The 57671-nt window shown below is 42.4% G+C and carries 53 protein-coding genes (2 of these 53 only partly in view); 30 read left to right on the top strand and 23 right to left on the bottom strand.

Annotated elements, in window-relative coordinates; all coding sequences use genetic code 11:
- Window positions 1–75, bottom strand: partial view of a hypothetical protein gene (locus tag AC1DUD_RS08425; protein WP_477373532.1) — the beginning only. 315 nt of this gene lie to the left of the window's left edge; the window shows 75 of its 390 coding nt (coding positions 1–75); it begins with the start codon at window positions 73–75; the stop codon falls past the left edge of the window.
- Window positions 76–271: 196 nt separating this feature from the next.
- Between AC1DUD_RS08425 and AC1DUD_RS08420 the strand changes: the two genes are divergently transcribed.
- A complete protein-coding gene (locus AC1DUD_RS08420; RefSeq protein ID WP_477373530.1) occupies window positions 272–1153 on the top strand; it encodes a glycosyltransferase family protein in 882 nt (293 codons plus the stop codon).
- Window positions 1154–1209: 56 nt separating this feature from the next.
- The gene (locus tag AC1DUD_RS08415; RefSeq protein WP_477373528.1) at window positions 1210–1515 is read left to right on the top strand and encodes a hypothetical protein; all 306 of its coding nucleotides are present in this window, start codon (window positions 1210–1212) and stop codon (window positions 1513–1515) included.
- Window positions 1516–1742: 227 nt separating this feature from the next.
- On the opposite strand, the gene AC1DUD_RS08410 is transcribed toward AC1DUD_RS08415, so the two are convergent.
- Window positions 1743–2957 carry a BaiN/RdsA family NAD(P)/FAD-dependent oxidoreductase gene (locus tag AC1DUD_RS08410; protein ID WP_477373526.1) on the bottom strand — a complete coding sequence of 405 codons (1215 nt, stop codon included), beginning with the start codon at window positions 2955–2957 and terminating at the stop codon, window positions 1743–1745.
- Between AC1DUD_RS08410 and AC1DUD_RS08405 the strand changes: the two genes are divergently transcribed.
- The 7 genes from AC1DUD_RS08405 to AC1DUD_RS08375 all read left to right on the top strand — a co-directional run bounded on the left by AC1DUD_RS08405 (window position 2956) and on the right by AC1DUD_RS08375 (window position 6943).
- Window positions 2956–3564, top strand: coding sequence for an NADH-quinone oxidoreductase subunit A (locus AC1DUD_RS08405; RefSeq protein ID WP_477373524.1), 609 nt, complete (start codon window positions 2956–2958; stop codon window positions 3562–3564). The genes AC1DUD_RS08410 and AC1DUD_RS08405 overlap by 2 nt on opposite strands.
- Complete coding sequence (locus tag AC1DUD_RS08400) at window positions 3557–4039, top strand: NADH-quinone oxidoreductase subunit B (protein WP_377022245.1); 483 nt, start codon at window positions 3557–3559, stop codon at window positions 4037–4039. Before AC1DUD_RS08405 ends, AC1DUD_RS08400 begins: the two co-directional genes overlap by 8 nt.
- Before the next feature lie 15 nt (window positions 4040–4054).
- Window positions 4055–4342 (top strand): MafI family immunity protein, encoded by a 288-nt coding sequence (locus AC1DUD_RS08395; protein ID WP_477373522.1) that lies wholly within the window; start codon window positions 4055–4057, stop codon window positions 4340–4342.
- Between the two features lie 28 nt (window positions 4343–4370).
- Window positions 4371–4823 (top strand): DoxX family protein, encoded by a 453-nt coding sequence (locus tag AC1DUD_RS08390; RefSeq protein WP_477373520.1) that lies wholly within the window; start codon window positions 4371–4373, stop codon window positions 4821–4823.
- Between the two features lie 47 nt (window positions 4824–4870).
- On the top strand, window positions 4871–5779 hold the full coding sequence (locus AC1DUD_RS08385; RefSeq protein WP_477373519.1) for an alpha/beta hydrolase fold domain-containing protein: 909 nt from the start codon (window positions 4871–4873) through the stop codon (window positions 5777–5779).
- Between the two features lie 127 nt (window positions 5780–5906).
- Window positions 5907–6392: a hypothetical protein gene (locus AC1DUD_RS08380; protein WP_477373517.1), complete on the top strand. Its 486-nt coding sequence runs from the start codon at window positions 5907–5909 to the stop codon at window positions 6390–6392.
- A gap of 2 nt (window positions 6393–6394) precedes the next feature.
- Window positions 6395–6943: a GNAT family N-acetyltransferase gene (locus AC1DUD_RS08375; RefSeq protein WP_477373515.1), complete on the top strand. Its 549-nt coding sequence runs from the start codon at window positions 6395–6397 to the stop codon at window positions 6941–6943.
- Window positions 6944–7008: 65 nt separating this feature from the next.
- Here the strand turns inward: AC1DUD_RS08375 and AC1DUD_RS08370 are convergent, their stop codons facing one another.
- Entirely contained in the window at window positions 7009–7596 is a 588-nt protein-coding gene (locus AC1DUD_RS08370) for a fasciclin domain-containing protein (RefSeq protein WP_477373513.1), read from the bottom strand.
- Between the two features lie 334 nt (window positions 7597–7930).
- Entirely contained in the window at window positions 7931–8584 is a 654-nt protein-coding gene (locus tag AC1DUD_RS08365) for a hypothetical protein (protein ID WP_477373511.1), read from the bottom strand.
- A 79-nt stretch (window positions 8585–8663) separates the two neighbouring features.
- Here AC1DUD_RS08365 and AC1DUD_RS08360 point away from each other — a divergent pair, with 79 nt between their 5' ends.
- From AC1DUD_RS08360 to AC1DUD_RS08330, 7 genes are all read left to right on the top strand, one after another.
- On the top strand, window positions 8664–9677 hold the full coding sequence (locus AC1DUD_RS08360; RefSeq protein WP_477373509.1) for a threonine aldolase family protein: 1014 nt from the start codon (window positions 8664–8666) through the stop codon (window positions 9675–9677).
- Between the two features lie 148 nt (window positions 9678–9825).
- Window positions 9826–10377: a pyridoxamine 5'-phosphate oxidase family protein gene (locus tag AC1DUD_RS08355; RefSeq protein WP_477373507.1), complete on the top strand. Its 552-nt coding sequence runs from the start codon at window positions 9826–9828 to the stop codon at window positions 10375–10377.
- Window positions 10378–10554: 177 nt separating this feature from the next.
- Complete coding sequence (locus AC1DUD_RS08350) at window positions 10555–11151, top strand: RNA polymerase sigma factor (RefSeq protein ID WP_477373505.1); 597 nt, start codon at window positions 10555–10557, stop codon at window positions 11149–11151.
- A gap of 99 nt (window positions 11152–11250) precedes the next feature.
- A complete protein-coding gene (locus tag AC1DUD_RS08345) occupies window positions 11251–12450 on the top strand; it encodes a FecR family protein (protein ID WP_477373503.1) in 1200 nt (399 codons plus the stop codon).
- Between the two features lie 275 nt (window positions 12451–12725).
- Window positions 12726–16166, top strand: coding sequence for a TonB-dependent receptor (locus AC1DUD_RS08340; protein WP_477373501.1), 3441 nt, complete (start codon window positions 12726–12728; stop codon window positions 16164–16166).
- A gap of 23 nt (window positions 16167–16189) precedes the next feature.
- Complete coding sequence (locus tag AC1DUD_RS08335) at window positions 16190–17695, top strand: RagB/SusD family nutrient uptake outer membrane protein (protein WP_477373499.1); 1506 nt, start codon at window positions 16190–16192, stop codon at window positions 17693–17695.
- A 103-nt stretch (window positions 17696–17798) separates the two neighbouring features.
- Window positions 17799–20081, top strand: coding sequence for a GH92 family glycosyl hydrolase (locus tag AC1DUD_RS08330; protein ID WP_477373497.1), 2283 nt, complete (start codon window positions 17799–17801; stop codon window positions 20079–20081).
- Between the two features lie 321 nt (window positions 20082–20402).
- On the opposite strand, the gene AC1DUD_RS08325 is transcribed toward AC1DUD_RS08330, so the two are convergent.
- Together AC1DUD_RS08325 and AC1DUD_RS08320 are read right to left on the bottom strand one after the other, a co-directional pair.
- Window positions 20403–21017 carry a trimeric intracellular cation channel family protein gene (locus AC1DUD_RS08325; RefSeq protein ID WP_477373495.1) on the bottom strand — a complete coding sequence of 205 codons (615 nt, stop codon included), beginning with the start codon at window positions 21015–21017 and terminating at the stop codon, window positions 20403–20405.
- A 53-nt stretch (window positions 21018–21070) separates the two neighbouring features.
- On the bottom strand, window positions 21071–22318 hold the full coding sequence (locus AC1DUD_RS08320) for a dicarboxylate/amino acid:cation symporter (RefSeq protein ID WP_477373493.1): 1248 nt from the start codon (window positions 22316–22318) through the stop codon (window positions 21071–21073).
- A 119-nt stretch (window positions 22319–22437) separates the two neighbouring features.
- Between AC1DUD_RS08320 and AC1DUD_RS08315 the strand changes: the two genes are divergently transcribed.
- Both AC1DUD_RS08315 and AC1DUD_RS08310 read left to right on the top strand, forming a co-directional pair.
- Window positions 22438–23013 (top strand): HD domain-containing protein, encoded by a 576-nt coding sequence (locus AC1DUD_RS08315; protein WP_477373491.1) that lies wholly within the window; start codon window positions 22438–22440, stop codon window positions 23011–23013.
- Between the two features lie 12 nt (window positions 23014–23025).
- Window positions 23026–23904, top strand: a complete 879-nt coding sequence (locus AC1DUD_RS08310; protein WP_330860332.1) for a YitT family protein — start codon at window positions 23026–23028, stop codon at window positions 23902–23904.
- Between the two features lie 262 nt (window positions 23905–24166).
- Here the strand turns inward: AC1DUD_RS08310 and AC1DUD_RS08305 are convergent, their stop codons facing one another.
- From AC1DUD_RS08305 to AC1DUD_RS08295, 3 genes are all read right to left on the bottom strand, one after another.
- Entirely contained in the window at window positions 24167–25210 is a 1044-nt protein-coding gene (locus AC1DUD_RS08305) for an adenylate/guanylate cyclase domain-containing protein (protein WP_477373489.1), read from the bottom strand.
- A complete protein-coding gene (locus AC1DUD_RS08300; RefSeq protein ID WP_121227148.1) occupies window positions 25210–25587 on the bottom strand; it encodes a response regulator in 378 nt (125 codons plus the stop codon). Before AC1DUD_RS08300 ends, AC1DUD_RS08305 begins: the two co-directional genes overlap by 1 nt.
- Window positions 25588–25656: 69 nt before the next feature.
- On the bottom strand, window positions 25657–27042 hold the full coding sequence (locus AC1DUD_RS08295; RefSeq protein ID WP_477373487.1) for a sensor histidine kinase: 1386 nt from the start codon (window positions 27040–27042) through the stop codon (window positions 25657–25659).
- A 326-nt stretch (window positions 27043–27368) separates the two neighbouring features.
- Here AC1DUD_RS08295 and AC1DUD_RS08290 point away from each other — a divergent pair, with 326 nt between their 5' ends.
- Both AC1DUD_RS08290 and AC1DUD_RS08285 read left to right on the top strand, forming a co-directional pair.
- Window positions 27369–29033 carry an ATP-binding cassette domain-containing protein gene (locus AC1DUD_RS08290; RefSeq protein ID WP_477373485.1) on the top strand — a complete coding sequence of 555 codons (1665 nt, stop codon included), beginning with the start codon at window positions 27369–27371 and terminating at the stop codon, window positions 29031–29033.
- On the top strand, window positions 29026–30084 hold the full coding sequence (locus AC1DUD_RS08285; RefSeq protein ID WP_477373483.1) for a glycosyltransferase: 1059 nt from the start codon (window positions 29026–29028) through the stop codon (window positions 30082–30084). Before AC1DUD_RS08290 ends, AC1DUD_RS08285 begins: the two co-directional genes overlap by 8 nt.
- 233 nt (window positions 30085–30317) lie before the next feature.
- Here AC1DUD_RS08285 and AC1DUD_RS08280 read toward each other — a convergent pair whose 3' ends face one another.
- Genes AC1DUD_RS08280 through AC1DUD_RS08255 form a run of 6 tightly spaced genes read right to left on the bottom strand, consistent with a single transcriptional unit; the run spans window position 30318 to window position 36172 of the window.
- Window positions 30318–31418 carry a glycosyltransferase family 4 protein gene (locus AC1DUD_RS08280; protein WP_477373481.1) on the bottom strand — a complete coding sequence of 367 codons (1101 nt, stop codon included), beginning with the start codon at window positions 31416–31418 and terminating at the stop codon, window positions 30318–30320.
- On the bottom strand, window positions 31418–32338 hold the full coding sequence (locus tag AC1DUD_RS08275; RefSeq protein ID WP_477373479.1) for a hypothetical protein: 921 nt from the start codon (window positions 32336–32338) through the stop codon (window positions 31418–31420). Before AC1DUD_RS08275 ends, AC1DUD_RS08280 begins: the two co-directional genes overlap by 1 nt.
- 8 nt (window positions 32339–32346) lie before the next feature.
- Window positions 32347–33282: a GNAT family N-acetyltransferase gene (locus AC1DUD_RS08270; protein ID WP_477373477.1), complete on the bottom strand. Its 936-nt coding sequence runs from the start codon at window positions 33280–33282 to the stop codon at window positions 32347–32349.
- The gene (locus tag AC1DUD_RS08265; RefSeq protein WP_477373475.1) at window positions 33275–34279 is read right to left on the bottom strand and encodes a polysaccharide deacetylase family protein; all 1005 of its coding nucleotides are present in this window, start codon (window positions 34277–34279) and stop codon (window positions 33275–33277) included. Before AC1DUD_RS08265 ends, AC1DUD_RS08270 begins: the two co-directional genes overlap by 8 nt.
- A complete protein-coding gene (locus tag AC1DUD_RS08260; protein ID WP_477373473.1) occupies window positions 34276–35433 on the bottom strand; it encodes an amidohydrolase family protein in 1158 nt (385 codons plus the stop codon). The genes AC1DUD_RS08265 and AC1DUD_RS08260 overlap by 4 nt, the downstream gene beginning before the upstream one ends.
- Window positions 35420–36172 carry a class I SAM-dependent methyltransferase gene (locus AC1DUD_RS08255; protein ID WP_477373471.1) on the bottom strand — a complete coding sequence of 251 codons (753 nt, stop codon included), beginning with the start codon at window positions 36170–36172 and terminating at the stop codon, window positions 35420–35422. The genes AC1DUD_RS08260 and AC1DUD_RS08255 overlap by 14 nt, the downstream gene beginning before the upstream one ends.
- 323 nt (window positions 36173–36495) lie before the next feature.
- On the opposite strand from AC1DUD_RS08255, the gene AC1DUD_RS08250 reads away from it, so the two are divergent.
- The 4 genes from AC1DUD_RS08250 (at window position 36496) to AC1DUD_RS08235 (ending at window position 41506) form a co-directional block, all read left to right on the top strand.
- On the top strand, window positions 36496–37998 hold the full coding sequence (locus AC1DUD_RS08250) for a B12-binding domain-containing radical SAM protein (protein WP_477373469.1): 1503 nt from the start codon (window positions 36496–36498) through the stop codon (window positions 37996–37998).
- Between the two features lie 9 nt (window positions 37999–38007).
- Window positions 38008–39054 carry a radical SAM protein gene (locus AC1DUD_RS08245; RefSeq protein ID WP_477373467.1) on the top strand — a complete coding sequence of 349 codons (1047 nt, stop codon included), beginning with the start codon at window positions 38008–38010 and terminating at the stop codon, window positions 39052–39054.
- Between the two features lie 170 nt (window positions 39055–39224).
- A complete protein-coding gene (locus tag AC1DUD_RS08240; RefSeq protein ID WP_477373465.1) occupies window positions 39225–40688 on the top strand; it encodes a B12-binding domain-containing radical SAM protein in 1464 nt (487 codons plus the stop codon).
- Window positions 40685–41506, top strand: coding sequence for a class I SAM-dependent methyltransferase (locus tag AC1DUD_RS08235; RefSeq protein WP_477373463.1), 822 nt, complete (start codon window positions 40685–40687; stop codon window positions 41504–41506). The genes AC1DUD_RS08240 and AC1DUD_RS08235 overlap by 4 nt, the downstream gene beginning before the upstream one ends.
- A 150-nt stretch (window positions 41507–41656) precedes the next feature.
- Here AC1DUD_RS08235 and AC1DUD_RS08230 read toward each other — a convergent pair whose 3' ends face one another.
- The 6 genes from AC1DUD_RS08230 to AC1DUD_RS08205 all read right to left on the bottom strand — a co-directional run bounded on the left by AC1DUD_RS08230 (window position 41657) and on the right by AC1DUD_RS08205 (window position 48879).
- Window positions 41657–42619, bottom strand: coding sequence for a hypothetical protein (locus AC1DUD_RS08230; protein ID WP_477373461.1), 963 nt, complete (start codon window positions 42617–42619; stop codon window positions 41657–41659).
- A gap of 61 nt (window positions 42620–42680) precedes the next feature.
- Window positions 42681–43946: an O-antigen ligase family protein gene (locus tag AC1DUD_RS08225; RefSeq protein WP_477373459.1), complete on the bottom strand. Its 1266-nt coding sequence runs from the start codon at window positions 43944–43946 to the stop codon at window positions 42681–42683.
- On the bottom strand, window positions 43924–45048 hold the full coding sequence (locus AC1DUD_RS08220; protein ID WP_477373457.1) for a DUF1972 domain-containing protein: 1125 nt from the start codon (window positions 45046–45048) through the stop codon (window positions 43924–43926). Before AC1DUD_RS08220 ends, AC1DUD_RS08225 begins: the two co-directional genes overlap by 23 nt.
- Window positions 44987–46189 carry a glycosyltransferase family 4 protein gene (locus AC1DUD_RS08215; protein WP_477373455.1) on the bottom strand — a complete coding sequence of 401 codons (1203 nt, stop codon included), beginning with the start codon at window positions 46187–46189 and terminating at the stop codon, window positions 44987–44989. Before AC1DUD_RS08215 ends, AC1DUD_RS08220 begins: the two co-directional genes overlap by 62 nt.
- A complete protein-coding gene (locus tag AC1DUD_RS08210; protein WP_477373453.1) occupies window positions 46179–47198 on the bottom strand; it encodes a glycosyltransferase in 1020 nt (339 codons plus the stop codon). The genes AC1DUD_RS08215 and AC1DUD_RS08210 overlap by 11 nt, the downstream gene beginning before the upstream one ends.
- A complete protein-coding gene (locus AC1DUD_RS08205) occupies window positions 47191–48879 on the bottom strand; it encodes a hypothetical protein (RefSeq protein WP_477373451.1) in 1689 nt (562 codons plus the stop codon). The genes AC1DUD_RS08210 and AC1DUD_RS08205 overlap by 8 nt, the downstream gene beginning before the upstream one ends.
- A gap of 203 nt (window positions 48880–49082) precedes the next feature.
- Between AC1DUD_RS08205 and AC1DUD_RS08200 the strand changes: the two genes are divergently transcribed.
- Together AC1DUD_RS08200 and AC1DUD_RS08195 are read left to right on the top strand one after the other, a co-directional pair.
- A complete protein-coding gene (locus tag AC1DUD_RS08200) occupies window positions 49083–50495 on the top strand; it encodes a lipid II flippase MurJ (RefSeq protein WP_477373449.1) in 1413 nt (470 codons plus the stop codon).
- Window positions 50492–51700 carry a glycosyltransferase family 4 protein gene (locus tag AC1DUD_RS08195; RefSeq protein WP_477373447.1) on the top strand — a complete coding sequence of 403 codons (1209 nt, stop codon included), beginning with the start codon at window positions 50492–50494 and terminating at the stop codon, window positions 51698–51700. The genes AC1DUD_RS08200 and AC1DUD_RS08195 overlap by 4 nt, the downstream gene beginning before the upstream one ends.
- Here AC1DUD_RS08195 and AC1DUD_RS08190 read toward each other — a convergent pair.
- Both AC1DUD_RS08190 and AC1DUD_RS08185 read right to left on the bottom strand, forming a co-directional pair.
- Window positions 51697–52497: a glycosyltransferase family 2 protein gene (locus AC1DUD_RS08190; protein ID WP_477373445.1), complete on the bottom strand. Its 801-nt coding sequence runs from the start codon at window positions 52495–52497 to the stop codon at window positions 51697–51699. The two genes, AC1DUD_RS08195 and AC1DUD_RS08190, sit on opposite strands and share 4 nt — an antisense overlap.
- A gap of 114 nt (window positions 52498–52611) precedes the next feature.
- A complete protein-coding gene (locus AC1DUD_RS08185; protein ID WP_477373443.1) occupies window positions 52612–52788 on the bottom strand; it encodes a hypothetical protein in 177 nt (58 codons plus the stop codon).
- A gap of 303 nt (window positions 52789–53091) precedes the next feature.
- Between AC1DUD_RS08185 and AC1DUD_RS08180 the strand changes: the two genes are divergently transcribed.
- The 4 genes from AC1DUD_RS08180 to AC1DUD_RS08165 form a co-directional block, all read left to right on the top strand.
- On the top strand, window positions 53092–53739 hold the full coding sequence (locus tag AC1DUD_RS08180; protein WP_477373441.1) for an RNA polymerase sigma factor: 648 nt from the start codon (window positions 53092–53094) through the stop codon (window positions 53737–53739).
- A complete protein-coding gene (locus AC1DUD_RS08175; protein ID WP_477373439.1) occupies window positions 53736–55043 on the top strand; it encodes a hypothetical protein in 1308 nt (435 codons plus the stop codon). The genes AC1DUD_RS08180 and AC1DUD_RS08175 overlap by 4 nt, the downstream gene beginning before the upstream one ends.
- Window positions 55044–55091: 48 nt before the next feature.
- Window positions 55092–56450: a hypothetical protein gene (locus AC1DUD_RS08170; protein ID WP_477373437.1), complete on the top strand. Its 1359-nt coding sequence runs from the start codon at window positions 55092–55094 to the stop codon at window positions 56448–56450.
- Between the two features lie 463 nt (window positions 56451–56913).
- Window positions 56914–57671, top strand: the beginning of a protein-coding gene (locus AC1DUD_RS08165; protein WP_477373435.1) for an outer membrane protein assembly factor BamB family protein. Its footprint extends 1453 nt past the window's final position; only the first 758 of its 2211 coding nucleotides appear in the window; the start codon lies at window positions 56914–56916; its stop codon lies beyond the right edge, outside the window.

Raw genomic sequence — 57671 nt, 5'->3', positions numbered from 1 at the left:
GATACAGCTTGCTATTATAGATATGATTACAGAAAATAGAAAAGTTTTAAAAAGTTGCCTGGCGAGTGCCTTCATAGTGATACTTTATTGATATGGGTTACCGCTGATGATGCGGTATATTAATAATGCAAATTAAAGCAACTGCGGGCAAAATGCCTTAATCCCAATGTCACAAATTGACAGTAACCACTGAGTAATGTCCTGAATCTTGCATCTACAAGTCTTGATTCTATCCTCAAATCTTGTTTCTCTTATTATCTTTACGCCGCTTATGAAAGTATCCGGTTTTACCTTTATCAGAAACGCTGTACGTAACGATTATCCAATTGTTGAGGCTATAACATCAATATTACCGCTTTGCGATGAATTTATTGTAGTAGTTGGTAATTCGGATGATGGCACCCGCGGATTGATCGAGGCTATCAACTCGCCAATCATCAAAATTATTGACTCGGTTTGGGATGAGTCATTGCGGGAGGGGGGAAAGGTTTTCGCAGCCGAAACGGATAAGGCGTTTGCAGCTATATCGTCTGATGCCGACTGGTGTTTTTATATCCAGGGCGATGAAGCGGTTCACGAAAAATATCATCCGCTCATCAAAAAGGAAATGCAGGACGCTTTAAATAAACCCAATATTGAAGGTCTGCTGTTTAAATACCTGCATTTTTATGGCTCCTATGATTATTACGGGCACTCAAGGCGTTGGTACCGCCGCGAGATCCGTTTGCTGAAGAATATCAAAGGGATCCATTCATATCGTGATGCACAAGGCTTCAGGCTTGATGATCGCAAGATAAATGTAAAGCTTATTGATGCCTATATATATCATTACGGCTGGGCAAAGCCATCGCAAGGGTTAACCCACAAAGTGCGTAACTTCAACAAGTTTTATCATGACGAAACCTGGTTTGCCGAACACCTACCCGAAACTTACGAGTTTGATTATGGCAATGCAGATCGCCTGATCCGCTTTACCGATACGCATCCGGCACCCATACAAAAACGAATAGCAGCCACTAACTGGAATATTGATTTTGACTCTAAAAAGCTGAGAGCAGGCATGGATTTTCGCCGCAAGGCACTACAGAAAATTGAAGACCTTACCGGCTGGCGTGTTGGTGAGTATCGGAATTATAAGATAGTAGAGCGGTAGGCAATTAAACGCTATTCAAAATATAATTAGCGATGCGGCCACCCGGCTAAAGCCGGGTGGCCGCATGGAAGATCGGTATTTACGCTCGTAGTTTTGGTGGCATTGTTTTGTCACTTCCATTTATAACCGATGCAACCAATTTGAAAAAAGTCAAAAAAAGTTTAAAAATAGAGCGAAATAAAGAAGGTGTTTTAGCTGCCTTTGAAACAGAGTTTTTTTACTATTTAAGGTTTTATTTATTGATAATCAGGTATTTAATAGCGCTTCGTGTGAAAGATTATGTGTTTGATAATCAGCGTGTTTCATTTTTAAGGTGTTCCGCGTTTACACTCTCAAAAAATGGAACAGTCCTCGTTTTATAAAAAATAACACCAGGACTTTTTTTAACTTTTTTTCGGAATCAAAAAATTGGGACCCCCAATTTGTTACAATTGAGAAGAGTTCTTTATAGCCCAGCGTCACTGTTATATCCTTCCTTATCCTTTCCGGAAACCTCCCCACGCTGAGTGATAGTAAATGAATGATAGGGGGAGGTTTAGCCGGTTGACAATAACATCAACGGAATCAACGTAATCAAAAAAATCAACGGTCATATGTTCTGTGCAATTACAAAACCACTTGCCCAGGCCCATTGAAAATTATAGCCGCCAAGCCATCCGGTAACATCTACGCATTCACCACCAAAAAACAGCCCGGGGATTTTTTTAGCTTCCAAAGTTTTGGATGATAGCTCGTCAGTTGCTACGCCGCCTCGCATCACTTCGGCCTTGTCATAACCTTTATCGCCAGCAGGTTTTACTTTGAAATCATGAATGAGCGTGCTGATACTTTCTATTTCAGATTTAGTAAGCGACGCCATATTCTTTTCCGCCGGGAGTTTATCGCTTAAAGCTTCGGCAAACTTGCGGGTGTATAAGGATGCAATATAGGCCAGCAGCATTTTTTTGCCGTTGGTTTCTTTTTCCTGCTGAATGAGGTCGGCAATGTTTTGATTGGGGAGCAGATCGATATTAATGGTTTCGCCTGGTTTCCAGTATGACGAGATCTGTAATATGGCCGGTCCGCTGAGGCCCCAGTGGGTAAACAGGATGTTTTCTTCAAAACTGGCCTTGTCGTTCCAAACACGGCAAAAAATACTGTTGCCAGATAGTTGCTCGTACCAGGGCTGATCCTTACCGGTAATAGTTAGCGGCACAAGAGCGGGGGCGGTATCGGTAACTTTTAAACCGAAATTACGGGCCGTTCGCAGGCCAAAATCGGTAGCGCCCATTTTAGGGATAGGTAAACCACCTGCTGCCATGACCACACTGGCGGCGCTTACATACTCCTGTTTGCCATTTATTTCGGCGCGTACTGTAAAGCCATCGTCAGTTTTTTCAACTGTTTTAACCTCAGCATTAACCCAAATCTCCTGCCCAAGATCATCGCACAGGTTAGTGAAAACCTCCACTACATCCTTTGCTTTATCGCTTACCGGGAAAAGCTGCCCTAACGTTTTTTCCTTGCCGATGATGCCATAGGTTTCAAAAAAGCTGATGGTATCATCAACTGTCCATTGCGAAAAGGCTGATTTACTGAAGTGTGGATTTTGCGAAATAAACTGCTGGTCGGTAGCGTAAAGGTTGGTGTAATTACAACGCCCGCCGCCGCTGATGAGGATCTTTGCGCCAACACGGTCGTTTTTTTCAAGTACTAATACACGCTTGCCTAAAAAGCCGGCCTGTACGGCGCACATAAGGCCGCATGCGCCTCCGCCAATTATTATAGCGTCAAAATCTGTTTGTTTTACTAAATTTGTACTCATGACGGATGTTTCGCAAATATCAGAATTTGGAAAGATACTCATCTTTATTATTACGGGGATAATAATGGTGTGCGTGATATTTTTTATCAACAAACTTTTGGCCCCGAATAACCCTAATGCCGAAAAATTAAGCTCGTACGAATGTGGTGAAGAACCTACCGGTAATGCCTGGTTGCCTTTTAATCCCCGTTTTTATGTTATAGCACTGGTTTTCCTGCTGTTTGATGTGGAGATGGTATTTATTTTTCCATGGGCAACCGTGTTTGGCAGCCACGAAATTGCAGCGCAGGATACGCGCTGGGGCTGGCTTTCACTTACCGAAATGTTTGTGTTTTTAGGGATCCTGATTATAGGTTTAATATACGTTTGGCGCAAAGGCGATCTGGACTGGATAAAACCAAGCCCGGTTGTACCACATACCGATGTGCATATCCCGCCATCGCTATATGAACAATTGAACCAGGAACAAGGCCGTTTTACGGTAAAAGCTTTCAACGCTGATACGGTAACAACCGCTGCTGCAACTGTTACTGCCACTGCTTCCGCCGCCGAGCCCGCCCGCAAACCTATGTTTAAACCAACGTTTAAAAAGCCTGCAAATGAGTAACGATATAACAAGCGAGAATGGTGGTGTAGTGATAACCAAAATGAACGACCTGCTCAATTGGGCCCGGTTATCATCGTTATGGCCGCTCAGTTTTGGCATAGCCTGTTGTGCAATTGAAATGATGGGCTCCATGGCTTCCACCTATGATCTGGATCGTTTTGGTGTTTTCCCCCGCCCGTCGGCCCGTCAGGCGGACGTGATTATTATTGCCGGCACAGTTACCTTTAAAATGGCCGAACGTATTAAACGCCTTTATGAGCAAATGCCCGAGCCTAAATACGTGATCTCGATGGGCTCATGCTCCAACTGCGGCGGCCCTTACTGGCAGCACGGCTATCATGTTGTAAAAGGCGTTGACAGGGTGATCCCTGTTGATGTTTATGTACAAGGTTGCCCCCCGCGACCTGAAGCACTTATCGGTGCTATTTTAGAATTGCAGAAAAAAATTGAAGGCGAACAATTGATCAAGGCGTAGTTTAAACTCACTGATATGTTTGGCTGGCTTAAAAATAAAGGTATTAAAGGCCGCATAGTAGCGCTGATAGATTTAGTCAGACAATTGGGCTTAGGCGAAAAAGATATGGCCATAGCTAAAGAGTACCTTGAATATAACGAATTGGGCTTAAGTTTTAATCATGTGATAACCCAAATAGCTGAATATAATATTGAGATAAACAAATCACTTTACTTAATGGTAGCTGATATTGCAAGCGAGTTGAAATTACCAGCTAATGAATACGATTTTTTGATTCCTTTAATAAAACAAGAAGTCTCTTAACCTTAACATTTTACTTTAATTGATTCTTATGAAAGTCCTGCTCGTTCTCATCATAAGTTTTATCCTTACCACCGTTATTTTCAGGCTGTTTATTGATGACTGGAATATCATCCTGAGCGGTAACATAGCCATGATGCTGATGCTTTGGTTTGCATCATTAGGGCATTTTATGTTTACCAAAGGCATGGTCATGATGATGCCGGCTTTTATCCCTTTTAAAGGGGCGTTAGTTTATTTAACCGGAGTAATGGAAATAATCCTTGGGGCATTGTTGATTATTAACACTACAAGGCACATTGCCGGAGTCATTTTACTCATCATGTTTACAGTAATGCTGCCTGCAAATATCAATGCTGCGATAAAGCGTGTTGATTTTGAAAAGGCAACGTATACCGGTAGCAGTACCGGCTACCTTTGGTTCCGCATTCCCTTGCAGTTGCTATTTATAGCCTGGGTATTGTATTTTTCTATTGGAATTTAATTGTTGACTTTCAAGGATATGCGTTATCTTTAAGCAATTAACCAATTATGAAAAAGATAGTTTACCCAATACTTATCGCCTTGATTTGTATTTTTACCTTATCTGCAAAAGCCCAAATATCAAGCCCCAAACAACCATTTTTCCCAAAAGGCACTGTATTGTATGGAGATATAAATTATGCCGGTGATACTTTAAAAAAGCACCTGCTGGATATTTATCTGCCTCCAGCAGCGAAAGATAGCTACCCGGTTATTATCTGGATCCATGGCGGTGCCTGGATGTTGAACGATAAGTATGCCGATATGGGTTATATGCAAAAAACGATTCAGGGTTTTATTGACAATGGTTATGCCGTGGCTTCTATTGATTATCGCTGGAGCACTACGGCTCCATTTCCGGCACAAATTCAGGATTGTAACCAGGCTATTGAGTTTCTTTATCAAAACGCTTCAAAATATAAGCTTAACAAGGATAAGTTTGGGCTGATCGGCTTTTCGGCCGGAGGGCATCTGGCATCGTTACTAGCTTTATCTAATAATAACAATATCAAACAGTTTTATCCGGAAGGAAGCAAACCTCATTTCAAAATAAAACTGGCGCTTGATTTTTATGGTCCGTCAAATTTCCTGTCGCTAAAAGGCAGTGATGTTAACGATCCAAAAAGTCCGGTTAACCTGCTGCTTGGCGCTTACCCTATCGACAGGCCCGATCTGGCCAATATAGCCAGCCCGGTTACTTACGTTGATAAAAATGATCCGCCATTCCTCATTGTTCAGGGTGAAAAGGACGAATCTGTAAATTATACCCAATCGGTTTTACTAAGTTCATACCTTAAACTTGCCGGGGTGAAAAATGAGCTTATCATTGTACCAAACGCACCGCATTATGGGGTGATGTTCGATGCTGAAGATATCAGGAAAAGAGTGTTTTATTTTATGGATACCTACTTGAAATAATAATCAAGTCGCAGAAACCGGGTGCAATTGAAGTTTTACTAATCAGGAAGCTCAGGTAAAAAATATGTTTCATACGCGATTTATCGAATCCTAAAACCATAAATTTACGCTTTTGTAATTTCTACCCATGCTAACAAAAGTAAACCCGAAGAAGAAAAGTAAACTTGTAAATATCCTGTTCGCCGGATTTATAACGGGCACGCTTGATGGGCTCGCAGCCATGATCCTGAACTATAAAGTAAATCCCGGCCTTATTTTTAAGTTTATTGCCAGTGGCGCTTTTGGTGCACCGGCTTTTGCAGGCGGGGCGGAGATCATAATTGCCGGCGTAATATTTCACTACGTTATCGCTTTTTTATTCAGCGCGGTATTTTTCCTGCTTTACCCATTCTTTTACAACGGGTTGCGCAATAAATACTTTGTAGCGATTATTTATGGTGTAACGGCCTGGCTCATCATGAATTTGGGCGTGGTGCCCCTGAGTAAAATAACCACGAAGCCTGGCTATCATATCCCTGTAAGCACCGCCCTTATCGGAATGCTGACGCTGGTAATTTGCGTTGGCTTGCCTGTGGTATTCATTGCCGATAGAGAAAATAAGAAACCCGCATAGTTATGGACGTGCCTGAAATGCCACTGCTTAGTACCAAACGCCTGCGCTTGCGCGGGTTGCTTGACTCGGATGCACCGCAAATATTGGCTATCCGTTCTAATCCCGAAGTGAACAAATATCTTGGGCGTTCAAATGACATTACTATTGATGACGCGCGCTCATTTATTAACAAGATTGAAGGTATAGTGAGCAAGGGCGAGGGCTTTTACTGGGCTATAACGCTAAAAGAGGACAACGATCTCATCGGAACCATATGTTACTGGAACCTTGAGCCAGCCGATCAAAAGGCGGAAATAGGGTATGAGCTTTATCCGGATCGACAAGGAAAGGGCTTAATGCAGGAGGCTTTATCGGCGGTGCTTAATTATGGTTTTGAAAAGGCGGGTTTTGAGGTAATAACTGCTTGTCCGGTCGAGGAGAATGAAAGCTCAGTTAAACTACTTGTGAAAAATGATTTTTATCTCGCTGGCCAGTTCCCTTCCGATAACGGTGAACATACTCTTCTTGACTACCGGCTAACCAAAGATTCCTGGCTTACACATAAGCCATAAATGAAAGAACCCGGCTTTTGGCCGGGCTCTTTGTGGAATTAAAACTTAAACAAAATATTTTGTGATTAAGGTGTCATGATACCATTAATTCCGTGTACAACACCATTACTTGCCTCAGTGTCAAACGATGTTACCAATACTGCGGCGCCTTTGGCATCGACAATCTGCAGGTTGCTTTTATCATTTACAGATAAGTGCAATGTTTGCCCGTCGATAGTTTTCAGGTCTGCTTTACCTTTTCCTGCACCTAAAGCCTTAATGATATCGGCTTTGGTATATTTACCCGCAACTACGTGATACTTCAGTATCGCCGCAAATTTGGCTGGGTCTTTCATCAGGGCATCAAACTGTGCTTTTGGCAATTTACTGAAAGCTACATCATTTGGTGCAAATATGGTGAACGGGCCCGGTGCCTGCAAAGTTGGCTCAAGCTGTGCCGATTTTATTGCAAGCGCCATTGGCGCATAGTTAGTTGAGGTTGCCATCACGCCAACCACATCATTTGATGCAGCAGCTGTTGATGGGGTTGTTGCAGGAGCGGCAGTTGTTTTAGCAGTATCCTTTTTGGTTGTATCCTGTGTTTGAGCTATTGCCTGGTTTGATAAAAAACCAATGGCTAATGAAGCAACGGCTATTAAAACTGACTTTTTCATGTTCATCTTTCTTTCTGTTTTTGTTAGTAAATAAAATGTAATGAGTAGTCGTTTGTGTCGATATAATTAATTAAAAGTTATTTATTTGGTCAATTACTATAGTTTAATAACTTGTAATTACGCTAAATGGTTTTTAATTAATTAATATTTGTGGGTAAACACGTGATGTTCAGGGGAGAAAAAAGAGAAATTGGTGCGATCCTTAACGATCAGATATGAGATCTGAGACGTGAGATGTAGAACAAAGAGGCTTCGCTGATGACGCCTTAAATACTTATGAGGTGTAACCCAAACTTACGAAGTTTTCAAAACTTCGTAAGTTTTATATGCTTATCTACAGCCTTGCTTTTTGCAACTCGTTGAACTTTGCAATGAGCTTATCAATGCTCTTGATATTGAATTTATGCTCGTGAATCTGATCTACAAGGTCAGGTTCATCGCCCATAATATCGCTCATAATATCTTCAAAGTTTTCATTGGTAAGGCGTTTCATACCGGCGGTGTTTTCTCCATAATAGTATGTGGTTTTTGAGCTGCCCCCGCGACCGCCGCCACCGCCAAGATTAATCCCTATACCGCCGCCAATTCCGCCGCCGTAACCACCACTGCCGTAGCCTGCCGATACACCGGGGCTAATGCCAAAGCCGCTACCGCCTCCTCCTTTACCTCCCTTTGCCATGAATAGCTTCACCGGCTCGTCAAGTAACACCTGTACAAAGTCAGTTTCCTCTTTGGTCCATGATTCATTTGCCGGTGCGTGGGCTACAACAAAGCTGTCCTGGCCTGCAACAAACGACCTTAAATCGCTGGCACTTAGCTTATATGGATTGTTTTTTTCGTTTTCCTTAAATTCAATAAAGCCTTCACCTTTTATCGGCCCTTTTCCCGAAGGATTGGTGCGGATCAGCCCGGTTTCTCGGTTGCCTTTTACGTCGGTAAAGCTACCTACTTGCCATTTTTGCGATTTTGCTGATACAAAACACAGCATGAAAAATAAAATGATTAAAATTGAGCGCATAACATGTTCGGAATACTGATACAAAGAACGCAAATTTTATAAATTTAATATGACCACTGTCGATTTACGAAGCGATACTGTAACTAAACCAACTCCCGGCATGCTTGAGGCCATGTGGAGCGCCAAAGTAGGCGATGACGTTTTTGGTGAGGACGAAACCATAAATGCTCTTGAAGTAAAATCAGCCTCCATTTTTGGTATGGAAGCCGCTATCTTTTGTCCGTCGGGTACTATGACCAACCAAATTGCTATTAAATGCTTTACCCAGCCGCTTGATGAACTCATTGCCGATCAAACCGCACACGTTTACCGGTATGAGGGTGGGGGGATAGCCTTTAACTCGGGGGTGTCAACCCGGTTATTGGATGGTTACCGGGGAATCCTAACGCCCGAAATGATAGAGCCCGAGATCAATGCCGAAAATATCCATTACCCGCATACCAGTTTGGTGGTGTTGGAAAACACAGTTAATAAAGGTGGTGGTAGTTGCTATACGCTTGAACATATCAAACCCATCGCCGACCTTTGCCAACAAAAGGGCTTAATGCTTCACCTTGACGGCGCCAGGATCTTTAACGCACTTACCCATACCGGCGATGCTGCGGTTGATTACGGGAAATATTTCAACGGCATTTCGGTGTGCCTATCGAAAGGATTGGGGGCACCTGTAGGTTCGGTCTTACTGGCCGATAAGGAAACCATCAAATACGCCCGCCGTATTCGTAAAGTATTGGGTGGCGGCATGCGCCAGGCAGGGTTTTTAGCTGCTGCAGCAATTTACGCGCTTGACCATCACGTTGAACGCCTGAAGATTGATCATGCACATGCCCGCATTTTAGGTGATGAGTTGAGCCGCCTGCCATGGGTAAGTAATGTAATCCCTGTTGAAACTAATATCGTTTTGTTTGATACCGTTGAACCAGCTGCTGCAGTGCTGGCTAAGCTTGCTGAAAAAGGGATTAAAGCCAGCGATACAGGCAAAAACCGGATCCGCTTTGTAACGCACCTGGATGTGTATGCTGAGCAGGTGGAGTATACTGTGGAGGTATTGAAAGGATTGTAAATTTCTCCCGCTGTATATAATACAAGTTTGAAAATCTATATATAACAAGGGGCTTCAGTCGAATTTTGGCTGAAGCTTTTTATTTAATTAACACAAGGCTAAAACGATTATGCTTATATTTGAGTATCGTTAATTAAAACCTTGTAATATGGGTAAGTTTTTTAATGAGATACTTGATCACCATAAGGATTTCATTGCCCATCAAAAAATCTTTTTTGTAGCTACTGCGCCATTAATGGCCAATGGACATGTAAACCTTTCACCAAAAGATAGCGCGAGTTTCCGAATCCTTTCCAATAACCGGGTAGCTTACATGGATATTATAGGCAGCGGTAATGAAACTGCTGCGCACCTGCTCGAAAACCGCCGTATAACGTTTATGTTTTGCGCTTTTGACGGGCCTCCGAATATCCTGAGGTTATATGGCAAAGGCTACAGTGTTTTACCTCATGATGGTAATGAAGAGTGGGAGGAGCTTGCTGCATATTTCAACATTCACCTGGCCACACGGCAAATTATAGTAGGTGAAATTGATATGGTACAAACCTCATGTGGTTTTAGTGTACCTCTTTACGAGTATTTAGGCGAACGCGATTATGCTGTAAAATGGGCCGAAAAGAAAGGCGAACAAGGACTGGCCGATTATAAGCAGGAGAAAAACCGGATTAGTTTAGATGGTTTGCCGACCCCATTGTACTGATACTATTTTATTTAAATACATACTTAATAGTTAAACAACTTTAAGGAATAGGCCATCGCCATATTTTTTTGAAACATTCCAATTGCTTTATAGTTATATCTTGGTTTCATCGATATAATTATTAATGCTGCAAATACTGCGATTTTTATAATATTTGCAGCAACCATACATCAACCTATGTTTGAATTTACTCAATTAGATGAGAAAGAACTGCTTATGCAAGTGGCTCAGGGCAATGAGTTTGCTTTCCGGCAGTTGTTTTCAGCTTACCATCAGCGTTTAGGAGTTCATATTTTGCGTATAACCCATTCTGTTGAACTGGCCGAAGAGGTTGTGCAGGATGTTTTTATGAAAATATGGATGTCCCGTGAATCACTTACGGGGGTTGATAATTTCAAAGCTTACTTGTTTGTAATTTCAAAAAACCATGCTTTAAACTGTTTTCGAAAAGTTGCCCGTGAGCAAATGCAGCTTAAAAAGTTGGAAGAAACCCGCATTGTACCTTTTAACGCCGAAGTGCAGGAAACAGACCAATATTATAATTTGATTGACGAGGCAATAAATCAGTTGCCGGCTCAGCAGCAAAAGGTTTATCTTATGAGCAGACATAACCGTTTAAAATATCATGAAATTGCCGATGAGCTGGAGCTATCCCGCGAAACAGTTAAGAAATACCTCCAAATTGCCACAACCTCAATAAAAGAATATGTGCATGAGCGTATGGAAGTTATAGCAATGATTATAGCGTTAATCCACTTTTTTTATTTTTTTTAAAAAGCTCTACCCCCTTTTTTAATATTACAGGTGTCATGTATATGAGATCTGCCCGAACTCACTGTAGCCAATTATACAGTTATACCGAAAAATATTACTATGAGCGAACTTTACGCCCGGCTTGACTATTTATTTAACAGTTATTATAATGGCACCGCCACGCAGGCCGAGCGTGATGAACTTTTTGAGATCATCAACTCATCGGCAACGGATGCAGAGCTTGCTGCACTTATACATCATGCGTGGGATAGTCTTGACGATCAGGGGCCGCTTTTTGACCGCTCGAAAAGTGAGGATATGCTCACACGGATCTTAAGGACTAATACCGAACAAACTGCCCAGCTCCCGATAAAGAATAATAATTTACCATGGAGAAAGTTGGGTGTTGCTGCTTCATTATTATTTCTTGTAGGCTTTGGCGCTTACATTTATAGCAATCAAAAAAAACAAGCTGTTACAAAAAAAACCATTGCTCAAACTCGTCCTAAAAATGATGTTTTACCGGGTGGTAATAAAGCTGTATTAACCCTGGCAAACGGTAAAACCATTACGCTTGATAGCGCGCAAAACGGTTTGCTGGCACAACAGGGTACTACTAAGATCAATAAAACCCGCAACGGCCAGCTGGTTTATAAAGCCGGCAGCAACATTGATGCTGATGCTTTGGCTATAAATACTGTTTCAACTCCGCGTGGCGGCCAGTATCAGCTGGTCTTGTCGGATGGGAGCAAGGTTTGTCTGAATTCGGCATCATCATTAAGTTTTCCAACCAGGTTTACCGGCAAAACGCGTGAGGTCACCATTACCGGCGAAGCTTACTTTGAGGTTGCTAAAAACCCGCAGATGCCTTTCAGGGTTAAATCCGATAACACAACAGTTGAAGTTTTAGGAACGCATTTTAATATCATGGCTTATAATGACGAAGCCGAAATGAAAACTACTTTATTAGAAGGCTCGGTAAAAATAACAAACGGCACTGCAAGCGGCATGTTAAAGCCCGGACAGCAGGCTGTACTCAATAAAGCAGGCAGGCTGAAAGTACTTAACGATGTTGATGTAGATGATGAAATAGCCTGGAAAGACGGCATTTTTCAATTCAGAGATGCAGGGATAGATGCCATTATGAGGCAGGCTGCCCGCTGGTATGATGTGGAGGTGGCCTATGAAGGTAAGATACCACAGCGCGAATTTACAGGCCGGATCTCCCGTAACGTAAAAGCATCCGAGTTAATGAACATGTTGGGTTACGCGGGGGTGAAATTTAAGATTCAAGATAAGCGCATTACTATACAGCAATAGCATAATTATTATACCTACTATATTAAACAACCAATTGTTAACAATTTAAACAACCCTATGATGGAAGAAATACCTAAGAAAAGTTAGCCCGACCCCATGGGACTAAAATGGTAAAACGGTTTATCATGTGTTTGAACACGTGTATCCAATTCCAAAACCAGCATATAAAAAAACCGGGAAGTATTCGCAGTACGTTCCCGGCATAAATATCTGGGTCCCAAAAATCTACAATCGACGAATTGAAAGTTAATGTTTAACCCAAACTCTACAAACTTATGAATTTTAATTCTAAGGCCACGCCTTTGGCATGGCCCCAATTACGCAAATTTATATTGGCCATGAAGCTAACTGCCTTTATTATAATTGCGGCCCTTACCAATGTGAGCGCCAAAAGTTATAGCCAAATAGTTACTTTGCACCAAAAAAACACTACCGTTGAAAAAGTACTCCGCTCAATAGAAAAGCAAACCGGCTATCATTTTATGTATGACAAGCAGGATGTTTCAAAAGCAGGAGAAATCAACATTGAAGTTGCAAACGTATCTATCGAAAACGCGCTTGATCAGTGCTTTAAAGATCAGCCGCTTACCTACAAAATTTTTGATCAAACCATTGTCGTAAAAAAGAAGGACGCACCGGTTGTTACGCAAATAGCTGTTGCTCCTATAAAGATAACAGGTACTGTTAGCGATGCCAAAGGCCCGCTTCCGGGTGTTACTGTTAAGGTAAAAGGCACTAATGTTGGTGCGCAAACCGATGTTAACGGTAAATACACCTTAAACGCACCTGATGGTAACGGCACACTGGTGTTTACTTTCATAGGATACACCGCCAAGGAAGTACCTATTGCAGGTAAAACGCAGATTGATGTTGTTTTGGCCGAAGAACCGAAAGCATTGAGCGAGGTTGTAGTAATTGGTTACGGTACATCTAAACGTATAGATTTAACCGGTTCTGTTGGTAGCGTTAGCGGTAAACAATTGCAAGACAGGCCTCAAACTAACCTTGAGCAGGAATTGTCCGGTAAAATTGCCGGTGTAAACGTATCAACAAATTCTGGTGCGCCAGGTGGCGCTACCAAAATCCGGATCCGTGGTTACAGCTCCATCAATACCAATACCGATCCGTTGTATGTAGTTGATGGTGTTGTTTGGACAGAAGGTGGTAACTCCATCAACCCTAACGATATTGAAACGATCGACGTTTTAAAGGACGCCTCATCAACAGCTATTTATGGTACACGCGGTGCAAACGGTGTAATATTGGTAACTACCAAAAGAGGTAAAAAAGGTGGTACAGTTAGTTACGATTCATATGTGGCTATAAACCATATGGCCAAGGAATTACCAGTATTAAACTCTGCCCAGTTTATGCAGGTAGAAGATATTTCATACGCCAACATCAAAAAATACGATCCTACAGGATGGGCAGCAGGTAAATATGTTGACCAGGATCCGGTTAAATTGCGTACAGCCCTTATCGGCAAGTTATTTGACTCTAACCTGAAGCCATTATATGATGTAGATTGGCAAAAGGCTACAACCCGTACATCTGTTAGTCAAAATCATAACCTGGCTTTTACAGGTGGCTCTGATAACATTAACTACGGTTTGTTTATGAATTATGCCGATGATGAGGGTATTATATTAAACAGCTACCTTAAACGTTACAACGTACGCTTAACTTTTGATAATCAGATTAAACCATGGTTAAAAGTTGGCGCTACCTTAAACTATAATAACCAGGATAAACGTACTGCAGATGACGGTACAGGTGGTAACAATATCCCGCGTATGTTAATTGAAATGGTTCCGTTTATTCCTATCAAATACCCGGACGGAACTTATGGAAAACGTACAGATTACCCTAATTTAGAAGGTGGCGATAACCCGGTAGCACAGGCAAACGAAGTTGAATCATTATACAAAACCCGTGTTTTTAGTGGTAATGGTTATGCCAATATTAATATCATACCTGGTTTAGATTTCCGTAGTGTACTGGGTGTAACAACATCAGCCAACTACAACCCACACTTCGCAAGTGGTTTGGTTGGTGGCCCTTCAGCAAGCCAAACGTATAGTTCGGCATCAATAGATGAGGCTAACAACACTTACTGGCAATGGGATAACTATGCAACATATAATAAGGTATTTAACAAAGTACACTCATTAAATGTTGTTGCAGGTTATGAAAAAACAAACTTCCAGCAAACCGGCGTATATGCAGCAACCAATAACCTGGCCGATAATTACTATCAGTATTATAACTTGAGTGCCGGTTCAATTCCTGCTATACCAAAATCAAACTACCTTGCATATCAGTTTGAATCGATTTTTGGCCGTATTAACTATAGTTACAATGATAGATATTTATTAACTGTAACCGGCAGGAGGGATGGTTCATCTCGTTTTGGTACTAACGTAAAAAACGGCTTTTTTCCTTCAGCTGCCTTTGCCTGGAAAGCTTCACAAGAAGATTTCTTAAAAGACAACAAGACGCTGTCTGATTTAAAATTCAGGGTAAGCTATGGTTTAACGGGTAACTCCGAAATTGGCTCGTATCAGTCTTTGGCTCAAATAAATACGGTCAATTATGTATTTAACGGCGCGCAAGCTATCGGAACCCAGCAAACAACTATCGGTAATGAAGACCTGTCATGGGAAAAAACTTCTGAATATGACCTTGGTGTATCGTTTGGTTTATTTAATAACCGCATTACAGTTGATGCTGATGCTTATCTTAAAAAGACTAAAGCGTTGCTACTTGACGCGCCATTGCCAGAAACCAGCGGTTTTAAGAGTGTTTATAAAAACATTGGCAAGCTGGAGAACAAAGGTTTGGAGTTAACTATCAATTCTACCAACATAAAAACAGCAAACTTTACCTGGAACTCTTCATTCAATATCTCGTTCCTGAAAAACAAAGTGTTGCAATTAGGCGCAGCTAACGATGATATCTTCCTTGCCCCAACGTTTCTTTCGCAATTTAACCTGATGCGTGTAGGTTTACCTGCAGGTAGTTTTTATGGCTACAAGGTGTTGGGTACATGGGGTACAGCAGAAGCTTCGCAAGCAGCTGTTTTTAACAAATTGCCCGGCGATTTAAAAATACAGGATACCAATGGTGATGGTAAAATCACATCTGATGATAAGGTTATACTGGGTAAATCATTGCCAAGCGGTTACGGTACATTTAGCAATACTTTCCGTTACAAAGCAATTGATTTGGGTATAGACCTGCAATTTAACTATGGTAACCAGATCATGAACTTAACCCGTCACTCGGGCCAGGATCGTACCGGGCAGGCTAATAGCTATGCTACTGTATTAAACGCATGGACACCAACCAACCAAAATACCAGTATAGCAGAAGACAGACCGGCTTATGTATACTATCAAACAGAAATATATTCAACAAAAGTTGAAAGCGGCAACTTTATACGCGGCCGTGCGGTAACACTTGGGTATAACTTTCCTGAATCAATTACATCTAAATTAAAATTGAGCAGATTAAGAATATACCTGCAAGCTCAAAACCTGTTTGTAATTACAAAATATACCGGTTACGATCCTGAAGTTTCTACCTACAACAACAATACCGCTTATACACAAGGTACACAAAACCAGAACAACACCAGTAACTTCACACAGGGCATTCAATTTTATGATTATCCAAAACCCAGAACTTTCTTATTTGGATTAAATGCCAGTTTCTAATTTAAACGTTAAAACATACTCATATGAAGTTTAATTTAAAAAAATACAGGATCGGTTATTCGTTACTGATTCTCACCATATTAATAAGCAGTTGCAAAAAAGACCTCATTGAAAAAAATAAAGGTGGTTTTGTGAAAAGTAATTATTTTACTACTGCCAGCCAGGCGCAAACCTTTGTCAATGGTATTTATCAAAGCCTATATATGTTTCAAAACGGCGATGCCTATGGCGAAAGCCCGTTTATAACAATTGAGCTTTTTGCCGGTCACTCTACGTCACTTGGACAAAGCGTAAATAACAATAACGTTATAAATAACCGGACTGATGCGGTTAATCCGGGTTTTGAGACTGTTTGGAAAAACAGTTATAGTGCTATTTCAAATGCTAACATTGCGCTTGCCAGTATACCCGGAATTACGCCGTTTCCCGATGCCGACAAAAAAGCTTTATTAGGTCAGGCTTACTTTTTAAGGGCGTTCTTTTACTATCACCTGGTAAGGTTATATGGCGATGTGCCGTTGATTACTGCCCCGGTAACCATTAGCAGTCCGGATTTATACCCGACTCGTGCAGCCGCATCTGCTGTTTATGATCAAATAATAAGTGATTTAAAAGCTGCCGAGGCTTCGGGCTTATCGGCGTCTGATAAAACCGGAAGAGTATCATTAGGAGCTGTCCGCACTTTGTTGGCCAGCGTTTATTTAACTACTGCAGGTTTCCCGCTTAAAAAGACTGAAAACTATGCTTTAGCCGCTACAGAAATATTGCCGGTTATTAATGGTACCGATTATACTTTGTTTGATAAGTATGATTATTTGCATGATAATCAACATAAAAATCAGGGCGAACTTATATTTCAGTCAAATTACCTGGTTGGTGTTGCTACCAATTCAATTCCACAGTTAACATTACCTTTTAACTTGCTTGTTGGTGCCTATAACGACCACCTTGGTGCGATGATCCCTACCGACGCATTCTTTAGTAGCTACGAGGCAGGCGATTTACGTACCCAGGAAAGACAGTTTTATTTTTCAAGCTACCCTTCATTTAAAGATGGTACTACAATAACATTTGGCGAGCATGCGCTTTACAAATATTTCCACGTAGAAAGTGCTTTAGGTAATGGTTCAAGCGATGAAAACTGGACCTTTTTACGTTTGCCTGAAGCGATGTTGATATATGCTGAAGCAAGCAACGAAGCAGAGAATGGGCCTAACGCGTTAGCCTTAGCGCAACTTAACAAAATCAGGGCCCGCGCTCAGCTGGCCCCGCTTGCCGGATTAAGCCAGGCAGCTTTCCGTACTGCGGTTTGGAAAGAACGTTATCATGAGTTAGCTTATGAAAATAAAGCTTATTTCGATATTCAGCGTACGCACATGATTTATGATGTGATCAACAATACATTTGGCGATGCTACCTCAACTAAAAATGAGCAGAATGTAACCATGAAAGCACAATATTACCTGTGGCCAATACCGCAGCGTGAGATCAGCACTAATAATAAATTGACCCAAAATCCGGGTTGGTAATTGTATATTGCAAATAATACAAATAAAAGACTGGCCATATCAAGCCAGTCTTTTATATTTACGGCTGGTAAAACGTTTCACCAAAAATTTAATACTGAAAACAATGAAAAAAGCCCTGGTACTTATCACATCCGTGTTGTTGGCCTCCGGTACTTTTGCTCAGCAGGTAAATAAAGTTACCGACCCTGTTGAGTACATCAACCCGTTGATGGGTACCGACTCGCACTACGATCTTTCAAATGGTAACACTTATCCTGCTATTGCCCTGCCCTGGGGTATGAACTTTTGGACACCGCAAACCGGTGTTATGGGTGATGGGTGGGCGTACACTTATGACGCGCACAAGATTCGCGGATTTAAACAAACCCACCAGCCATCACCATGGATGAACGACTATGGGCAATTTGCTATTATGCCGGTTACCAAACACGCGGTAGTAGGGCAAAATAAAAGGGCAAGCTGGTTCTCGCACAAGGCAGAAACCGCTAAACCATACTATTACAGCGTTTACCTGGCCGACCATGACGTAACTACCGAAATTACCCCAACCGAGCGTTCGGCACAGTTCAGGTTTACCTATCCTAAAACTGATAGCTCATTTGTTGTGATCGACGCGCTGAACAAAGGTTCGTACGTAAAAATCATGCCTGATCAAAAGAAGATTGTAGGCTACTCAACAAAATATGCACGCGGTCCGCTTAAAAATTTTAAAAACTACTTTGTTATTTATGTAGATAAGCCGATCACTTATGCGCATACTTTCAGCGATACTACCCAGGCAGATGGCTTGGAGTTAAAAGCTGAGCATGCCAGCGCTTTGATAGGTTTTAAAACCACACAAGGCGAAAAAGTTCATTTACGTGTTGCTTCATCGTTCATCAGTATTGAGCAGGCCGAAGTTAGCCTGGAGCGCGAGCAAGGAAAAGACAGCTTTGATGTAACCGAACAAAAAGCCAAGGCTGTTTGGAACAAAACCCTGAATCACTTACAGGTTGAAGGCGGCTCTGTTGACCAGATGCGTACTTTTTACTCATGCTTTTACCGCATGGTTTTCTTCCCGAACAAATTGTATGAAATAGACAAGGATAACAAGATTGTGCATTATAGCGCATCTACAGGTAAAGTATTCCCTGGTTATAAGTTTGCAGGTACAGGTTTCTGGGATACCTTCAGGGCTTTATATCCTTTCCTGAACCTGGTTTATCCATCTATCAATAAAGAAATGCAGGAAGGCCTGATAAACGACTATAAAGAAGGCGGCTGGTTACCAGAGTGGTCAAGCCCTGGTTATTCGGCAGTAATGATCGGTAACAACTCTGCGTCGGTAGTTTCTGAAGCTTACCTGAAAGGTTTACGCGGATATGATATCGGTACTTTGTGGGAGGCTTTGGTACATGGCGCCAATAATGCCGGTCCGCAGGCTACAGGCAGGCAGGGAGTAGAGTACTACAACAAATTAGGTTATGTGCCTTATGATGTAAAAATAGATGAAAACGCTGCCCGCACATTGGAGTATGCTTACGATGATTTTGCCATATATAAATTAGGTAAAGCGCTTGGTAAACCGGAGTCAGAGATCGGTATTTACAAAGCAAGGGCAATGAACTATAAGAATTTGTTTGACCCTGAAACCAAATTGATGCGTGGTAAGAACCAGGATGGTACGTTTGAAAAACCATTCAGTCCGTTTAAATGGGGAGATGCATTTACCGAAGGTAATAGCTGGCATTATAGCTGGAGTGTTTTTCAGGATATGCAGGGCTTGATTGACCTGATGGGCGGCAGGCAAAAGTTTATCACCAAGCTTGATTCGGTATTTACCATGCCGCCGGTATTTGACGATAGCTACTACGGTGGCACTATTCATGAGATCCGCGAAATGCAGATCATGAACATGGGGCAGTATGCACATGGCAATCAGCCCATCCAGCATATGATTTACCTATATAACTACGCAGGTGAGCCATGGAAAACCCAGTTCCATGTGCGTGATGCCATGGAAAAGCTTTACAAAGCTACACCTGATGGTTACTGCGGCGATGAAGACAACGGTCAAACGTCAGCATGGTATGTGTTCTCAGCAATGGGTTTTTACCCGGTAACCCCGGCCAGCGATCAATACGTATTAGGTACGCCGCTATTCAAGAAAATTACTTTAAACCTTGAGAACGGTAAAACTGTTGTAATTAATGCGGCTAACAATAGTCCGGCTAATAAATACATCAATACATTAAGCGTTAACGGTAAGCCGTATGATTTAACCTGGTTAAGTCATTCAGAGCTTAAAAAAGGTGCGGTGCTTAACTTTAACATGGCACCTAAGCCTAATAAAACAAGGGCTGTAAAAGTGAGTGATGTGCCGTATTCGTTAAGTACGGAAAAATAATAAATATTTTCGTCATTGCGAGGTACGAAGCAATCCCAAACTGTACAGAAGGATTTGCATAGCCGCTCTGCTAATCGGGGATTATTAATAATTATAATTTGTTTTTTATAGGTATTAATGAGATCCCTTCGGTCGGTTGTCTTCGTACCTTACAGCAATGACGTTTTTAGACATAAACAACAAAAGCGAGGTAAAGCCTCGCTTTTGTTGTTTAAAAAATATCACTGCCGCGGGCTTTCAGCCCGTGGTGAGCCATGATGTCAGCTTTCAGCTGGTGAAGCACTAAATCCGAAATCGAACATCCCAAATCCGAAATCGTCATCAATGCCATTCTTCCCTATACACAAACTTGGGCATTTGCCAGTTGTATTTGATAGAAAGCAAACGCAGCGCCAGGCCAATAGCACAAGCTATTACAATAGATATCCCGGCGGGAGCACCTAAATGTTCAATTCCCAGGTAAAACGCCCCGGTAACAATGGATGCACTGGCGTAGACCTCTTTGCGGAACAGCAAGGGGACTTCGTTACACAATACATCGCGCAGTACACCACCAGCACAGCCGGTTATCATCCCACTTAATAAAATAATAAGGATAGGGAGATTGATCTGTTCAGCTATCTGGCAGCCGATAATGGTAAACACCACCAACCCCAAAGCATCCAGGTAAAGGAACAGCGTTTTCATCTTGGTCATGAGGCGGGCAATAATAGCCGCTAATATGGCAGCCACGGCGGTGATCACTAAATATTCAGGGTGTTCAACCCAGCTCATGGGGTAATGATTAAATAAGATATTGCGAACAGTACCGCCACCCAGCGCTGTAACCCAGGCTATAATACAAACACCAACCCAGTCCATATCTCTTCGGCCGGCCGAAAGGGCGGCCGTCATGGCTTCGGCAATGATCGCGATAATGTATAGAATGTGCAGCATAGAGGTAAATGTTAAGGTTTATAGGGCAATTTAATAAACAATAATTAAAACCGTTATAGTTCCTCCTTCAGGGAGTTAGGGGGGCTCTCCGGCTTCATCCAGCTTCTTCCTTCTGTAAATCGGGCCACCAGCATGGCGGCTACCGTATCGCCGGTGGCATTTAACAAGGTAGCCATTGGGTCAACCAGGGTACCGATGATAATGGCAGGAGGAAGCGCTTCGGGCGGGAAGCCATAGGCCGAAATAAAAAGCAATTCGCCAATGTAACCACCATTGGGAATACCGCCTTCAACAAGGCTCACCAAAACCGTCATGGCAAGGGCTATCACTATGGTTTCGGCATTGTTAAAACTTTTACCGAACAGCGCGAATACCACAGCCATTTTTACTATAGATGAGATACTTGAACCATCTTTATGCAAGGTGCCCCCAAGCGGGATGGTAATATTGGCAATGGCGTCAGAGATGCCCATTTTTTTAGCGGCATCCAAATTTGCCGGTATTGTTGCAATACTGCTGCAGGTGCCCACCGCTGTGGCCGATGGTACGATATTGTTTTTCCAGTACCGCTTAACTGCGCTTACACCGCCGGCGATAAAGGCATATAAACTAAATATTGCCAGGTAATAAAAAGCGCCGACACCATAATATAAAGCCATGGAGCGAGCATAACCACCAAACAACTGCGGACCGAACACGCCGACCTGGTAAGCAAAATAAGCACCCAACCCAATTGGGCCGATTTTCATGATGAGGCTAAAAATATTCTTGAAAACCTCGTTGCCACTATGCAAAAAGGCAGCAAAAGCTTTGCCCTTTTCGCCGGCATGTAATGTGGCAAAGCCTGTGATCACCGCGAAGATGATCATGGCCAGCATGCTTTTACGTGATAATAGCTGGTAAAATTCGCTGGTGGTAAAGAGGCTGGTCAGTTGATCGCCAAAGGGCTTTTTGATGATGCCCTCGGTAATAGGACTGGCTACGAGATGCTGATGAATAGGGAAGATCCAGATAGCAACGATGGTAACTATAGCAGCCACCACTACGGTTGATACAAATACCAGCGATGTAACGCCTAATAATTTCCCCAATTTTTGAGAGCCATCCAGCGCGGCAATGGCCGATGCTATGGCAAAGAAAACCAGCGGCACAACAGCCGTGAACAGCAGGTTAAGGAAAATATCACCGATGGGTTTGATCACTTCTACTTTATTGCCCAAAATAGCCCCGGCAATACTGCCAATGATGATACCTGTTATTAATAGGATGATGCCTTTATAGTTTTTAAACCAGCTGTTCATTTTGCTAAGATAATTAATTTGGACAGCGGAGAAGTACGTAATGTGTCTCTATAGTTTTGATTTTTTGATAATATCAGTATTCCTCAAATTAATATATTAGCGCCCATTATAAATACTGAATGCAAGTAGAACAAGCCGGGGATTTTATCCTCGACAAAATAAAAAAAGAGCTCCCTGAACATTTCCATTATCATAATGCCGATCATGCGCTTGATGTTTACACCGCTGCAAAGCAAATTGCAGCAGGCGAGGGGGTGAGTGGGCACGAATTACAGTTACTGCTCACGGCTGCTTACTATCATGATTCGGGTTTTTTGTTTGGGCAGGCCAATCATGAGGTTGGTTCATGCAAAAATGCCCGGCAATATTTACCGCAATTTGGTTATACTGCTGATGAAATTGAACAGGTTTGTGATATTATTATGGCAACCAAAATACCGCAAAGCCCTCACAATCATTTAGGACAAATAATTTGTGATGCTGATTTGGATTATTTGGGCCGAAATGATTTTTTTATCCTCAGTAAAAGGTTATTTTCGGAACTTGTAATTACAGATCACCTTGAATCGGAATTGGAGTGGGACAGGCAGCAGGTGAAATTCCTGCAGAGCCATCATTATTTCACCCAAACCGCACTCAGGCTCAGGGCTGAAGGTAAAAACGAGCATTTGAAAATTATCACAACAAAAATTTAAATACTGCTATTAATGACACAACCGGGTTTGAAAATTGAAGAAATTTTAAAAGACGTAGTAACAGTAATTATCGGCATTTTATTCTGCGGGTTTGCGCTTAAAGGTTTTTTGGTGCCCAACAGCTTTTTTGACGGAGGGGTAACCGGTATTTCGCTGCTTATCCATGAGCTTTATCATATCAACATTGCCTTTGTGATCATAGCAGCCAACATACCCTTTATTATCATGGGTATGTTCCAGGTTAATAAAACATTCGCGCTAAAAACCTTTGCCTGCGTTATTGCGCTTGGTATCTGTTTATTGTATGTGCCTTACCCGGTAATTACTTCGGATAAGTTGCTGGTATCGATATTTGGTGGTGTGTTTATGGGTTTAGGCGTTGGGCTTTCGATCCGTGGCGGTTGCGCGCTGGATGGTATTGAGATCCTTGCACTATATACGCTTAAACGCAGTAGTTTTACCATCAGCGAGATCATTTTAGGCATCAACATCATTATTTTCCTGATAGCTGCAGTAGAGCTTGGTTTGCCAACAGCATTATATTCTATCTTAACTTATTATACAGCATCACGTACCATTAGTTTTGTTATTGATGGTTTGGAAGAGTACACTGCCGTAAACATTATTTCGGGCCAGAGCGAGATCATTAAAGAAAAACTGGTGATGGAGCTTGGTCGCGGTATTACCATTTACAAAGGCGAGCGTGGTTTCCTGAAAGAGAGCTTTGACGTACATCAGCCGGTAGATATTATCTTCACCGTTATTACCCGTCTTGAAGTACGCAGGCTAAAAAACCTGGTACACAGCATCGACCCCAAAGCTTTTATTTTTACTAATAGTATTAAAGAAGCGGCTGGTGGTGTATTGAAGAAACGCGTGAGAGAGCATTGATATCTCCACCTCCGTCATTGCGAGGTACGAAGCAATCGCGAACTATACAGGGTGACTCTGCAGATCGGGGATTGCTTCGTACCTCGCAACGACGGGTTTAAATAAAATACGGTTTTTTCTTGCACTGATCTGTGACGAGTACTTACATGGGTTTGCGTTTATAACGCACGGCCGATGCAATCGCCAAACCATTTTAAGCACCTGTTGAAAACGGGCGCAAGTTTTGACTTCTTACTTAATACTCCTGACTCCCGACTTAGAACTAATCAATCACCTCGTAAATCTCCACCGGTTTTAGCTTGTTTTTTAAACTTACCTCTCCAATTTTATTAAGGGCGAAGGAGCCTTTGGCCTGTTCATATACATCGGCACTTACAATGATCTGGTTGGCCTGCGCCACGGTTTGCAGGCGCTGGGCCAGGTTTACGGCATCGCCTATTACCGTGTAATCCAGTCGCTTTAATGTGGCTGAACCGATATTGCCTGAGATCATCTCGCCTGAATTGATACCGATTGAAACAGAGGGGGTAAAAGTTTTATCGCCTGCCTGAATTTCATCTGCCCCATGCATTTTATCGCGTACAGCAAGTGCGGCGTCAATGGCACGGTCGAGATGGTATTCGCCGCGGAAAACGGCCATTACTGCATCGCCCATAAACTTATCAATGTGGCCATTTTGGGCGATGATTTCCTGTACCATGATATCAAAGTATTTATTGATCATGCCTACAACGGTGTTGGCCGCAACGTGCTCGGTGATTGCGGTAAAACCGCAGATATCAATAAATAGCACTGTTGCCTCAATGGTTTCATTGCTCAGCAAGCTGTTCTCAAACTCTTTATGGGTCATGAAGTTGAGCACGTTCTCATCCACATACATGCGAAGGATATTGTTTTCCTTAATGGCCTGCAATGTTTTTTTAAGCTCAATTACGTGTAGTAAAGTTTTTTCGATAGTAATATCCAGATCTTCGAAGTTTACCGGCTTAACAACAAAATCAAAAGCACCACGGTTCATAGCTGTGCGAATATTATCCATATCACTATACGCCGATACCATTATCGCTTTTAAAATGGGGTTGGCATCGGGTAATTTGGTAAGCAGGGTGAGCCCATCCATCTCGGGCATATTGATATCGCTTAAAACCACGTCAATATCGGGATGGGATGCCAGTTGAGTTAACGCTTCAAAACCATTTTGGGCAAATACAAATTCATATACCCCTTCCCGTATCTTTTTCCTGAATTTTTGCCTGATCAGTAATTCCAGGTCCTGTTCGTCATCTACCACCAGTATCTTGGCCATTATTGTTCTAAGTGTTTAAGTTTGTCTTTTAAATTATTAAAATCAAGTGGCTTGGTCAGGAAATCGTTGGCGCCAAGCTCCATTGATTGTTTGTAGTTTTCATCATCACCGTAAGCAGTGATCATCATTACTACCGGTGGCGGTTTTTCATAGCTGTGCCTGATGTTGCGCAGAAGCTCCAACCCGCTCATCCCCGGCATGTTGATGTCAGATAAGATCAGGATCACCTGCGAATGATGTTCTTCCAAAAAATGAAGCGCTTCCTCGCCTGATAATGCGAAGTTAAACTCTACTTCACCGTTTTTTATTTCTTTTCTGAAACGTTGTAAAAACAAGGGTTGAACATCAGCCTCGTCATCAACAACAAGTATTTTCATAGTACTTCAAAGTTAAATTTTTGTATGGTTTTATTAATGTTTAAGCGCAAAAAATAGCGGCGTTTAACTTTAGGCAACATTGCCAACAGGTATACAGATCACAAAGCGGGCAAACTCGCCTTCGGCAGTTTCAACCTTAAGCTCGCCGCCATGGCCTTTCGTAATAATATCATAACTCATGGATAATCCAAGCCCGGTTCCCTGCCCGGTAGGTTTGGTAGTAAAAAAAGGTTGATAAATTTTATCCAGTACCTTTTGCGGGATGCCTGTACCATTATCTTCCACCGTAATTTGCACCATATTGACACCTGATGGTGATTGCACCTTTTTGGTATTAACCGTTACTGTTGGATCATATCCCTCGCCTAAAACCCGTTTCTTTTCGGTAACGGAGTAAAACGAATTGTTGAACAGGTTAAGCAGCACGCGACCCAGATCTTGCGGAATAGCTTCTATTTTGCCCAGGTTTTCTTCAAAACTGGTTTTCATTGCAGCGTTAAATGATTTGTCCTTGGCGCGCAGGCCGTGATAGCTCAGGCGAAGATATTCATCTGCAAGAGCGTTGATATCCGTAGGCTCTTTTTTACCCGTTGTAGCACGTGAGTGCTGCAGCATGCCCTTAACAATGGCATCGGCACGTTTGCCGTGCTGGTTTATTTTGCTTAGGTTTTGGGTGATGTCGTTAATGATATCGCCTGCGTCTTCCTTTACATCATCGGGCAGTTTGTCGAGTACTTCATACTTTAACTCTTCCAGTAATTCGATACTTACCTCGCTGAAATTGTTTACAAAGTTCAACGGGTTTTGAATTTCATGGGCAATACCCGCGGTAAGCTCACCTAATGAGGCCATTTTTTCAGATTGGATCAACTGGGCCTGGGTGCTTTTAAGCTCTGATAGTGCCAGTTGCAGTTCCTCCGTTTGTTTAGTCAGCTCGGCTGTGCGTTCCCGTACCTCACTTTCCAGGTTTACCTTCATAGCAGCCATCATGCGGTTTTGTTCCTGCTCGGCAAAGCGTTGTTTGCGTTCGTTTTCCAGCGCTTTAGTTTGCTTTCGGCTGATAAGCCAAAGTGAAAATGCCCAGATTAGGGAGAATACCACTAAGCTTTGTATCATATTGTCGTGGCTATCATAAAATGTAGGGAACCATTTTTCCAGTACATCCTGTATTAACCCCGCGATTGCGTAAGGGATCAGGGCAAAAGCCAGTTGCTTGCCTGATTTTAGATCATCGATATAGTAAGGCGCTATTACAACACCCAAAAAATACAGGTGGGCAACAACAATAGCAAGTTTGTGCCCATGATCAAAGCTTACATCAAATATGAAAATAGCAATGGCTATGTAGTAGCCAATGTTAAGGTATTTATTCCATTTGGTTAGCAGTTCATCATTCTTCAGGTGTCTCCTGTATTGGGTGATCACAAATACGGCAAGGAAAGGTTCTAAACTCATGAAGGTTGTTTTACTTCTTTTATAAATGCGAAGCCGAAATTTAGCAATTTTATAGAGATTATTACACTATGCTCATGATTTATCAGGGCAACGGATTAGAAATGATCTATTTTGATTTTTAAAGGAGCGAGTATCAGTTTTTAGAAGGCGACTTTGAGGGATGAAATTTTATACTGTGCAAGTTGACATGATCAAATGCTTGCCTGGATTTGATGAATAAAATGCCGCTATACCGATAGACACTTACGCAAAGCAACCATTGATCCGCACAAAACGTAATCAATAATAAAGGCAGTAATGAACCTGGCTTTGTTGTTGATATACCCTTGAAGCAAATTTTAAAAAGCATCCTGCTCATACTTACCCAAAGCGAAAAAGCGAGGCTTATCAGGCTGATCATTGCCGATATTGTTATCGCCCTGCTGGATGTTGCTTTTTTAGCGCTACTGCTTTTAATGGTTAATTTTTATACACAGCAGGGAGCGGCGAATAATTATCATTTTTTACCAGATGGCCTTGCCAATAATAAATCATTATGGCTGATCGGGATGTTCCTGGTGCTTTTTGCGATGAAAAACTGTATCGGCTTCTTTGCGCAAAATGCACAGCATCATTTTTTTTATCAGGTGGCGTCAAGGCTATCAGAACGTAATATGCGGAATTATCTTGATGCTGGTTTTGATCAGTTTACGCACGTCGATTCATCCATCCACACCCGGCGGATCAGCCAGCAACCTATAGAGTTCAGCCATTATATCCTCACTAATTTTCAGCAGATTATATCACAGGCGGTATTGATCCTTTTTACCATTGGGGCGATCATGCTGTACCATCCAACCTTGTTTGTTTTGCTGTTTGTGTTATTGCTGCCGCCTGTCGCGGTTTTGGGTTGGTTCATTAAAAGCAAACTAAAATCCATCCGCGGGCAGATCAAAACTGTGAGTGAAAAAACACTTCAGCATTTAAACGAATCATTGTCGGGCTATGTGGAGAGCAATATCTATCAGAAAAATGATTTCTTCAGTCGCCGGTTTTTTAGTTATCAGCAGCAGCTTAATCAAAATATAGCCTCACAGCAAACCTGGCAAAACCTGCCTTCACGCCTGATGGAAGTATTTGCCGTTCTGGGCTTTTTTATCCTCATAGCCATAAATAAGTTAACAGGAGATGCTCCTGTTGTTGGTATTTTGACCATCGGTATTTTTGTGGCAGCGGCGTATAAGATCATCCCTGGCATAGTAAAGATCCTGAACAGCAGCGGACAAATGAAAACCTACGAGTTTATATTGGCCGATTTGGTTATAGAGCAAAATGAAACGCTGCGGGTTAATGAAGTTATTGATAAACAGATCACGGCGTTGAAATTTGAAAGCGTAAGTTTTAGCTACGCAGATAAACATGTTTTGCACGGGCTCTGTTTTGAGATAGTTCCTGGCGATATTATGGGCATTTCGGGTAATTCGGGCAGGGGCAAAACAACTATCATTAATCTGTTGACCGGCTTTTTAGAACCTGATGGAGGAACAATTTATATTAATGATAAAAGCGCCGCTGCGGCGATTCGCGGGCTTTATCGTAAAAATATCTCGCTGGTAAAGCAACAGCCGTTTTTTATATACGATACCATTCTTAAAAATATAATACTTGATGATGTGGCGCCCGATGAGCAGAAGCTCGCTGAAGTACTGGAGTTCTGCGGATTAAACAAACTGATTGCAGGATACCCGGAAGGAACAAGCAAGATCATTACCGAAAATGGTAAAAATATCAGTGGTGGACAGCGCCAAAGGATCATGCTGGCACGGGCATTATATCACGATCATGATCTGCTGATATTGGATGAACCTTTTAGCGAGATGGATGCCGATGCTGAAAATGAGTTGTTAATAAAATTACAGCAGCTGGCCCGTCAGGGGAAAATGATCATCCTGATAACCCATAATAAAGCCAGTTTGGCTATTTGTAATAAAGTAATATCCCCCAATGTCTAACCGCAAAAAAACATTAGTTATCCTGAGTCCCGGTTTTCCCGAAAATGAAGCCGATACTACCTGTCTGCCACCTCAACAGGTTTTTGTACGGGCATTAAAGGCCGAAAATCCGGAGCTCAATATCATTGTATTGAGTTTTCAATATCCATTTTTTGCCGCCAAATATAACTGGCATGGTGTAAAAGTCATGAGTTTTGGGGGAATGGGGCGCGGTAAACTATTCAGGCTGAACACCTGGGTGAAGGTATGGAGGACTTTATCTACTTTGAATAAGAAGTATGAAATAGTGGGTTTGTTAAGCTTTTGGCTTGATGAATGTGTTTTTGTTGGCCATTATTTTGCCCGGACAAACAATATTAAACACCGCTGCTGGATGCTGGGGCAGGACGCTAAAGCCGGGAATAGATATGCCAGGCGGATAAAACCGAGAGGGGAGGAATTGATAGCGTTATCAGATTTTATTGTTCGGGAGTTCAATTCAAATTATGGTATAAAGCCGCAAAATGTTATTCCGGTGGGCATTGATACCTCACTGTTTGACTCATTATTCATTGAAAAAGATATCGACATTTTAGGCGCAGGTTCGTTGATTCCCTTAAAGCGGTTTCACCTGTTTGTTGAAGCTGTTGCTATCCTGAAGCAACGTTACCCAAATATCAAAACTGTAATTTGTGGCGATGGCCCGGAAAAGAAGAATTTGTTGGCCCTGATAAAATCCAAACATCTTGAAAACAACATTACCCTGGCAGGCGAACTTCAGCATGATGACGTACTTAAAATGATGCAGCGCTCAAGGGTTTTGTTTCATCCTTCAGAATATGAAGGTTTTGGTTCGGTTTGCCTTGAAGCCCTTTACGCCGGTGCCAAAGTGGTAAGTTTTGTTAAGCCCATGGATGCTGATATAACCAACTGGCATATTGTGAATGATATGGCCGGGGTTGAACAGACTATCCAAAATGTACTTGATGGTACAGATATGGATAATGACCCGGTATTGGTTTATGATATCAGGGATAATGTGAGGAAGATGAAAGAGGTATTTAATATTTAAAACTTTGTATTTACTTGCTGTCCCTGGTTGAAGTTTAGCGATAGCGTAACTTCGACCTAAAACAATGGAAGCATCCTGCTTCTGTATACAAAACTAATTTTGGGCGGTTTCATAAGCAATTATGTAGGCACCTTGTTGAGTTAAGCTGAAGGCTTAACCTATTTTGGGACGAAGTATGCTATCGCTAAACTTCAACCAGTAATGGGCAACTACATAAGGTAATAGAGGCTGAATTATAGGCTCATGGCTATCTCCTCAATCCTCTCCGCAATAACCTCGAACGATAAATTTTGCTTATAATATTCAATGGATAGGCGGCGTTTTTCCGCTACGTTCATTTGCCTGGTTTGCTTAAGTACTTCAAGTAATGCAGCTTCGTTTCCCGGTTCATACAACACACCACATTCACCGTTATTGGTGATCATCCTAAACGATAGAATATCAGTGACCAATGGCACGCACCCGCATGACATGGCTTCGCAAATAGCTGTGCCGCTACCTTCATAATGTGAGCCGGAAAGGATAAAATCGGCACTGTTATACCAGTACAATAAATCGGCATGGGGCACTTTGCCTATCAGTTCTATAGCTTCTTTGTTGGGGGATGAATTTAGTAGATTTTTGATTTCGGACAGTAGCTCTTCAGTATGAAATATCATATAAAGCTTTGCCCCGGGTGAGCTTTGAGCGAATTTCAAAAAGGCTCTGACCACATTAAGCGGGTCTTTATTGTCGTTCAGCCGACCTACCCATAAAAATACCGGCTCGCCTTTTGCGCTTGTTTTAGCCATGGCTTCTGAACGGTTAACTGGAAAAAAGACAGAGGATACTTCCATCACCTCGTGTATTTTACCGGGCGACTTCAGGTTGCCGGCAGTTACCCATTCTATCCCCATATCATGCGAGGCAAATAAGTAGGCATCTGCATATTTATCGGCCATTTTTTGCAGGTTCTTTTTTATTCCGGCAGGAAACGGTTTCTCTGCATGGTTTTGAACAATAATGCGGGTATGCTTGCCAAGCATCAAACCCAGCTGAATTAATTGAACCGGCTGATGAAGGCCGTGAAATATTACTACATCCGGGTTCAGGCTTTTAACATAGCGGTTAAGCTGGAAATTAAAATGAAGCTTTTTTTTGCTAAAGTTTACAAAATGATAGGCGATGTTATTATGATGAACAATGCCTTCATAGTTGATCTGCTTCACATTGATTACCTCATGTCTTTTACTTAGCTGGTCCATAAGTCCGGTATAGCCCAGGGTGCGGATAAACCATGCCTGCGGATCATCAAATTCTGGTGTATAGTTATAGCTGACGAAAACGTATCTCATTAAAATAAACCCTCAATACTTGTATAATTGCTGTTTTGAAATTGCAGAAAACCGACGTGATATAGTGATTCCGGGTTCGACTTCAATGCTTTATTATTGATCACCTTGCCGATCATCAACATATGATACCCCATTTTTTTATGCTCAAACACCTCTATTTCCTTATATCCTCCTGAACATGCCGGCACTGGAAAGCCGAATACCTCGCTTTTAATGGTATTAAATGGTAGCTGATCAACCGGAGTAGGGGCAGTACTGGAGTGCTTGCCCAAAGCGTAAACCGAATTGATATCAACGGTATCGGTATCACATACCACCACTTTACCGGCATTCAGGATTTTATCCAAAGTGATATTGGTTGTGCGCAGGCCCAGCAGGTAAATGCCTTCTTCCTCAATATATCCATGAATATCCATCGGGAAAACATTGCAATACTCATCATCAGCATAGGAAACGATGATAATACTGCGTGGATAGGAGTAGAGAGCGCTTACTACCCTGCGACTGTCATAGGTATTCTTTTTGGAGCGCAGAAAATACCTGAAAAGCATTTCACGCTTCAAGGTGTTAAGCTGATGGTTTCTGACGCTTTGTATCCTGAACAAAAGCAGGCTGCCTTTCGCCATATCGATTTTTTCAATCAACGATACGTGTATCGAAGCGCAAAGCATGTTATTTGTCTTAAATTCGATGACCCCACTTGCAGCATCCAGGTTGCTTATTTCGTTAACCGGTAACCAGGCAGCCATGCAAAACGGATCAAGGCAGATCATGCTGTTGTTACGGGTGATATCCAAACTTTTGCCTGCAACGTTCAAATAAACCTTCTCCCTGATCTGGCTCTGTTGCAGCCGGGTTATGTAGAAGGTTTTTACCGGACTTCCGTTAAAAAGAAGTTTTCTGATCGGTTGAGTTATCATATCGCTATTTAAAAAATATCTATATCAGCAAAAGCAAATGCCATTTTATCCAACGGCAACCGCGCCCCAAGGTCTTTAACAATTACCGGGAATGATGGGATAGGCTCTGCAAATTTTTTCAAGAACGAGTTTAGCGCAGATCTTTTATCAGCCTGGAACTGTAGTTTTCTCAATCCCAATTGCCGGGCTATTTTTGATAGTTGGGCAATAATGTACGGCAAATCATTATCAGTGATGTCGATGTCGCCAATTACCATACCGTCGGCTATCCTGAACCAAACTGAAGTATCGCCCGTTTTAATAGTGAAACTTTCGGTATAGGTTTTATGGCCGAGATAATAGTTATCTCTGTGCAGCCCATAAAAGCCTTCGCCGATCAATGTACTTGTTACTCCCTTTTGATGAGCTTTGTGCTTTTTAAGTACGCTCAACACATAAAGCCTGTATAAGCCTTTTAAAAATGGAAACTTGTTTGCTAATCTCTCCAGCGGGAGCGTTTTAACGGGAATGATAAAACACTCCATCTGGGCAGCTACCTGCCAATCGAGCTTGTTTACAAAACCCGGCAGAGAGTTTTGATTGGGAAAACCAAACAGGATCAGGATCTCTTCGGTGTAACAAAGCTTATAGGTGAGTTCGGCCAGTTTAATAAATAGCCCTTTACCCCGGTGATCTGGATGGGTCATGGTATCAGCCGATTGTGCGGCTAAAACAGGCTTCCCATCGCACGCAATAAAGCATGGGATCACACCATAAAATGCTGCGGGTACATCACCTGCGTAAGCCAGGTATCCGGTATACATCACCCCGGTAAAAGCGGTATTATATTTCCTGTTGAAAAAATCAGGAGGGAGAGCTTTGCCATAAACGGCCATATGCAGGCTGGTCATGTCGGCGAGCCGGTCTTCGGTTAAACGTTCTATCCTGTACCCGTCGCTATGCATATCTCCCCCTTATTATGGCGTTTAACTGGTTTGGTGTGGATATAAACGGGTTAACGGTAAAGCGCTCGCGCAGGTTGTTATCCTGCCCGTCCTCCGCTTTAACAAATTCAGTGGCGAGTAATTGCGTATAGCCGGCCTCTTTAGCATGGTTTAAAACTTGCTCATTATACGAGCCGTAAGGGAAAGCAAAGCTGTCGATCTGCTTGCCGGTTATGTTTTCGAGATATTCCTTGCACATGGCCATTTCGCACGCTGCATTTGCAGGGTGAATACGGGCAAGATCGTTATGATAATAACCATGCGCGCCAATGGTAACATAAGCTGATGTGGCCATGGTTTTGATCTGTGCGGGTGTCATTTGCAGCCAGTAATCTTCATCCTGCCGCTTAGCTTTAAAACCGGTGAGCTGATCAAGAAAACTCATCAGCGCGGCTTTTTCATTAAACCCGGTCGACCGTAGTTTTTCGGCATAGGAGGTGCCTTTTTCATCTACATATTTATTGTTCCTGTTTTTACGATAGGTTTGATTTTTATAGACGAATTTTTCAGGCCCGTAGTAGCCGGCAATGCTCAGCATATCGTTCCATAAAATATCAAAGCCCGCATCGCAAATGGCTGTAATGAAAAAAGTAGCCGGTATGCGGTATTTGGTTAGCAGGGGCAATACATAGTGGTAGTTATTGGCCAGCCCGTCATCAAAAGTAAGACAGATGTTAAACTTGTCGTTACTGAACCGGCCTGCATAATAATCGTCGAGCGACACCACATTGAAGTACTTTTTATAATACTGCAGGTGCTCTTCAAACCTTTCGCAGGTGAGGAACAGGGTGTTGAATTTATGCGGATCACCTTTACAAGCATTATGATACAGGATGATCCGGCTTCCGCGGGCATTTTGATACAATTCTTTATCCAGGCCCAAAACATGGCGTGCATCGCCGCTTAAATAAGCTGCCTTGCGCTTTGACCTTGACCATATTTTTTTCAGGATGCTCATGCTGCCGGCTGTGCTGGATAGGGTACAGGAAAACTGGTGTCGGGTTTATAACGTTTTATTTCGGCCATCAACCCGTGGATATCGCCCTGTACGTATTTGAAATGGTTGCCGGTAAAAACCTTACTGTAATGGGGGCCAGTTATGCCGGTAAGCTGGTGATAAAGTGATTCATCAAACAAAAGAATTTCGCCTTTGCGCATCACAAGTAAAATATCTTCGGGTGTCACATCATAAAATGCCTGTATGCCTGTTTTGCGTTTTGCTTTGGCTATTACCAGATCAGCATCAAGCCCGTTTGCGATTCTGCCGGTGTTCAGCTTCCATATTTTGGCAGGCGATGTGGTAAGGGCCTGATAAAGTTCATGATCACTAAGCATGTGCGTTTTATGCGCAAGACGAATGTGATGCCAGATGTCCCAATCCCCGGTAAGTGTGCTATCGGTACCAAACAAAATGGTTGTTTTTGTTTTCAGCTGATTGATGGCCGCTGTTTTATTAAGCAGGAAATAATTTGACTCGGGGCACCAAACCAGGGCCTTAAAGCGTTTGGCCTGCCCGGGATCCATAGCTACCCCGTGAATGCCAATGAGTTTGCGCCTCAACAGGTTCCATTTGATCAATTCGTCAATTTCAGCATGTGCGGCATCATTTGTCCCTTCGCCCGTATGGATCACGGCGGACTGGTTTGCTTTGAGTGGGTTATTTAATCGCTTTTTCCAGTTTTTTTCAAACCGGACCGAATGGATGCTCTGGCAATTATCAAATATGGTGATCAGGGGATCATTTATTACGGCCTTTTCGCCATGGTTTACAACGGTAGTAACACCGCAAAGCAGGTTTTTATAAATACCCCAGCGTTCGCGAAGGGCAATAGGGATCTTTAGTACAGACGCGATTTCATTAGCGTAAACCCGGTGAATGTGTTTCCCCCATTCGGTGTAGCTTTCATAGGTTTGATCACCAAACTGCGGAAAAAGGTTAAAATCAAGATGGTCGTGCGAATTGATCAGTCCTGGGAAAGCAATGGCATCTACAAAGGTTAGCTGTTCGCGGTCATCAGCAATAGCAGGGGCAACCTGTTTAATTTTACCCTCGCCTATGCTTATGCTCACCACGGCATCGTTTCCCGGTATTGTCACATTATTCAGTACCATCGGTTCTCCTTAAATGCAGCCCGTAAATAATAGGGAAGCCTTTATACCTGTCATATACATGAAGTGCATTTTTATCGGCGTAATAATGCTTCATGCTTTCATCTATTTTAATTTCTTCTTCGGCAACCAGCTTGAAATTGTTGTTCAACAGTAAATCTTTAATGGTGTTTACCGGGTGTACATAGTTTTCGACAGCAATAAAACTGCTGCCATGTTTAAATGTCCGTTTGCCGCCGTTAGCCAGCGTGTGCGGATGGAAATCGGTAATTATAATATCGCCGTTTGGTTTCAGGATACGTATCCAGGCTTGTAAAGCAGCCTCAATGTTTTTGATGTGCGCAACGGTAAGCGTTGAAACTATGGTATCAAAACTCCCCGATGGCATATCGCTGAACAGATCATCAGTAATACGGTAAATATTTGCCAAAGGAAACTTTTGCTGTAAACGGGCCAGCATCCCGCCCGAGGTATCAAAGCCTGTTAAAGTCCCCGGGGTTAAAGCAAATAGTTTTTCCCAATGCCTGCCGGTACCGCAGCCGATATCCGCCACATTTTTACCGGCGATGATTGTACTTTTTACCAATCGTGGAAACAAAACCTCATCCAAATCAAGCATCAGGTTGCCGGGTTGTGCATCATAATTCTGGGCCCAGATATCATAGGCATCCACCGAATTTTTCTCCAGTATGTTTGGCGGGAAAAAGCGCTGCTTAATATAGTTTTTTACAGTTTGGATCACAGTTTTCGGGGTATTTAGTTAATAACCTTATATCAGTAATTACGGCTGGTAAATAATAATGGTTGCCAGCTATTTTATTTATAAAGGCAGGCAACCCACGTTTAAAGGGGGGCGTATTTACTAATGTGAAAGCGATATTGTAGAGGTGGGCTCAGAAATAATTGTTGTATGGGCAATCCCCCGCATTTGTGATTGGGTATGGCAATGGATTTTATTTGAATGTTGGCTTGTATTGGCAGGGGTGCATGTACAGGCCACATAAACTGAAAAATAAATCCATTGCCGGGGGATTGAAGGCAAGCGTAAAGTTTTACTACTAACAGATGAACAAAATACTATTATTCAATCCGCGCAGTGCTAATAACAAGTATCGCATACCTAATTCGATACTGAATATAGCGGCATCGGTTGATGGGAAATATGACTGGGTTATTGTTGACGGCAATTGTGAGCACGACCCAATGGTGAAAATAGATAGCTATTTGAGCACCGGCGAGTTTAAATACTTTGGTTTTACGGTTATGCCCGGCCCGCAGTTGAGGCAGGCCATTAAAGCCGCTAAAACTATCAAGCAAAAATACCCTGAAACTAAAATGATCTGGGGCGGATACTTTCCTTCAAACCAGCCCAATGCGGTTTTATATTCTGGTTACGTTGATTTTATTATCAATGGCCCTGGCGATAACGCTTTTCCCGCTTTGATAGATGCCTTAGAGAATAATGAGCCCTATGAGTTTATCCGCAACCTCATTTATAAAGCAACCGATGGCAAGATCGTCAAAACCGCTAAAGAAGACCTTTTAGATCAGGATAACTTGCCACCATTACCATACGATAAGCTCAATACTTTTTACCCCATCACCAAATTTTTAGGTAAAACCTACCTGGGCGAAAAAACGATGGCTTACCACTCCAGCATTGGCTGTCCGTTCACTTGTTCCTTTTGCGCTGTAGTGCCCATTTATGAGGCAAGGTGGAAAGCCAAATCGGCACAGAACGTATATAAAGATGTAAAATATATTAAGGATAAATGGGGCGCCGATGCCATTGAGTTTCATGATAATAACTTTTTTGTATCAGAAAAACGTGCAGTTGAGTTTGCACGTTTGATAAAACCCGAAAACATGACTTGGTGGGGTATGGCTCGCATCGATACCATGTCGAAATTTAAGGATTCATCGCTTGCTGCTATCCGGGAGTCGGGTTGCAAGATCATCTTTTTTGGAGCAGAGAGTGGTAATAACGCTATTTTGGAGCAGATGGATAAGGGCGGTACCCAAACCGGCGACCAGATCATTGAGTTTGCCGAACGCTTAAAGAAGTTTGATATCATCCCCGAATATTCATTTGTACTGGGTACGCCGGCCCCGACACAAGAACAGGTACAGTCGCAAATTGATTTTGAGATAGATTTCATCAAAAAGGTAAAAGCGGTGAACCCTAAAACAGAGATCGTGATCTATACCTATAGTCCGGTACCTACCGAAGGTTCGGAACTGTTTAAGCAGGTAATGAAAAGCGGTTTCCGCTTCCCCGAAACATTGGAAGACTGGATCAGTCCGGCCTGGGAAGCCTTTGATCTTCGCAAAAACCCGCTTACGCCGTGGTTAACACCTGAAATGATTGATAAGATCAGGAATTTTGAAACGGTGCTTAATGGGGTATATCCAACGGTTACTGATATCAGGCTTAATATGATTAAACGTATGGCTATTAAATTGGTGGCTACTATGCGCTACAAGGCGAGTATGTACCAATATCCATACGAGATAAAGTTGCTACAAAAAGTTTGGCGCTACAGGCAGCCCGAAATACAGGGATTTTAATTTATGCAGATGACCGGCCAATCATTATATCATACTTTTCAGCGTTTTCGAACATTGCAAACGCACCGCATTGCTGCGCTGCCCATCGTGATTTTGATGCCGCACAGTGCCTGTAATTGCCGTTGTGTAATGTGCGATATCTGGAAGGATAATAAAAACCTGAAGCAGCTTACCGAAGCCGATGTAACCGACCTGTTGGTTACGCTACGGAAATTCGGAACCAGGCAGGTATTAATGTCGGGAGGGGAGGCATTGCTGAATGCCAATTTTTTCAAGCTGTGTGAGATACTGCGGAATGAAAAGATCAAGGTTACGCTGCTCTCAACCGGCTTATCTATCAAAAAAAACGCATCCAATATTTTAAAATGGATTGACGACCTCATTGTTTCTTTAGATGGTGACGAGCTTTTGCATGATGCTATCCGCAATGTGTCCGGAGCGTTTAATAAGCTGCGGGAAGGAGTGGAACATATCAAATCTATCGAACCGAAATACCGTATTACAGCCCGTACGGTAATCCACCGGTTAAATTACAGGAACTGGCCTGCCATTATTGAAGCCGCAAGACAAATGGGAATAGACCAGGTAAGTTTTTTACCTGCCGATGTTAGCAGTCATGCCTTTAACCGCCAAACAGCCTGGGCTGAGCCTAAGCAGCACGAGATCCTACCCGGTGAAAATGAACTTCCTGAATTTCAGGAAATAGTAAACCGGGTACTTGCCAATAAAGGCGATTTTACCAATAGGTTTATTGCTGAATCACCGGCAAAGATCCAGGATATCTATGGTTATTATGCCGCCTTTTACGGTCACAACGCGTTTCCGTTTAAAAAATGTAACGCGCCATGGGTATCGGCAGTAATTGAGGCAGATGGCGCCGTTCGCCCTTGTTTTTTTCATGAGGCGATAGGCAACATCAGGGATAATGCATTAGATGATATTTTGAACAGCAAAGAGGCGATCAATTTTCGCAAAACACTGGATATGGGCAATGACCCTACCTGTGTTAAATGCGTATGCTCGCTTAATTTATCGCCGCTGGCGAGGTTGGATTGATAAAAGAAAAATAATAAAAGGCGCAGGATTGTGCGATTCCCTCCCCCTGGGAGGGTGTGGGAAGGGGTTTCACCAACAAGTTGAAAAGCTGTAGAAACCCCTCCCTGCCACATCACAGCCCTGCACACCCCTCCCTTGGGAGGGGATATCTTTTAAAGGCTTAAAAACGTATGAACAATATACTGTTTACACATTCTTACTTTTTGCGTTTCGATCCCAAGCAATGGGGGATAGGACAACCTTATGCGCCGCTGGGAACCATATATGCAGCGGCTTTAATGCGCGAACATGGCTACAGTGTAAGCTTGTTTGATACCATGTTTGTGAGTGATCCTGATGAGGTAATACCGGCTATAGAGTTGAACAAACCCGATTTTTTTGTGATCTATGATGACGGGTTCAACTACCTCACCAAAATGTGCCTCACCAATATGCGGGAAGCCGCTTTTAGGATGGCTAAGCTGGCAAAGGAAAGAGGATGTACCGTGATCGTCTCCAGTTCGGATTCAACAGACATGTATGCGGCTTACCTTGCCGAAGGTGCCGATTTCGTGATCCTGGGCGAAGCTGAGCAAACGCTGCTTGAGCTTACCCAACACATGGGGGACGGTAATACTGATCATTTTGCTATTAAAGGATTAGCCTATATGAACGGCAGCGAGATCATTAAAACCCCCAACCGTTCGGTAATGAAGGAACTGGATAATTTGCCAATGCCTGCCTGGGATTTGGTAAGTATGGATACTTACCGCGACATGTGGCTAAAGAACGCAGGATACTTTTCGGTGAATGTAGTTACTACCCGTGGCTGCCCATTTAAGTGTAACTGGTGTGCTAAACCTATTTATGGTAACCGTTACAACTCCCATAGTCCGCAATATGTGGTTAATGAACTCAAAATGTTAAAAGAGCGATACCAGATGGATCATATCTGGTTTTGTGATGATATTTTTGGGTTGAAACCCGGCTGGGTGCAGGAGTTTGCCAAACTGCTCAGGCAGGAAGGGATCAAAATTCGCTTCAAGATCCAGTCTCGGGCTGATTTACTGGCAGAGGAAGAAGCTGTGGAAGCCCTTGCCGCCGCCGGTTGTGAGAATGTTTGGATAGGGGCCGAAAGCGGATCACAAAAGGTGCTGGATGCCATGGATAAGGGTATCACTATCGATCAGATCCATACCGCTACACACCTGATGAAAGCGCATAATATCAAGCCATCATTCTTTATCCAGTTTGGTTATCCGGAGGAAACGCGTGATGATATTACGCTAACTATAGATATGATCAACCAATTACTGCCGTTTGAGATTGGCATTTCAGTATCATACCCTTTGCCCGGCACCGGTTTTTATGAAAGAGTTAAAAACGAGTTGAAAAAGAAAACCAACTGGACAGATTCCGATGAGATGGCGCTGATGTTCAAGAATACTTATCCTGCCTATTATTATAAACAGCTGCATAAATACGTGCATCGTAATTATCACAAACACCTGGCTAAAAACAGTCTTCAAAAACTGCTTAAAGATCCCTTCGGGAGTTCATTAAACGGTATAAAGAAAGCATTGTCGGTATTTTATTATGCTCCGCTTACTTATTTTGAAAAGCTGAAGCTGGAAAAATTTGAAAAGGCCATATGAACGGAGTTTCATCACATATAAACGAACAATTTGCCGAGGCGGCTTTTAGTAACCAGTCGGTAGTTTTTGATGAACTTTATGGTGCCGATACCATTATTGGCTACAAACGTAAACGGGTACGCGATCATATCCTTCAATATTTAAAGCCCGGTGGCAGCATCCTGGAACTGAACAGCGGCACCGGTGAAGACGCCTTGTTTTTCGCACAAAAAGGGTTTAAAGTACATGCTACCGATATTTCAAAAGGGATGCAGCAGCAACTACATGAAAAAGTGTTAAAGCAGGATATGCAACACTCGGTAAGCAATGAGCTTTGTTCATATACTCAATTGGAACAGCTAAACAACAAAGGTCCTTACGATCTCATCTTTTCCAACTTTGCAGGCCTCAACTGCACCGGTGAACTGGATAAAGTATTAAGCTCCTTTACCGGATTACTAAATCCCGGTGGGATGGTGACATTAGTGGTGCTGCCCAAATTTTGCTTTTGGGAAACATTGCTGGTATTTAAAGGGAAGTTCAAAACAGCCTTCCGCAGGTTTTTTAGCAGTAAAGGCCGTAAGGCGCATGTGGAGGGTGTTTATTTTGATTGCTTCTATTACAATCCATCATATATCAAAAAACGTTTAAAGCAGGATTTTGAAGTGTTAGGCATTGAGGGACTATGTACCATAGTGCCGCCGTCATACATTGAAGGTTTCGCCGAAAAGCATCCGAGGGCTTATAAAATGCTTTCCCATTGGGAGGATAGGTTGAAGACTACCTGGCCGTTTAAGTATATAGGGGATTATTATATTATTTCGCTGAGGAAGAAGTAGAACGACAACCTCATTTTTAACGCGTCATTGCGAGGAACGAAGCAATCCCCGATTAGCAGAGCGACTGAGTAAGTCCCCCTGTATAGTTTGAGATTGCTTCGTTCCTCGCAATGACGTGGCGTAGAAGACTGTCCAAACTTGCTTCGGAGATTACTGCGCCACCCGGTCTTCCGATTCCTGGAGCAGATTCGCAACTTTATTCCGGTACCTTTCTATCAACTTAACCTGGAAGTTTTCGGGGGCGGGCTTGGCGAAATGTTTACTTGCGGCCATACTCATTACTGCTCCCCGCATGTTCAGTTTTTTCATTTCGGTTTTCTTGTTCCAACGGCCGGCGGTGATCCCCATTAATAGATTATCCAGCCAGTCGCCAAAGGGATTGTTGAATAGTCTTTCCAGCAGGGATTTATACCATAGTTTTTTTGTTGGTTTGGCAGTAGCAAGGCGCATACATTTGTTGGGCAGGAAATCATGCATCCATACATTGGTTTTAAAAAAACTCTCGAATGTAGTGTCGCCTTCCAACGGGATAATAGTAGCTACCTCAATGGCCGTATAAATGTTTTTTTCAACTATCTGCAGCTGGGCCTCATCAACATAATAGTTCATGCAGTAGTTGTGTTGTTTACCAACCAAAAAGGTAAGTTTTTTGAATATATGCATAAATGTACGTGCAAGCCAAAGCCTGTTACGTTCAGTAATGATAAAGAAATCAATGTCTGAATTATCGTCGGCGCAGTTTTTAGACAAAGAGCCCGAAATGCCTATGCCACGTACATACGGAAACCTGATTAGGAATGCGCCGACTTCCTTGGCTTTATTGATCAGTTCGGCAGCTTTTTTGTTTCCCTTGCTGCGCCTTACCGCAATCATATAGTCGTTTTTAAGCGAGTAGAACTTATCAAAATGGAATACCAGCTTGCTGATGATCAATTGATCAAGAGCCTCGGTGAAGTCATGCTGACCGTATTTATTTTCCAGGAACAGGAATATTTCGCCGTAGGTTAACGGATAATCCCACATGTCAAAATAGGCAAGGGTAGCTAAGATATTGTTCCGGGTGTTTAACAATCGTTTATTGTTTGGTTCAATTAAGGTGACTGTACTTTTCACGTCTTTGTATATATAATGATGACGTACCCCTAATGGCTTTGGTTGCCTGTGAATAAACTAATTACACAATATTTTTGACCGGGTTTTCAGCCGACTGCGAGTCTGTGGAAAATATTAGTAATGAGAAAAATACGCTATAAAAAAAGATGCCTTTATCCACATCTAAAAAATTTTCGGATAAGGAAACGGAGGTTATAATTACCATAAAAGCCATCAGTAATAAGTCGCGTTTTGCAATGGCAGTCCTGATCCCAACAGTAAGCACAAACAGGTATATCAACAGGCCAATAATTCCCGACTTAATGAATAAACTAATGAACTGGTTATGCGCATTTAAACCTGCCAGGTATGACCGGTAAAACTGATGATCAAAGAATGGATCTTTCAACAAGCCAATCTCAGTACCTGCGCCATGTCCTATAACCGGCGATTGGGCAGCAACACCAATAGCCACACCCCAGCGCGACAGCCGCGGATCGGTAAGCTCTGCATCAGTTGATTGGCTCAGGTCTTTTTTTAGCTCGGTTACGTAACGTTCTTTAAAAGTATCCCTGGTATAAATTCCGACCATTACTGCAATAAATAATGATGCACTAACAACTATGAACCTGAAACGGCTGCGCCCTTTAAGCATGAACCATGGCAGCGCGATATTAATAATAAGCAGCAAAGCGATAAAAATCGATTTTGAACTAAGCTGCAGGATCCCGAGGGCTAAAACACCACAGCAAATAAGCCAGCAAAGTTTATAAGCCTTTACCGTTTCCTTTACGAAAATATACAGCAGGTAAACCAGTGCTATAGCTATCTGCATGGAGAAAAATGTAGCATGAATGTCCAGCGGTTCAGAAAAGTTATGGTTCGTGAACGCGGGAGAAGCCAATGCTTTTATGGGCAGATGATAATATTTTATGGTAAAAATCGCCTTTAAAAAAAGATAGCTGATAGTGATGATGCAGCCCAATGAAAATACGAGCAAAAAATTATGCCGGTATTTTTTTACATCGAGCGGGTTAAAGCAAAAGATTAAAGGGATAAGTAAAATGGTAACCTGCCTGCCTAACTCTGTAAATGCCTGGGGCTTATTGGTACTGTAAATAACGCTAAACAGCGTTACAAAAAACACTGCCGACAAAGCAAAGTTAGTGCTTGTTAATATGGGCTTTATGTCAGCTCTGCGGATTTGTATAATAGTATGCAGGGCCAATCCTATTAAAAACAGGTGACTATAAAACAGATTAAACGGAAGGCTCAGCAGCAACAGCATCAGCAGGTAATAACTGATCCTGTTATTGAGCGTATCATCAGGCTTTAATAATTTCTCCATGTTGTTCCCTGTAGCATTCCATTATAAAATCCTCGTAATCGTTGATCACTACCTCCCAGCTAAACTGGTTTTGTATTTTGTGCAGATTGTTTTTCACCATTTCGCGTTCGATGTCTTTGCGCTGCACATTCTCAACCAGGTGTCGAACCTCAGTGGCATTATCAAAATAAAAAGCATCCGAGTTAAGCACCGATTTATTGAAAGGGTTATTGTGGGCGGCTATCAGGGCTTCGCTGGCCATGGCCTCAAGCAGGGATGGGTTAGTGCCCCCTACGCTATGCCCGTGGAAATACAGGTAGCTGTTGTTTTGCAGCGCGCGCACAACCGAATTGTCAAAGTTGGAGCCTTTAAACTGTATACGGTCGTCATTTTTAAATTTATGGGTGATGAATTTGCCGAAGCGGTTGCCGGTATCGCCTAAAACCATGAAACTTTTTTTCGATGAGCTGTTATTAAAACCTTCTAAAATAGTTTCGATATTGTTTTCGGGCTCCATGCGGGCCATCAGTAAAAAATAATCTTCCTTAAGCACCTCGCTTTTGTCAACTTGCTCACGTTCCTGTTCCGAAAAAAGATCGGCGCCGTAAGGAATATAACGACTGTCGACCTCGTACTTATCCTTCAGGTACGACCTGATCACCCTCGAGTCGGAAATATAATACTGGCTGTGTTTCACGGCCAGTTTTTCGGCGTATTTCAGGAACTTTTGTACCGGTTTCGAATATTTGGAGCGTTTCCACTCCAAGCCATCCATATTGGTAATGATGACGCTGTTGGGCGGGTAAAGGTGGCCCCAAACCGAGCTGCTGGTATACCCCATAAGCAGTACCACATCAAACTTGCGTTTCCGGGCATCCATAAGGCAGTTAAAATCATAGGCAAACTGCCCGGCAGTACCTACCAGGTATTCCGGATCGTAGCAGTGTACAATGTTAACGCCATTCCAGGTGTCGGCTTTGTAAGGGTGGTTGTGCGAATTGTAAACTGTAACTGAGTGCCCTTTTTTTACCAATCCGGCAGATACATATTCGGAGATATGCTCAAACCCGCCATAATAGTTCGGGATGCCCCTTGTGCCTAAGATCGCTATTTTTAGTTTCATGACAATGAAAGTTTGCTTGTAACAAGTTGTAAAATATGATGGCGCTTTTTTGCCAGTGATATTGCTGTTCAACGTGGCGTGATACTTGGCTGGTAAAAGTATAACCGGGAGGTTGCTGGGCGGTAAGTGCCAGCTTTTGCTCAAAATCGGCATGGTTGGCCGGGTTAAAGGTATATGGCGCAAAAAAGCTAAAGTTTTTCATAGCCGTTTCTGATGAGCATAACACAGGTGCCCCGCAAATGGCGGCTTCCAGCGGTGGAATGCCGAAGCCTTCGGCTTTTGAAGGATATACAAACAGTTTACAGGCCCGGTAAAAAGCGGCCAGATCGGCCTGCTCGGCCTGTGGTATCCACCTAAAAAATTGCTTTTGCTCTGGCGTTAAATTTTTGATGAGCTTAGCTAACCCCGGTGTTTTTATTGATGCTTTACCGATGAACACCAGGCCGGTACCTTGTTCATATAGTTTCAGTTTTAAATACTTCTGTAGTACTAAAAGGTGATTTTTGCGAGGTTCAATACGGCTGATGTACAGGATGAAATTCCTGATCCCGAATTTTTCTGCTACCCAGTCTTCGGCTTCCTGCTTTGAGGACTGGTATTGCAGCAATGAATTACTTACCCCGTTTTGGATGATGTGTACTTCATCTTTAGGGATCTGGTAATAATCGCAGATACGGTTTTTTGAATAATCTGATACCGTAGTTTTGATATCGGCATTTTTAATACTGCGGCCAAAAAGATAATTGCGCGGTACGCTGAACAGGATAGGAAAATCCTTCCTGAAATCATTAAAAAGCATATCATGCATGGTTACAATGTACCTGCAACCCGCTATTTTTTTAGGGCTGATATACTGAAAGTGTGCAAAATCAAACCGGTATTTTTTGATGTAAGCCGGGATATCGAAAATGAACCGCAGAACGTTAACTCCCCGGTTTTTATAAGGCAATATGTTTTGCGGCGGTAACAACGGAAACTGCTTGCGGATATTTTCTGTATCGCGGGCACCGATGTAGATATCTATATCAGGGCACTCGGCAAGCAGGTGGTTATATAACTCACGTATAAAGGTTTGCGCCCCCTGAAATTCTTTATCAAAGGAGTGTGCATCAACAAATAGTTTTATCCTTTTAGCTGCCATAGTTCAACTCCTTTTGATTTAAAACAGTGGCCGGCAATTCGGGCCCGGTTAGACGGAAATTACCTTTGCCCAGCTGATATAGCCTGAGCAGTGTGCGCTCAGGCAAGAATGACATCAGCAGTAAAAAATAATTTTTGATATGCAGCGGACTGATGGACAATGTTTTGATCAGGTTTTTTCTTGCTTTTTCCGGTTGATAGTTATTCCATAAGTATTTTTTAGCAAGCAGGGCATGATAAGCCCCTTTTTTGATACGCGGCGATAATTGTTTGATACCGATCTCGGATAATTGCTTTCCTTCGGCTTCGGTAATGCTCAATTTGCGCAGGGTACTGTACTTGATCTGCCTGAACTTACCTGTGCGCCATTTTTCATCAATGGTAATAGATTCAGCATTAAGCCTTACTTTGATGAGCGGCTGATTAAGGTTAAAAGCCTTTTCATGCTTCAGGATGCCCGCCCACAGAAAATGATCTTCAAAAGTATAGGCAAGTTCGTTGTAGCCCCCTGCGTTTAAAACAGCATCGCGTTTGTAAAATACGCTGGAATGAATGAAAGGGCAAATCTTGTAGCTCAGCTGCCTGATCTCGTTATGGCTTAGAGCATCGGGCTGCCAGGTAAATATGAGGTCGCCCTGAACATCGGTATAATCAACTCCCGAGCCGATGATGCTGTAATAGGGATGCGAAGTGATAAAATCATATTGAACCTGTAAACGGTACGAATAACATACATCGTCGGCATCAAAACGGGCGATATAGGGAGCGCGGGCATGGCGCAAACCATTATTAAGGGCTGCTGCTACGCCTTTATTCTGTTGGTTTAAAACCACTATCCGTTCATCGTTAAATGACTGGATGATATCAAGTGTATTATCAGTTGAGCCGTCATTTATAATGAGCAGTTCAAAATCGGTAAAGGTTTGTTCAAGTACCGATGTAATGGCTTCGCGGATATATTTGCCGGCATTATAAGCAGGCATTAAAACAGTAATTTCGGGGCTATGCATATGCAAGTTCCTCCGGCACCGTAGTTTCTGTTTTCAAGTTGGATGTAGTAGTTTCTTTTATGTTGAGAAATAGCATCAGTTCAAAAAACACCAGTGCAGACAGTTGCTCAAACCAGTAATCAAGGAAAAACAGGCCTGCTACCATCATCAGTATAGGCAAACCATAACTAAGTTTTTTATAATGCCGGGCAAAAAAGCCTAAGTAAAATATAAGCAGCGCAAGCAGGCCGAGGATACCGTATTCGCTCAGCATTTGGTCGTAAGTGGAGTAGGGGTTGTTGCGTACCGAACGGAACTCGGCATTCTTGCTGAAGAAGCTCAGGTACAGATCCAGGTGGTTACGCATGAACGCCGGGTTGATATAGACGTATTTTGACGGATAATCGCCCCTGATGCCGGCACCAACGGCCCTGAAAGCTATTTTGGATGAGAAGTTTCCGGGGCCTAAACCGGCTATGCTTTGCAGTGGGTGACCGGTAAAGTAATTATAGGTTTGTATAGCACCGGTAATTTTCCCCGGTAGGGTAGGCCTGAACGGTTCAACCCGGCAAAGCGGAAATTGAGCCCGGTGAGCAGCAATACAATCAATCAATTGTTGCCTGTCGGGGGTTATTTCGCCGATGTTATAATATTCGGAAAAATGGGTATTAGGCTCGGGAATGTACAACCGGCCGTCATCGGTAAGCGGAAGGGTTTTAATCTTTTTATCGAGGTTGCTTAATTTTTCCTGCCTGGCTTTTATGGTGCTCAGGCTATCCAGGTAGTTTTGAGCAAATTTTCTTCTCTGCTCATCCCGGGTTATCATTTGTTTGTCAGGCTTGACTGTTGTTGCCTGCACTGCTGTCTGATCCTTTTTTTCAACACGGTTTTCGCGCAGGGCGCTTGCAGTAACTTCGTTGAGATACTTTCCGTTTTGCGGCGATATTTTGGCCATAGAAATGATGTATATCATCAATGCCACCACGATCATACTTTTTTGATTGCGCGTGGTTTTAATAACGAAGATGAAAGCGAGGATAAGCAGGGACAAAATGCTGATCAGGTTACTATACGTGAGCACCAATGTGCTCATGCACAGGATCATCATCGGCAGATTCTGCTTATAAATAAAGTAAAACACACCGAAGGCACAGAGAACAGCATTGGTTGAAGAAAGATCAAAGCTGATGCCCATAATATCATCGCCGGTATTGATAAAGTAACGCTGATGCATCCCCATAAAAGCATAAGGATTGATGCTTTTGATTGTCCACATGATGTGCACCAGGTTACCCGCCGAAAACACTGCGTTTATGATAAAGAAGATGATCAGCGTATGATGAATGGTTTCGGTATCTGTTTTATCAACCATCAGCTTAACCTGGTGAATGGCCAGCAGAGCCAGCGCCCAGCATACTAACGCCCAGCCAAAAACTGGTAAATAATAAAAGTTAGCAAAACTTTGGTTGACGAGTGCCGCGACAATAGCTATCGGAAAAACGAGCAGATAAAACAGAGGCAGCCTGGAATTACGCAGCTTAAAGCCAAATTTGAAATTAAACTGGCTTATATAAATGAAAAGCAGGGCTACTATCTTAAATGGAATCCGGACATTGATAAATAGCAGCAGGAAGATCAGCAGTCGCCAATCGGCATAGGTTTTCCATTTCCTAAAGTCAAAACGCGGCAAGCTGATTGTCATTATTGCTCTTGTATTTATTGATGTTCATCCCCGGTTTTGCAGACCCGATAGTGATTGTTTTGTTTAAATAGGTTACGTGCCAAAAAATGGAATGGTTGCCTCGTTATTATGCCGATATATGCAGATATTTAACCGGCATATAAAATGCTACAGGCAACCGGCCGGTAAAAACAGGAGTATAAGGGTATAAACAACATACAGCGTTGCTCAGGAGTAAAGCGTTCATTAGGTTTTTTTCATCAGGTTTGCAGGCACTTGCCCTGCAGGTGCTTGGCAGTATCTTTTTTTATGTTATTTCTGTTTACCTGAGCAAGGACAGCTTTGGCGCCATAAGCTGGATGAACGCCTTGTCCATATTTATTACTGCCATACTTGGTTTTGGGTTGGAGCAGGTGGTGATCAGGCGTATAGCAGCCTCGCAACGATCGGACTGGGCGGCGGCGGCATTTCTGTTTCATTCGCTTACGGCCTTTGTTGCAACGCTCGTTGTGTTGTGGTTGTTGAGTTTAATACTTCGTGGTGATATTTACCAGTTGCTGCCCTGGTTTTTTATAGCCCAGGGGCTGCTTTTTCTGGGTATTCCGTTAAAGCAGTTTTTAAATGCCAAAGAAAAATTTACACCCTATGGTGTCATCGCTATTATAAGCAACAGTTTGCGGGTTTGCGGTGCGTTTTATCTTGTGGCTGTTCATCAATTGCAGGTTCATTCCATCATTATGGTAATGATTTGTACCGCCGGGGGGGAATTTATAGCACTGCTCATTTACGTTATTACGAAAACAGGTTTTAGTTTTAAGTTTCGTTTTCAGGCGTATAAAAAACTGCTTAAGGAAGCGACTGCACAGTATGTATCCGTAATATTTGATATGAGCCTATCACGGATGGACTGGCTGCTGCTGGGCTTTATGGCAAGCAAATCCGTTTTGGCCGACTATAGCTTTGCCTACCGCGCTTACGAACTTTCGCGACTGCCTATGCTTATTATAGCTCCGGTTATTTTACCACGCTTATCAAGGCTAATGGGCTCGAAGCCTTCCAATAAATTGCAGGAGCAGATAAATTCATTTAATACTGCCGAACTGTTGTTGGCGATGTTACTTCCGCTTATTTTTAATATACTCTGGACGCCGGTAGTTGGTATGATAACGGGCGGCAAATACGGTGCTACCAATGCTACTGAGTTTTTGATACTATCATTATGTATCCCTTTGCAGTTTTTTATTAACCTGCTTTGGTCAATAAGTTTTAGTGTTAAAAAATATAAGGCTGTATCATCTGTTACGGTAACCTGTGCCATAACAAATATTGCCCTTAACTTGATATTAATTCCATTGTTTAATGGTAGTGGTTCGGCTGTGGCGTTTTTAATTACCAATATTTTACAGGCTGTACTTTATTACCGGTTGGTAAATAAACATGTTATGCATATCAGCTTACGCCCGTTTATAATATTGCTCCCGGCTGCTTTAGGCGGCTGGTTTATTGCCTCGTCAATAAACATTCATTTTTTGTTGAGGCTTTTATTAGGGATAGCTTTTTATCTGGTAATCGCAGTGATATCAAAGCAATTGAGCAGGCATACTATTCAAAACAGTAAACAATTCTTAGCGCAATGAATATTTTATACCTGTGCGATGAATATCCTCCCGGGCCGCATGGCGGTATAGGTACCTATGTACAGCTTATTGCCCGTCAAATGGTAAAGTTGGGGCATAAGGTAGTTGTTGCCGGTTTGTATAGCCGCGGGTATGGAGGCGCTGATGAATTTGAGGATGAAGGTGTACATGTTTTCAGGTACCGCTGGGGCATTGATGGCAGATGGTTTGAAAATCAGCACTCTCTGAGCGTTCGGCTAATTAACAGGGTATTGCTGGATGCCGGTATAACCCAATGGGATATAAAAAGACGCCTTGCTGCCTATCAAAAAGAACTGGAGCATATTATTACCTCCGGGCAAATCGATATTATTGAAATGCCTGATTATAATGATTACATCAGGTTTTGTAGTTCATATGTACCATTTCCTGAATTATCCGTTCCGGTGGTTGTTAAATTGAACGGCTCCATTACTTACTTCAATGCAGAGGCGGGAAAACCGGTTGCACAGCATGTTTTGAAAATGGAACAGCATATTTTAAATCGAGCAGCAGCCGTAAGCAGTGCGAGCGCCTATACTGCCGGTAAAAGTGCCGGCTATTTGTCGTACAACAAATTCATTAAGGTATTGTACAATGGTATCGATACAAATATCGCCCTTGAAAGTAATGCAGTGCGCAATAATAAGCAGGTGGTGTTTACAGGCAGCCTTGTCCAAAAGAAAGGTGTTTTTCAGTTGGCAAAGGCCTGGAATATAGTTGTAAAGGAGATACCGGATGCGCTGTTACTGATACTCGGTAAAGGCGTGATAGGCAAGGTAGCTGCCTATTTGCAGGAGCATGCAAAAAACAGCGTTACGTTTAAAGGTCATGTTAACAAGGATGAACTCTATACCTGTTTAGCTCATTCGGCAGTTGCTGTATTTCCCTCGTATGCGGAAGCCTTTGCCCTCGCGCCATTAGAGGCTATGGCCTGCGGAATAGCTGTGATCAATTCAAACCGGACATCCGGCCCCGAACTGATTGATGATGGTGTTAACGGATTGCTGGTAGATCCTGATAATGTTAAGCAATTAGCATCTGCAATTATTAGCCTACTTAATGAACCCGAAAAAATGCAACAACTTGCTTTGGCTGGTAATGAAAAGGTAAAACAACGTTTTGATATCGGTATAGTGGCGAGGCAGGCGCTGCAATTTTATCAGGAGGTTTTGACAAATGGTTAAACCTGCTCTATAATCAGTTCCTTATGATAGGTGTTTTGTTTTTGGGGCAGATCTTTAAATTGTTTCAAATAAAGATACTTGAGGCGTGTATTTTTATAAATAACACGTGCTATCGCCAGTCCTTCGGCCCCATCCCAAAAACCGAGCCTAATAATGTAATTGCGCAAAAAGCCAAAAGCGGGCGAGAAGTATAGTTTGACAAATGTTGCCTTTTTACCGGCTTTATAATATTTGGCTGCACTTAGCTGCGCATAATGAACAGCTTTACGTTTAAAGTCATCAATATCGGTTACGGAGTGGTGGTGAATATAACCCGCTATACTTTTAACTTCTGCATTGTGAGGTAAAAGCAATGTTTCGTGTACTTCAGTTTCGCCCCATTTTACTACTGAACGGTTAAATAAACGCAGGTGATGATCGTTTCCCCAATTTCCAAAACGGATCAGTTTTTTTCCAAAATACGATTTGAATTTGATGTCGTAAACCACATTAGGTTTATCAAAGTTTAAATGATGAAGTGATTCAATAAGCTCCAGATCCGGTACTTCATCGGCATCAATACTTAAGATCCAATTATAGCGGGCCTGGGCTATGCCTTTATTTTTGTTTGCGCCATACCCGTTCCAGCTTTTTTGAAATACCCTGCAGCCATAACGGGAGGCTATGAGCGGAGTACCGTCGGTACTGTCATTATCAATCACAACAACATCATCGGTAATTAAGCAAGCCATTTTTATACAATCCTCAATTAAGGCGGCTTCGTTTTTAGTAATGATCACAACAGACAGCGGTACCATGCAGCAGTAGTATTAGTGGTATATATTATTAACGACTTTTTACGGTCCTTATATAAGATATATCGTGTATGTATTGCAGATGGTTGCCTTGAGGTGGATAAAGGCTTGAAAATATTACGGATTTTGTTTATTCCATCCTGTAACATTAATCAGTTTATCAGAAACGGCATTGCGGCAGGTTGCATTGGGACATAGGATGGTCCAGCGATCTTTGGTTTGTTCAATAACCGGACGGCGCCCGCATGTTTTACAATTGTTAACCGGGAAGTTTGGGTTTATTTCGATTTTCATACAAGGCTTTTAAAAACAGCCAGCGGTCTTATATTATATATGACATTACGCCAAAAATAGGTTTATCAGTTGCCTATGCAATCAAAAATATAATTATTTGCAAGGATTTTTTGAGGATGCGCTAACTTGTATTTTTTTTGTATAAATACATTTGATAAGTGTGAAAACGGAATGCGATTTTGCACACATGTGAGAAAAAGTGAAATTATTTTACACGGCAGGCAACCTTTTAATATTAGTTGCCGTGATGTGCGTAGATTAGGTTAAATTTATGCGTTGGATTCTGAGTTTATAAAACCCCATATGGGCGAAGAAGAGTTACATCAACTGATCAGTGGCTGCGTAAAGCAGGACAGAAAAAGTCAAAAAATGCTGTATAAGGCGTTTTATGGCTTTTCTATGGGTATTTGTCTCCGGTATGCGGGTAATCGCGACGAGGCTGCAGAAGTAATGAACCAGGGATTTATGAAGGTATTTACCCATATTGACAGGTTTGATACTTCCAGGCCTTTTAAGGCGTGGATTGGCCGTATCATGATGAATGTTTCCATTGATTATTACCGGGCTAATTTAAAAATGGCTTATACAGAGGACCTGGAGAAAGCGGAAAATGTGAGTGAGGGAGATCTGACCGATAAAAATTTAAATTATGAAGACCTGCTGACTATGGTACGGCAGTTGCCGCAAGCCTATCGTACAGTATTTAATCTCTTTGCGATCGACGGATACTCGCACGAGGAAATAGGTGAAATGTTAAATATTAATCCGGGTACGTCAAAATCAAACCTGCATAAAGCACGACAGAAACTAAAACAAATGATATTAAAAGCAGAGGAAACTGCTAATAAAACCAATTACAACAGGGGTATGGATTTTAACCCAATTGTGGCCTATAATGGCATAGGCATAGATGTAAGGAGTACTTTTTTTAATAATGGTATCAGAGGATGAAAAGCGAAGAGGATTTAGATAACATTTTTAAAAAGGGGCTTGAAGACCCGGCGAATCATCGTGCGTTTAACGAGGATGACTGGGATGCGCTTGAGCAAATGCTTGATAAGGGTAAAAAACGCCGTGGAATTGTTTACTGGTTGCCAATTGCAAGCGGGATTGCAGCTATGTTGCTGTTGTTTTTAGGATGGTGGCTTTTTAAACCCAATGTAAAAGATGATAATGCAACTGGCCAGCAACAGGTTAAAGTTAAACCTGCTGCGCCTAAAACAAAGTCCGGAACAGGCGGCGCAGCCATACAGCAACCTCAAATTGATAGCATCCAAACAGCAACGCCAACAAACAACAATGTGGCAGCCAACGGTAATGCAGGCAACCATGTTAACATAGGGCGAACAATACTAACGCCATCTGCTGGTGGACCCCGCCGAAATATTGCCGGTGCAAATAAAGCAGATATTAATGACCGCGATACCATTATGCGACGCGATCCTGCCCTTATTGCAGGTATTGATCCGGCCAGTAATAGTAATAGTAATAGTAATAGTGCCGTTTCAAATTTACTGGCAGGCAAGGCGCTATCCCTTAGTATCCAACCAGTCTCTTCAGCAACACCTGATTTTAAAACAGAGATAGCCAGGCAGCCTGTTCCTTCGGCTACATCCAAACCTGGTAAAAAAATAACTAAACAAAGTTTTGGCTCCCGGCCACAATGGGCAATTACCGCTCTGGCTTCGTCTGATGTTAATGGTACAAGCTCTTTCCAGGGGAAGGTTGGCAGTAACTATGGTTTATTGCTTTCATTCGGCGCTACTAAAAAGTTGACTATTACAAGCGGTGTTGTGTATTCATCAAAACCTTATAATACAAGTTTTGCTAACTATGTTACAACATATAACTTTAAGCACGATCCAACTGATGTAACTGCCGATTGTAAAATGCTTGATATTCCTATCAATATTGGATATCAGATCTATGGTAATTTTCGTAACAAGTTATCGGTTGGTACAGGCCTGTCGTCATACCTGATGCTGCATGAAAAATATACTTATAACTATGCAGATGGCGCTAATAGTGATGCCTGGCCTCAAACTTACACCGTGCCAAACAGTAAAGGATATTTATTGAGCATTATCAATATCAACGCTACTTATGAGCATAAAATAAACTCAAACTTTGGTATAAGTGTTCAACCTTACATGAAAGTGCCAATTTCCGGGGTAGGATATTCCAATATCAAATTACAATCAACAGGTGTAGCCGTGGGGGTAACTTATAATATTAATTCGTTTAGGAAGCCTTAAACGGTTTTACCCAACTGTCCATAGAAGCTGTCATTCCCCGTATAACAAATGGAATTATTATCTTGCGCCACATTTACCCGCACAAGATCATTTGCCATGAAAAAACTACTGTTTTTTGCTCCCCTGTTATTGCTGTTTTCATGCGGGCACGACCCGGCGCAAAAGCTCGAAAATAAAAAACTGAACAGCCTTGCAGTTGAATACRTGAAACTTGGCCTTACAGTAGGGCAATATGACGGTGATTTTGTAGATGCTTACTACGGGCCCGATTCATTGAAACCTAAACAAGAACCGCTAAAAACTTTCCCCAAAGATAGTTTGCTGGCATCGGCGAACAGCCTGATGAATGACCTGCGTAATATTGCCAATACGTCAAAAATTGATACCAATAAGATCCGCGCTAACTGGATGGCCGATCAGCTGATTGCTTTTAGTCGCCGGATCCGGATTTTTTCGGGAGAGGAGAGGCCTTTTGATGAAGAATCGCGAGAGTTATTCGGTGTAGCCGCCCCTGTTTATACCGACGACTTTTTTAAAACACAGGTAGCCCTCCTTGATAGCATTTTGCCAGGCAAAGGCAACGTGAACGACCGGTTTCAAAAACTGGCCAATAAGTTTATTATCCCTAAAGATAAATTAGACCCTGTTATAAAAGCTGCAATAGCTGAAGCCCGCAAGCGTACGCTTGCCCACTACCAACTCCCGGCCGGCGAAACATTTACGCTGGAGTATGTGACCAATAAACCATGGTCGGGTTATAATTGGTATAAAGGAGGTTATAAAAGCACTGTACAGATCAATACAGATCTGAAGATATTTATTGATCGTGCCATTGATGTAGGCAGTCACGAAAGCTACCCGGGCCACCATGTTTACAACATGTTGCTCGAGAAAAACCTGTATCATGATAAAGGTTGGGTTGAGATCTCCTTGTACCCCCTGTTTAGCCCGCAGTCCCTTATCGCCGAAGGCAGTGCTAATTATGGTATTGAGGTAGCCTTCCCCGGCGATGATAAAATAAAGTTTGCCAAAAATGTATTGTTACCATTGGCTGGTTTGGATACAGCCGGTATTGATCTGTATTTCAAAGCCCTCGCCATAAAAGGCACATTAAACTATGCCCGTAATGAAGCTGCGAGAGGGCTTATCAATAATACCATGAGCCAGGATAAGGCGTTATCGTATCTCAAAAAATACTGCCTTATGAATGATGAAACGGCTCAAAAGTCCATCAGCTTTATAAAAAAATACCGCAGCTACGTTATCAACTACAATTACGGCCAGGACTTGGTGAAAAACTACATTGAATCAAACGGAGGTACAGCCAAAGCCCCTGCAAAGCGCTGGGAACTGTTTGGGAAATTGTTGAGCCAGGAAGTTGCACCGGTTAGTTTGGTGAAAAAGTAGAGACATATCACCTTCGTGATATTAAATCAATAATATATAAGAGGCTGTATCATAAATCAAATTGACCGCCGTTGGTGTTGTGTTACCTATGAATTGAAATTTAGCCGATAATATTTATACAAAAAGGGGGTTAACATATTTTCTGTATAAAAAACACTCAATATGTTGATTGTTAAATATATATGTGGATGTTAACCCTGAATTGTGTTAACCCTGTTAACCCCCTTTTGTTAGTAGAGTCAATCCAACCAAAACTATATATCGCGTAAGTATCTGGATAAGTCAAAAAAAAGCGGCTGATCATGATGACACATCCTCTTTCTGCTAATTGGTATACTTAGGTAAATGAAATGAATATTTTTAGAATAATTTTATTCATACATTTAGAGGGCATCATTACCCCAACAGCTTCATATTTGCTGGAATGATCTAAACCCAATTTAATACCAAAATTGCCTTATAAATGATTAAATCCCGGTACTTCATGGCCATGTGTTTGGTGGCAGGTATTTACGCGTCCTGTAAAAATCAGTATAACGATCAGAGCGACAAATATAGCAGCTGGCCGGCCTATGCAGGTTCAAAGGATGGCTTGCGGTACTCATCAAATCAGGAGATCACTTTAGATAATGTAAACAAGCTAAAAGTGATGTGGACTTTTAGCACTGGCGATAAGGATACGGCTAACCGTAGCCAAAACCAGTGTAATCCAATTATGGTTGATGGGATTTTGTATGGCACCAGCCCCAAGTTAAAACTGTTTGCCCTGAATGCCGCTACAGGTAAGCAAAAATGGCTGTTTGACCCTGCAAAAGACGACACTACTAATAATGGTGACCCAATGGCTTATTATAAAGTGAGCAGGGGAGTAATTTACTGGCAAAATGAAGAGGGTGGCGAAAAAAGGATTTTCTACAGCGTTGGCGCTAAAACCTGGGCTATTGATGCAGAAAACGGCACTCCGGTACGTTCATTTGGTAAAGGTGGATATCTTGATTTGACCAAGGATCTGGATAGGGATACCAAATCATTTGTAGCAGGTACTACACCGGGTGTTGTTTACAAAGATGTACTGATAGTGGGCGACCGTGTATCCGAATCGGCCGATGCCGCTCCAGGCCATGTGCGTGCCTATGATACCCGGACTGGCAAGCTCCGGTGGATTTTCCACACCATACCGCATCCCGGTGAAGTTGGCTATAATACCTGGGCGGATACAGC

The organism is Mucilaginibacter sp. P4_A11 (assembly GCF_056402535.1).
Note: the sequence above shows the minus strand (reverse complement) of the source record. Positions and strands in the feature narration are given on the sequence as shown.

Bases quoted from the DNA above. Each gene is read 5' to 3' on its own strand.
- AC1DUD_RS08260 (WP_477373473.1), bottom strand. From the start codon at position 35,433: ATGGTACTGAATAATGTGACAATACCGGGAAACGATGCCGTGGTGAGC.
- AC1DUD_RS08215 (WP_477373455.1), bottom strand. From the start codon at position 46,189: ATGGCAGCTAAAAGGATAAAACTATTTGTTGATGCACACTCCTTTGAT.
- AC1DUD_RS08235 (WP_477373463.1), top strand. From the start codon at position 40,685: ATGAACGGAGTTTCATCACATATAAACGAACAATTTGCCGAGGCGGCT.
- AC1DUD_RS08355 (WP_477373507.1), top strand. From the start codon at position 9,826: ATGGGTAAGTTTTTTAATGAGATACTTGATCACCATAAGGATTTCATT.
- AC1DUD_RS08310 (WP_330860332.1), top strand. From the start codon at position 23,026: ATGACACAACCGGGTTTGAAAATTGAAGAAATTTTAAAAGACGTAGTA.
- AC1DUD_RS08240 (WP_477373465.1), top strand. From the start codon at position 39,225: ATGAACAATATACTGTTTACACATTCTTACTTTTTGCGTTTCGATCCC.
- AC1DUD_RS08225 (WP_477373459.1), bottom strand. From the start codon at position 43,946: ATGGAGAAATTATTAAAGCCTGATGATACGCTCAATAACAGGATCAGT.
- AC1DUD_RS08390 (WP_477373520.1), top strand. From the start codon at position 4,371: ATGAAAGTCCTGCTCGTTCTCATCATAAGTTTTATCCTTACCACCGTT.
- AC1DUD_RS08210 (WP_477373453.1), bottom strand. From the start codon at position 47,198: ATGCATAGCCCCGAAATTACTGTTTTAATGCCTGCTTATAATGCCGGC.
- AC1DUD_RS08245 (WP_477373467.1), top strand. From the start codon at position 38,008: ATGACCGGCCAATCATTATATCATACTTTTCAGCGTTTTCGAACATTG.
- AC1DUD_RS08385 (WP_477373519.1), top strand. From the start codon at position 4,871: ATGAAAAAGATAGTTTACCCAATACTTATCGCCTTGATTTGTATTTTT.
- AC1DUD_RS08185 (WP_477373443.1), bottom strand. From the start codon at position 52,788: ATGAAAATCGAAATAAACCCAAACTTCCCGGTTAACAATTGTAAAACA.
- AC1DUD_RS08380 (WP_477373517.1), top strand. From the start codon at position 5,907: ATGCTAACAAAAGTAAACCCGAAGAAGAAAAGTAAACTTGTAAATATC.
- AC1DUD_RS08370 (WP_477373513.1), bottom strand. From the start codon at position 7,596: ATGAAAAAGTCAGTTTTAATAGCCGTTGCTTCATTAGCCATTGGTTTT.
- AC1DUD_RS08400 (WP_377022245.1), top strand. From the start codon at position 3,557: ATGAGTAACGATATAACAAGCGAGAATGGTGGTGTAGTGATAACCAAA.
- AC1DUD_RS08220 (WP_477373457.1), bottom strand. From the start codon at position 45,048: ATGAAACTAAAAATAGCGATCTTAGGCACAAGGGGCATCCCGAACTAT.
- AC1DUD_RS08295 (WP_477373487.1), bottom strand. From the start codon at position 27,042: ATGAGTTTAGAACCTTTCCTTGCCGTATTTGTGATCACCCAATACAGG.
- AC1DUD_RS08300 (WP_121227148.1), bottom strand. From the start codon at position 25,587: ATGAAAATACTTGTTGTTGATGACGAGGCTGATGTTCAACCCTTGTTT.
- AC1DUD_RS08410 (WP_477373526.1), bottom strand. From the start codon at position 2,957: ATGAGTACAAATTTAGTAAAACAAACAGATTTTGACGCTATAATAATT.
- AC1DUD_RS08195 (WP_477373447.1), top strand. From the start codon at position 50,492: ATGAATATTTTATACCTGTGCGATGAATATCCTCCCGGGCCGCATGGC.
- AC1DUD_RS08175 (WP_477373439.1), top strand. From the start codon at position 53,736: ATGAAAAGCGAAGAGGATTTAGATAACATTTTTAAAAAGGGGCTTGAA.
- AC1DUD_RS08335 (WP_477373499.1), top strand. From the start codon at position 16,190: ATGAAGTTTAATTTAAAAAAATACAGGATCGGTTATTCGTTACTGATT.
- AC1DUD_RS08305 (WP_477373489.1), bottom strand. From the start codon at position 25,210: ATGGCCAAGATACTGGTGGTAGATGACGAACAGGACCTGGAATTACTG.
- AC1DUD_RS08345 (WP_477373503.1), top strand. From the start codon at position 11,251: ATGAGCGAACTTTACGCCCGGCTTGACTATTTATTTAACAGTTATTAT.
- AC1DUD_RS08360 (WP_477373509.1), top strand. From the start codon at position 8,664: ATGACCACTGTCGATTTACGAAGCGATACTGTAACTAAACCAACTCCC.
- AC1DUD_RS08250 (WP_477373469.1), top strand. From the start codon at position 36,496: ATGAACAAAATACTATTATTCAATCCGCGCAGTGCTAATAACAAGTAT.
- AC1DUD_RS08280 (WP_477373481.1), bottom strand. From the start codon at position 31,418: ATGAGATACGTTTTCGTCAGCTATAACTATACACCAGAATTTGATGAT.
- AC1DUD_RS08275 (WP_477373479.1), bottom strand. From the start codon at position 32,338: ATGATAACTCAACCGATCAGAAAACTTCTTTTTAACGGAAGTCCGGTA.
- AC1DUD_RS08270 (WP_477373477.1), bottom strand. From the start codon at position 33,282: ATGCATAGCGACGGGTACAGGATAGAACGTTTAACCGAAGACCGGCTC.
- AC1DUD_RS08315 (WP_477373491.1), top strand. From the start codon at position 22,438: ATGCAAGTAGAACAAGCCGGGGATTTTATCCTCGACAAAATAAAAAAA.
- AC1DUD_RS08420 (WP_477373530.1), top strand. From the start codon at position 272: ATGAAAGTATCCGGTTTTACCTTTATCAGAAACGCTGTACGTAACGAT.
- AC1DUD_RS08340 (WP_477373501.1), top strand. From the start codon at position 12,726: ATGAATTTTAATTCTAAGGCCACGCCTTTGGCATGGCCCCAATTACGC.
- AC1DUD_RS08405 (WP_477373524.1), top strand. From the start codon at position 2,956: ATGACGGATGTTTCGCAAATATCAGAATTTGGAAAGATACTCATCTTT.
- AC1DUD_RS08265 (WP_477373475.1), bottom strand. From the start codon at position 34,279: ATGAGCATCCTGAAAAAAATATGGTCAAGGTCAAAGCGCAAGGCAGCT.
- AC1DUD_RS08395 (WP_477373522.1), top strand. From the start codon at position 4,055: ATGTTTGGCTGGCTTAAAAATAAAGGTATTAAAGGCCGCATAGTAGCG.
- AC1DUD_RS08365 (WP_477373511.1), bottom strand. From the start codon at position 8,584: ATGCTGTGTTTTGTATCAGCAAAATCGCAAAAATGGCAAGTAGGTAGC.
- AC1DUD_RS08325 (WP_477373495.1), bottom strand. From the start codon at position 21,017: ATGCTGCACATTCTATACATTATCGCGATCATTGCCGAAGCCATGACG.
- AC1DUD_RS08180 (WP_477373441.1), top strand. From the start codon at position 53,092: ATGGGCGAAGAAGAGTTACATCAACTGATCAGTGGCTGCGTAAAGCAG.
- AC1DUD_RS08375 (WP_477373515.1), top strand. From the start codon at position 6,395: ATGGACGTGCCTGAAATGCCACTGCTTAGTACCAAACGCCTGCGCTTG.
- AC1DUD_RS08190 (WP_477373445.1), bottom strand. From the start codon at position 52,497: ATGGTACCGCTGTCTGTTGTGATCATTACTAAAAACGAAGCCGCCTTA.
- AC1DUD_RS08320 (WP_477373493.1), bottom strand. From the start codon at position 22,318: ATGAACAGCTGGTTTAAAAACTATAAAGGCATCATCCTATTAATAACA.
- AC1DUD_RS08330 (WP_477373497.1), top strand. From the start codon at position 17,799: ATGAAAAAAGCCCTGGTACTTATCACATCCGTGTTGTTGGCCTCCGGT.
- AC1DUD_RS08285 (WP_477373483.1), top strand. From the start codon at position 29,026: ATGTCTAACCGCAAAAAAACATTAGTTATCCTGAGTCCCGGTTTTCCC.
- AC1DUD_RS08350 (WP_477373505.1), top strand. From the start codon at position 10,555: ATGTTTGAATTTACTCAATTAGATGAGAAAGAACTGCTTATGCAAGTG.
- AC1DUD_RS08205 (WP_477373451.1), bottom strand. From the start codon at position 48,879: ATGACAATCAGCTTGCCGCGTTTTGACTTTAGGAAATGGAAAACCTAT.